Annotated in this window: 46 protein-coding genes, 1 tRNA gene and 1 riboswitch; of the genes, 25 read left to right on the top strand and 22 right to left on the bottom strand. The window is 40.9% G+C overall.

The genetic code is table 11. The annotated features are described in order from the left end of the window. The 11 genes from Q4546_RS15140 to gloA all read left to right on the top strand — a co-directional run bounded on the left by Q4546_RS15140 (position 1) and on the right by gloA (position 11,078). Positions 1-76, top strand: a tRNA-Asn gene (locus Q4546_RS15140). A 177-nt stretch (positions 77-253) separates the two neighbouring features. Further along, positions 254-2,155, top strand: a complete 1,902-nt coding sequence (locus Q4546_RS15145; RefSeq protein WP_102437236.1) for a GGDEF domain-containing protein — start codon at positions 254-256, stop codon at positions 2,153-2,155. Between the two features lie 137 nt (positions 2,156-2,292). Beyond that, positions 2,293-2,871 carry an electron transport complex subunit RsxA gene (gene rsxA, locus Q4546_RS15150; RefSeq protein WP_076536414.1) on the top strand — a complete coding sequence of 193 codons (579 nt, stop codon included), beginning with the start codon at positions 2,293-2,295 and terminating at the stop codon, positions 2,869-2,871. 2 nt (positions 2,872-2,873) lie between these two features. Beyond that, positions 2,874-3,491, top strand: coding sequence for an electron transport complex subunit RsxB (gene rsxB, locus Q4546_RS15155; protein ID WP_102475526.1), 618 nt, complete (start codon positions 2,874-2,876; stop codon positions 3,489-3,491). After that, positions 3,485-5,950 carry an electron transport complex subunit RsxC gene (rsxC, locus tag Q4546_RS15160; RefSeq protein WP_303446528.1) on the top strand — a complete coding sequence of 822 codons (2,466 nt, stop codon included), beginning with the start codon at positions 3,485-3,487 and terminating at the stop codon, positions 5,948-5,950. Before rsxB ends, rsxC begins: the two co-directional genes overlap by 7 nt. Before the next feature lie 2 nt (positions 5,951-5,952). Next, on the top strand, positions 5,953-7,002 hold the full coding sequence (rsxD, locus tag Q4546_RS15165; RefSeq protein WP_303446530.1) for an electron transport complex subunit RsxD: 1,050 nt from the start codon (positions 5,953-5,955) through the stop codon (positions 7,000-7,002). 12 nt (positions 7,003-7,014) lie between these two features. Then, positions 7,015-7,650: an electron transport complex subunit RsxG gene (gene rsxG / locus Q4546_RS15170; protein WP_102437228.1), complete on the top strand. Its 636-nt coding sequence runs from the start codon at positions 7,015-7,017 to the stop codon at positions 7,648-7,650. After that, positions 7,643-8,338 carry an electron transport complex subunit E gene (locus Q4546_RS15175; protein ID WP_076536406.1) on the top strand — a complete coding sequence of 232 codons (696 nt, stop codon included), beginning with the start codon at positions 7,643-7,645 and terminating at the stop codon, positions 8,336-8,338. Before rsxG ends, Q4546_RS15175 begins: the two co-directional genes overlap by 8 nt. Positions 8,339-8,341: 3 nt before the next feature. Next, positions 8,342-8,983: an endonuclease III gene (gene nth, locus Q4546_RS15180; protein WP_303446531.1), complete on the top strand. Its 642-nt coding sequence runs from the start codon at positions 8,342-8,344 to the stop codon at positions 8,981-8,983. Positions 8,984-9,278: 295 nt separating this feature from the next. After that, positions 9,279-10,334 carry an acyltransferase family protein gene (locus Q4546_RS15185; protein WP_303446532.1) on the top strand — a complete coding sequence of 352 codons (1,056 nt, stop codon included), beginning with the start codon at positions 9,279-9,281 and terminating at the stop codon, positions 10,332-10,334. A 333-nt stretch (positions 10,335-10,667) separates the two neighbouring features. Next, complete coding sequence (gene gloA, locus Q4546_RS15190) at positions 10,668-11,078, top strand: lactoylglutathione lyase (RefSeq protein ID WP_102437219.1); 411 nt, start codon at positions 10,668-10,670, stop codon at positions 11,076-11,078. A 122-nt stretch (positions 11,079-11,200) separates the two neighbouring features. Here the strand turns inward: gloA and Q4546_RS15195 are convergent, their stop codons facing one another. The 7 genes from Q4546_RS15195 to Q4546_RS15225 all read right to left on the bottom strand — a co-directional run bounded on the left by Q4546_RS15195 (position 11,201) and on the right by Q4546_RS15225 (position 22,421). Next, the gene (locus tag Q4546_RS15195; RefSeq protein WP_303446533.1) at positions 11,201-13,714 is read right to left on the bottom strand and encodes a TonB-dependent siderophore receptor; all 2,514 of its coding nucleotides are present in this window, start codon (positions 13,712-13,714) and stop codon (positions 11,201-11,203) included. Positions 13,715-14,447: 733 nt separating this feature from the next. Then, positions 14,448-15,455, bottom strand: a complete 1,008-nt coding sequence (ruvB, locus tag Q4546_RS15200; RefSeq protein WP_076536398.1) for a Holliday junction branch migration DNA helicase RuvB — start codon at positions 15,453-15,455, stop codon at positions 14,448-14,450. A gap of 35 nt (positions 15,456-15,490) precedes the next feature. Then, a complete protein-coding gene (gene ruvA, locus Q4546_RS15205; RefSeq protein ID WP_102437215.1) occupies positions 15,491-16,108 on the bottom strand; it encodes a Holliday junction branch migration protein RuvA in 618 nt (205 codons plus the stop codon). Next, complete coding sequence (gene ruvC, locus Q4546_RS15210; RefSeq protein ID WP_102475520.1) at positions 16,105-16,626, bottom strand: crossover junction endodeoxyribonuclease RuvC; 522 nt, start codon at positions 16,624-16,626, stop codon at positions 16,105-16,107. Before ruvC ends, ruvA begins: the two co-directional genes overlap by 4 nt. A gap of 15 nt (positions 16,627-16,641) precedes the next feature. Next, positions 16,642-17,388 carry a YebC/PmpR family DNA-binding transcriptional regulator gene (locus Q4546_RS15215; RefSeq protein WP_102475519.1) on the bottom strand — a complete coding sequence of 249 codons (747 nt, stop codon included), beginning with the start codon at positions 17,386-17,388 and terminating at the stop codon, positions 16,642-16,644. A gap of 118 nt (positions 17,389-17,506) precedes the next feature. Further along, positions 17,507-19,288 (bottom strand): aspartate--tRNA ligase, encoded by a 1,782-nt coding sequence (aspS, locus tag Q4546_RS15220; protein ID WP_303446534.1) that lies wholly within the window; start codon positions 19,286-19,288, stop codon positions 17,507-17,509. 301 nt (positions 19,289-19,589) lie between these two features. Beyond that, on the bottom strand, positions 19,590-22,421 hold the full coding sequence (locus Q4546_RS15225) for a transporter substrate-binding domain-containing protein (RefSeq protein WP_303446535.1): 2,832 nt from the start codon (positions 22,419-22,421) through the stop codon (positions 19,590-19,592). Between the two features lie 236 nt (positions 22,422-22,657). Here Q4546_RS15225 and cmoA point away from each other — a divergent pair, with 236 nt between their 5' ends. The 8 genes from cmoA to Q4546_RS15265 all read left to right on the top strand — a co-directional run bounded on the left by cmoA (position 22,658) and on the right by Q4546_RS15265 (position 31,522). Further along, complete coding sequence (gene cmoA, locus Q4546_RS15230; RefSeq protein ID WP_303446537.1) at positions 22,658-23,389, top strand: carboxy-S-adenosyl-L-methionine synthase CmoA; 732 nt, start codon at positions 22,658-22,660, stop codon at positions 23,387-23,389. After that, a complete protein-coding gene (gene cmoB / locus Q4546_RS15235) occupies positions 23,386-24,378 on the top strand; it encodes a tRNA 5-methoxyuridine(34)/uridine 5-oxyacetic acid(34) synthase CmoB (protein ID WP_102437204.1) in 993 nt (330 codons plus the stop codon). The genes cmoA and cmoB overlap by 4 nt, the downstream gene beginning before the upstream one ends. Positions 24,379-24,407: 29 nt before the next feature. Further along, positions 24,408-25,172, top strand: coding sequence for an ATP-dependent zinc protease (locus Q4546_RS15240; RefSeq protein WP_102437202.1), 765 nt, complete (start codon positions 24,408-24,410; stop codon positions 25,170-25,172). A gap of 8 nt (positions 25,173-25,180) precedes the next feature. Further along, positions 25,181-26,686, top strand: coding sequence for an inactive transglutaminase family protein (locus Q4546_RS15245; RefSeq protein WP_102437200.1), 1,506 nt, complete (start codon positions 25,181-25,183; stop codon positions 26,684-26,686). Further along, positions 26,686-27,642 (top strand): alpha-L-glutamate ligase-like protein, encoded by a 957-nt coding sequence (locus tag Q4546_RS15250; RefSeq protein WP_076536381.1) that lies wholly within the window; start codon positions 26,686-26,688, stop codon positions 27,640-27,642. The genes Q4546_RS15245 and Q4546_RS15250 overlap by 1 nt, the downstream gene beginning before the upstream one ends. Continuing rightward, entirely contained in the window at positions 27,605-29,410 is a 1,806-nt protein-coding gene (locus Q4546_RS15255; protein WP_102475515.1) for a hypothetical protein, read from the top strand. The genes Q4546_RS15250 and Q4546_RS15255 overlap by 38 nt, the downstream gene beginning before the upstream one ends. Continuing rightward, on the top strand, positions 29,388-30,533 hold the full coding sequence (locus Q4546_RS15260) for a DUF3541 domain-containing protein (RefSeq protein ID WP_303446538.1): 1,146 nt from the start codon (positions 29,388-29,390) through the stop codon (positions 30,531-30,533). The genes Q4546_RS15255 and Q4546_RS15260 overlap by 23 nt, the downstream gene beginning before the upstream one ends. Positions 30,534-30,619: 86 nt before the next feature. After that, on the top strand, positions 30,620-31,522 hold the full coding sequence (locus tag Q4546_RS15265) for a LysR family transcriptional regulator (RefSeq protein WP_303446539.1): 903 nt from the start codon (positions 30,620-30,622) through the stop codon (positions 31,520-31,522). A 69-nt stretch (positions 31,523-31,591) separates the two neighbouring features. Here Q4546_RS15265 and Q4546_RS15270 read toward each other — a convergent pair whose 3' ends face one another. The 8 genes from Q4546_RS15270 to Q4546_RS15305 form a co-directional block, all read right to left on the bottom strand. Beyond that, positions 31,592-31,855, bottom strand: coding sequence for a chemotaxis protein (locus tag Q4546_RS15270; protein ID WP_303446540.1), 264 nt, complete (start codon positions 31,853-31,855; stop codon positions 31,592-31,594). Between the two features lie 81 nt (positions 31,856-31,936). Continuing rightward, positions 31,937-33,046, bottom strand: coding sequence for a 2-iminoacetate synthase ThiH (gene thiH, locus Q4546_RS15275; protein WP_303446541.1), 1,110 nt, complete (start codon positions 33,044-33,046; stop codon positions 31,937-31,939). 95 nt (positions 33,047-33,141) lie between these two features. Continuing rightward, the gene (locus Q4546_RS15280) at positions 33,142-33,906 is read right to left on the bottom strand and encodes a thiazole synthase (RefSeq protein ID WP_102437190.1); all 765 of its coding nucleotides are present in this window, start codon (positions 33,904-33,906) and stop codon (positions 33,142-33,144) included. 2 nt (positions 33,907-33,908) lie between these two features. After that, positions 33,909-34,112, bottom strand: a complete 204-nt coding sequence (gene thiS, locus Q4546_RS15285; protein WP_102437188.1) for a sulfur carrier protein ThiS — start codon at positions 34,110-34,112, stop codon at positions 33,909-33,911. Between the two features lie 22 nt (positions 34,113-34,134). Next, positions 34,135-34,968, bottom strand: coding sequence for a HesA/MoeB/ThiF family protein (locus Q4546_RS15290; protein ID WP_102531838.1), 834 nt, complete (start codon positions 34,966-34,968; stop codon positions 34,135-34,137). Beyond that, entirely contained in the window at positions 34,965-36,770 is a 1,806-nt protein-coding gene (gene thiE / locus Q4546_RS15295; protein WP_303446542.1) for a thiamine phosphate synthase, read from the bottom strand. The genes Q4546_RS15290 and thiE overlap by 4 nt, the downstream gene beginning before the upstream one ends. Before the next feature lie 2 nt (positions 36,771-36,772). After that, positions 36,773-38,839, bottom strand: coding sequence for a phosphomethylpyrimidine synthase ThiC (thiC, locus tag Q4546_RS15300; RefSeq protein ID WP_303446543.1), 2,067 nt, complete (start codon positions 38,837-38,839; stop codon positions 36,773-36,775). Positions 38,840-39,094: 255 nt separating this feature from the next. Next, a riboswitch (TPP riboswitch) is annotated at positions 39,095-39,194 on the bottom strand. Between the two features lie 225 nt (positions 39,195-39,419). Further along, positions 39,420-40,769 carry a hypothetical protein gene (locus tag Q4546_RS15305; protein WP_303446544.1) on the bottom strand — a complete coding sequence of 450 codons (1,350 nt, stop codon included), beginning with the start codon at positions 40,767-40,769 and terminating at the stop codon, positions 39,420-39,422. Positions 40,770-41,029: 260 nt separating this feature from the next. Here Q4546_RS15305 and Q4546_RS15310 point away from each other — a divergent pair, with 260 nt between their 5' ends. From Q4546_RS15310 to Q4546_RS15320, 3 genes are all read left to right on the top strand, one after another. Beyond that, the gene (locus Q4546_RS15310; protein WP_102475510.1) at positions 41,030-41,710 is read left to right on the top strand and encodes a hemolysin III family protein; all 681 of its coding nucleotides are present in this window, start codon (positions 41,030-41,032) and stop codon (positions 41,708-41,710) included. Between the two features lie 175 nt (positions 41,711-41,885). Next, complete coding sequence (locus tag Q4546_RS15315; protein WP_102437176.1) at positions 41,886-42,230, top strand: MGMT family protein; 345 nt, start codon at positions 41,886-41,888, stop codon at positions 42,228-42,230. 23 nt (positions 42,231-42,253) lie between these two features. Further along, positions 42,254-43,057, top strand: a complete 804-nt coding sequence (locus Q4546_RS15320; protein WP_241901099.1) for a DUF3108 domain-containing protein — start codon at positions 42,254-42,256, stop codon at positions 43,055-43,057. On the opposite strand, the gene Q4546_RS15325 is transcribed toward Q4546_RS15320, so the two are convergent. Next, positions 43,040-43,819, bottom strand: a complete 780-nt coding sequence (locus Q4546_RS15325) for a class II glutamine amidotransferase (RefSeq protein WP_102437174.1) — start codon at positions 43,817-43,819, stop codon at positions 43,040-43,042. The two genes, Q4546_RS15320 and Q4546_RS15325, sit on opposite strands and share 18 nt — an antisense overlap. Positions 43,820-44,059: 240 nt before the next feature. On the opposite strand from Q4546_RS15325, the gene fadE reads away from it, so the two are divergent. After that, positions 44,060-46,507 carry an acyl-CoA dehydrogenase FadE gene (gene fadE, locus Q4546_RS15330; protein ID WP_102437172.1) on the top strand — a complete coding sequence of 816 codons (2,448 nt, stop codon included), beginning with the start codon at positions 44,060-44,062 and terminating at the stop codon, positions 46,505-46,507. A 122-nt stretch (positions 46,508-46,629) separates the two neighbouring features. Here fadE and Q4546_RS15335 read toward each other — a convergent pair whose 3' ends face one another. The 5 genes from Q4546_RS15335 to dapA form a co-directional block, all read right to left on the bottom strand. After that, positions 46,630-46,965 carry a Fis family transcriptional regulator gene (locus tag Q4546_RS15335; protein ID WP_102437170.1) on the bottom strand — a complete coding sequence of 112 codons (336 nt, stop codon included), beginning with the start codon at positions 46,963-46,965 and terminating at the stop codon, positions 46,630-46,632. Between the two features lie 155 nt (positions 46,966-47,120). Further along, positions 47,121-50,213 carry an efflux RND transporter permease subunit gene (locus tag Q4546_RS15340; RefSeq protein ID WP_303446545.1) on the bottom strand — a complete coding sequence of 1,031 codons (3,093 nt, stop codon included), beginning with the start codon at positions 50,211-50,213 and terminating at the stop codon, positions 47,121-47,123. After that, the gene (locus Q4546_RS15345) at positions 50,210-51,292 is read right to left on the bottom strand and encodes an efflux RND transporter periplasmic adaptor subunit (RefSeq protein WP_102475507.1); all 1,083 of its coding nucleotides are present in this window, start codon (positions 51,290-51,292) and stop codon (positions 50,210-50,212) included. Before Q4546_RS15345 ends, Q4546_RS15340 begins: the two co-directional genes overlap by 4 nt. A gap of 312 nt (positions 51,293-51,604) precedes the next feature. Next, positions 51,605-52,705: an outer membrane protein assembly factor BamC gene (gene bamC / locus Q4546_RS15350; protein WP_102437164.1), complete on the bottom strand. Its 1,101-nt coding sequence runs from the start codon at positions 52,703-52,705 to the stop codon at positions 51,605-51,607. Continuing rightward, positions 52,706-53,593, bottom strand: coding sequence for a 4-hydroxy-tetrahydrodipicolinate synthase (dapA, locus tag Q4546_RS15355; RefSeq protein ID WP_102437162.1), 888 nt, complete (start codon positions 53,591-53,593; stop codon positions 52,706-52,708). 353 nt (positions 53,594-53,946) lie between these two features. Here dapA and Q4546_RS15360 point away from each other — a divergent pair, with 353 nt between their 5' ends. Beyond that, positions 53,947-54,474 carry a glycine cleavage system protein R gene (locus Q4546_RS15360; protein ID WP_102437160.1) on the top strand — a complete coding sequence of 176 codons (528 nt, stop codon included), beginning with the start codon at positions 53,947-53,949 and terminating at the stop codon, positions 54,472-54,474. Positions 54,475-54,495: 21 nt separating this feature from the next. Next, positions 54,496-54,966 carry a thioredoxin-dependent thiol peroxidase gene (gene bcp, locus Q4546_RS15365; RefSeq protein WP_102531313.1) on the top strand — a complete coding sequence of 157 codons (471 nt, stop codon included), beginning with the start codon at positions 54,496-54,498 and terminating at the stop codon, positions 54,964-54,966. Positions 54,967-55,049: 83 nt separating this feature from the next. Here the strand turns inward: bcp and Q4546_RS15370 are convergent, their stop codons facing one another. Then, positions 55,050-56,945, bottom strand: a complete 1,896-nt coding sequence (locus Q4546_RS15370; protein WP_102437787.1) for a sodium:proton antiporter — start codon at positions 56,943-56,945, stop codon at positions 55,050-55,052. Positions 56,946-57,300: the final 355 nt, after the last annotated feature.

Consider the following 57,300-nt stretch of genomic DNA (forward strand, 5'->3'; position numbering starts at 1 on the left):
TCCCCTGTAGTTCAGTTGGTAGAACGGCGGACTGTTAATCCGTATGTCACTGGTTCGAGTCCAGTCCGGGGAGCCAAGATTTACCTCTAGCATATCATCATGTTATATCTCACGTTTTTAGTTTAAAACCCTCTCCTTTTATGTCTTTTTCTATTACAATTTAATACAGTTATATTTCTTTTTTAAGTTTATAATACCTTGAGTACATTATTCTCATTAAACTCAAGCATTTAAGACAGGAAACGGATCATTCATGGGCTTATCAAAATCTTTCCAGTTAGTACTTTTTGTTATTTTTGGTCTGTTATTATTTCGTATTTATGACCTTGAAAATAAAGAAATGCAACGCCAAGGCCATATTGCAATTGAAAATTACAAGCACCAAATCAATTCAATTACAGAATGGAATAGTGATGGACAGGCACTCTTTCAGCAATTAAGCGAAAATTTTAGCTTCCAATTTTTCCAGTACATCCACAGTACTGACAGTGATAATAACTTTACCTATGGAACGTTAGCTAAAACTGACGCCGACTTTGAAGATAAAATTTTTTCTATCGAATTAGGTCATATTAATACGTTTGCTGACGCTCGCCTGCAAGTCCGGTTAAACACGAGTTCAGTTATCACCACAAGCTTTGTTAACCTTGAAAAAGCAGCGAGTCTGACCATTTTAGCGTATTTAGTTATTATGCTGAGTTTTGCGCTGTTAATGCATGTGCACCGCAGAGGGATAAAGTATGCATCTGATTACATCAGTAATATTTCTAGTCTGTCATTTCAAGCTGTAGAAACCTCAAGATTAAAAGGCTCGCTTAAACCCATAGGTATTGCTCTTGAAAAGAGCCGAGGCGAATTAAAAGCCAGCATCGACAGTTTTCATAACAAAAATGATACCCTTACCAAAGCCGCTTATCAGGATGCTGTCACCGGCTTTTCAACCCGAAGACGCTTTGACGATCAAATAAAATCTATTTCGAAATCAGATAAGCAGCAATTTGGCGTGCTTTGTATTGTTAAAGCTGCTGAACTTGCCAGTATAAACCAGTTGCAAGGACGTGAAGCTGGCGATGATTATTTAAATAAAATTGCGACTTGCATCAGAACAGCTGGCTCTAAGATGGGAGTCAATGAATTTTACCGGGTATCAAGCAGTGATTTTGCATTATTTATTCATGGTATTACGACAAAAGAGTCTGAGCGATTTTTAGATAACCTAAAAAGAAGCTTTGATGAATATGCCCAAACCATTGAACCCGATAATATTGCCAATGCCGGTTTAGTCCCTTTTGAAAACCAGTTTGACCCTCACGCGCTATTGGTGTTCGCGGATACCGCAGTCAGCATCGCGCAAACATCTGGCCTTAACAGATACCATATTCTTGAAAAATTCAACGGTAACGAACAATTAGGCGATAACCACTGGAAAGTAACCATCAATGACCTCATTAACCGCAAAGGGGTTAAGTTTTTTCAACAACCAATCTTACCTTGTAATAATCAAGTCGATGTTTATCGTGAGTTATTTGCCCGTTTCTTTAATAATGAAGGCTCCAATTTACCCACAGCCAGTGTGGTCGCAATGGCTGAACGTCATCGATTAAATATCGATTTGGATAAAATGCTCATCGTTCATTGCATACAATTACTCAGCACCAATCCAAGCCTTAAGGGTAATTTTGGCGTCAATATTAGTGCCTCATCTGCTACCCATGAAGTCTTTGTGTCTTGGTTAACAGATATTTTATCTAGCCACCGCAGTGTTGCTGCAAGATTAATCTTTGAAGTCAATGAATCAGGTATGCAGAAGAACTTAAATGCAAGCCAACGCTTCGTTAATGAGATGCACAAAGTTGGCGTTAAGGTTGCCATTCAACAATTTGGATTAGGTTTTTCATCTTTCAAATTCTTTAGGGAAGTAAAACCCGATTTTATCAAGCTTGACAGCAGTTATAGCGATAAGATTGATCAAAACAACAACAATAAATTCTTCATAAGAATGATTGTTGATATCTCCAAAAGAATTGGCATAAAAGTGGTCGCTACAGGCGTAGAAAAGCAAGAAGAGAAACTAACACTTGAAAAATTACTCGTTGATGGCTTACAAGGTTATTACATTGCCAGACCAGAAATTATCGCGAAAACAGATAAATAAATAACCAATGTAAGACCTTTATTCAAAAAAAGGGTTATTATTTACATAACCCTTTTTTTTATCCGTTGTTAAACCAGCCTAAACCTTAGATAATACTGCTAATCTCTTAAAGAACTCTCATATAGAAAAGTGTAGTAATGACAGACTATCTCTTACTGTTAATTGGCACAGTGCTAGTTAATAATTTTGTATTAGTAAAATTCCTTGGACTATGCCCTTTTATGGGGGTATCTAGCAAGTTAGCTTCTGCCATCGGTATGTCCATGGCAACAACTTTTGTACTCACATTAGCATCTATACTTAGCTACTTAACCAACGAATTTTTACTTGAGCCTTTTGGTATCACCTATCTAAAAACCATGAGCTTTATTTTGGTCATTGCTGTTGTGGTGCAATTTACTGAAATGTTAGTACAAAAAACCAGTGCCTCTTTACATAGAGCATTAGGGATTTATCTCCCGCTCATCACTACCAACTGCGCAGTACTCGGTGTCGCCCTACTTAACGTCAATGAAGATCATAACTTTATTCAATCTGCAGTATATGGTTTTGGTGCAGCGGTTGGATTTTCTTTAGTACTAGTATTGTTTTCAGCCATGCGCGAACGCTTGGCGGCGGCTGACGTGCCTTTACCTTTTAAAGGTGGTGCTATTGCCATGATTACCGCAGGCATAATGTCGCTTGCCTTTATGGGATTTGCGGGGCTAGTTAAATAATCATGTCTAGTATTGCAATCGCTGTCATTGTGCTAACCATCTTAGCCTTAATATTTGGCTTAATTCTTGGTTACGCTTCAATTAAATTTAAAGTCGAAGGAAACCCTATTGTCGATCAAGTAGAAGCCCTGTTGCCGCAAACCCAATGCGGTCAATGTGGCTATCCAGGCTGCCGACCATATGCTGAAGCTATTGCCAATGGTGATAACATCAATAAGTGCCCGCCTGGTGGCACTGCGACTATGGAGAAACTTGCGTCATTAATGGGAGTTGATCCAGAGCCATTAAACGAAGTAGCTCAGGAAACGGTTAAAAAAGTCGCCTACATCAGAGAAGATGAATGTATTGGTTGTACTAAATGTATTCAAGCCTGCCCAGTAGATGCCATTTTAGGCGCGGGTAAACTGATGCACACGGTTATTACTAAAGATTGTACCGGCTGTGATTTGTGTGTAGAGCCTTGTCCAGTTGACTGTATTGATATGATCCCAGTTGAACAAAACCTAAAGAACTGGGATTGGAAATTATCTTCTATCCCAGTCACGCTTATTGATATTGATCATGTTAAAAGCTCAAAAGCAGCTAAAGTAAACGATGTAAACGAGGAATCTCAGTGCTAACTTTATTAGAACAAATTGATAAAGGGACTTTATGGCATTCTCCAGGTGGAATACACCCTCCACAACTTAAGACTCTGTCTAATACTCAAGCTGTACGCCAATTACCCTTAGCAGCTCAATATAGAGTACCGCTGCCTCAAGTCGGTGATTGCGCTCGTTTAACAGTAAAAGTCGGCGAGCAGGTACTCAAAGGGCAAATGCTCACTGATGGTGAAGGCTTTATGTACCTTCCTGTACATGCGCCTACATCTGGTCAAATTATCAGTATTGAACAGCATGCAAGTAATCATGCCTCTGGTTTACCTTGTTTAACTTGCACCATTGCCGCTGATGGTCAAGATACTGCTGCGGTATTTTTGCCTGCGACATTGACAGAACTGAGTAACCAACAAGTTATTGAGAAAATTAAGCAAGCTGGCATCGCGGGTATGGGCGGCGCAACGTTTCCAAGTCATATAAAACTTAATCCAGCCAGTGAAATTGATCTTGTGATCATTAACGGTGTTGAGTGTGAACCTTATATCACCTCTGATGATGTGTTAATGCGTGAATACGCAACTGACATCATCAAAGGCATCGAAGTCATCGATTATTTGTTGAAACCTCAACGGATAATTATCGCTATCGAAGATAACAAATCACAAGCTGCTGCAGCGATGAAGACGGCGTTAGCAGGCTTTGAATCCTTAGCAAAAATGACTCGTATCACCATCATTCCAACTAAGTACCCCTCCGGTGGCGAAAAGCAGTTGATTCAAATTGTGACCGGTAAAGAAATACACACAGGTAGCATTCCGGCCCAGCAAGGTATTGTGGTGCACAATGTCGGCACCGCCTTTGCGATTCAAGATGCTGTGTTAAATGGTAAACCTCTGATTGAGAGATTAGTGACCATCACGGGTAATCAAGTATCACAACCAGGCAACTATTGGTTACCTATCGGTACACCGATCACCCATGCACTCAAGCAAACACAAACGCCAGTCAAAGACACTAATAACATAAGTGCTAAAGTCATCATCGGTGGTCCTATGATGGGTTATGCACTGCCCAATACTGATGTTCCAGTATTAAAAGGAACAAACTGCATATTGGTACCAAGCAGTGATGAAATCGCCCCTGATGTCGATGAAAAAGCCTGTATCCGCTGCGGAGAATGTGCTGTTGTCTGCCCAGCTCTGTTGTTACCGCAACAATTATTCTGGCATGCAAAAGCCCAGGAGTACGATAAGGCCGCTAGCTTTAATTTAAAAGATTGCATTGAATGCGGCTGTTGCAGTTATGTTTGCCCCAGTGATATTCCACTTGTTGAGTATTATCGCATTGCCAAATCAGCGCTTAAAAATGAAGCGGAAGAAAAATTCCAAGCTGAACAGGCTAAAATACGTTTTGAAGCCCGCTTGCAACGCCTTGAAGATGAAAAGCGTGCCCGCGAAGAAAAATCAAGACTCGCAGCAGAAAAACGTAAAGCTGGTATGGATAGCAGTAAAAAAGATGCTGTTGCAGAAGCAATGGCGCGTATTGCAGCCAAAAAGCAAGCGACGGCAACACCCGCTGCAGAAACCAATAACAATAGTGCCACTACAGATAAAAGTGCAGCAGTTAAAGCCGCTATTGCCCGAGCAAAAGCCAAGAAACTCGCCAGTGCAGTTCCAGCTGATGCTAATGACACGCCTGTAACTACTAGCACTGTTACTACTAGCAGTGAACCTAGCAACACAGCTACAGACAAAAAATCACAAATCGCCGCAGCAGTTGCACGTGCAAAAGCCAAAAAGCTCGCTGCAACAAGTGCAACTGATGATGTCTCAGCCTCTGTTCAAGCCGCTAACGAGCAAGTTGTTAGCGAAGTAACAGAAGTAACGTCAGAAGCAGTTGACGACAGAAAAGCGAAAATTGCGGCTGCCGTTGCACGAGCTAAAGCCAAAAAGCTCGCAGCAACAGCTGCAACAAGTGCAACTGATGATATCTCTGCCTCTGTTCAAGTAGCTAACGAGCAAGTTGTTAGCGAGCAAGTTGTTAGCGAAGTAACAGAAGTAACCTCAGAACCAATTGACGACAGAAAAGCGAAAATTGCGGCTGCAGTTGCACGAGCTAAAGCCAAAAAGCTCGCTGCAACAGCTGCAACAAGTGCAACTGATGTTATCTCTGCCTCTGTTCAAGCTACTAACGAACAAGCTGCTAACGAGCAAGTTATTAGCGAAGTAACAGAAGTAAAGTCAGAACCCGTTGACGACAAAAAAGCGAAAATTGCAGCCGCTGTTGCTAAGGCCAAAGCGAAAAAACTTGCGCCTAAACATGACGCTGAAAATGAAACTGTATCAGCGCCAGCAAAGCTTAAAGAAGAGCCTGCTCCAACAGAAGCTACTGACGACAAAAAAGCACGAATTGCAGCTGCAGTTGCTAAAGCAAAAGCGAAGAAGCTTGAAAATCAGCGTAAGCTGAGTGAAAAGGAATAAACATGGCATTTAAAATAGCTTCATCTCCACATGTCAGTACCACACTGCAGACCAATAAAGTCATGCTGCGTGTTGCCTACTGTTTAATTCCGGGTATTTTAGCCCAAACCTACTTCTTTGGTATGGGGACTTTGGTACAAATCATTATTGCCGTAGTAACAGCCTTAAGCGCTGAAGCTTGCATAATGAAGTTACGTAATAAATCAATTAAAACAGCCTTAGCAGATAATAGTGCCTTAGTTACAGCTTTATTGATTGCCGTTGCCATACCGCCCTTAACACCTTGGTGGATGACGGTTATAGGCTGTCTTTTTGCTATCGTGATCGTAAAGCATTTATATGGCGGGCTAGGTAATAATATCTTTAATCCTGCCATGGCTGCATATGTTCTGTTACTGGTTTCGTTTCCAGTGCAAATGACCTCATGGGTTGCACCTGCAGATCTTGCTAGCAATCATGTGGGCATTATTGCAGCATTAAATTCAATATTTGAATTATCCAATGTGGATATTCATTTATATCGCCTTGGCATCGACGGTCATACTATGGCGACACCGTTAGACACATTCAAAACTGATTTATCTATGGGGTTAACTAGCGCCGAAAGTTTACAGAAGAATGTTTTTGACGGCATAGCAGGTGTTGGCTGGCTTTGGGTCAATATTGCGTATTTACTTGGTGGCCTTGTGATGTTAAAGCTCAAGGTGATCCGCTGGCAGATCAGTACTGGCATATTATTAGCGATATTTATCTGTGCAGGTGTGGGATTTTTATTAAATCCAAGTACTCATGCTAGCCCATTACTGCATCTGTTTTCTGGTGGCACCATGTTATGTGCTTTCTTTATTGCGACCGATCCTGTTACCGCTGCAACCAGTCCCCGGGGCAGATTGTTATTTGGCGCTATCATAGGCGTGCTTATTTTTGTGATTAGAACCTATGGTGGTTACCCTGATGCGGTCGCCTTTGCAGTTTTACTTGCCAATATGTGTGCCCCATTTATTGATTACTACATTCGTCCGCGCTCATACGGCCATAGAGCAGGAAATTAAACAGGATTTATTATGTCTAATATTATTACACGAAATGGCCTGATACTTGCGATATTTGCTTTGTGTTGCACTGGTTTAGTAGCAAGCGTGAACTATTTAACTGCAGACAGGATTATTGACCAGCAACGCAAGCAACTTACACGCGTGCTGCAACAAATCATACCTCAAGCAATGCATGACAATGCATTAACTGACGATTGTATTGCCGTGATTGATGAAGCATATTTGGGCAGCGATCAATCGTTATCAGCCTATATTGCTAAACAGGGCGATTTACCTGTTGCAATGGCCATTGAAGCCATTGCCCCTGACGGTTATAACGGTGATATCAAGCTTATTATCGGTGTCGATAACGACAACACCCTACTAGGCGTAAGAACCTTAGCACATCAGGAAACACCTGGCTTAGGTGACAAAATTGATTTAAGAAAATCTGACTGGGTTTTAGCCTTTGCTGGGTTAGTTTTTAATTCAAACGATAAACCATTAGGCGTTAAAAAAGATGGTGGTAACATCGACCAATTTACAGGGGCTACCATTACCCCAAGAGCTTATGTCAAAGCGATTAATAATGCCCTAACCTATGTTAAAAACAACAGGCAAATGCTTTATAGCACCGTAAACCAATGTGGACGAGATCATGACTAATTACCGCGAAATAGCTTGGCAAGGATTATGGAAAAACAATCCCGGATTGGTTCAGTTATTAGGCTTATGTCCGTTATTAGCTGTAACAGCTACGGTAACTAATGCTTTAGGCTTAGGTGTTGCCACACTGCTAGTGCTGGTTGGTTCTAATGTACTGGTATCATTGGTGCGCAACTTTGTTCCAAAAGAAATCCGTATTCCAGTGTTTGTGATGATCATTGCCGCACTAGTAACCTGTGTTCAGCTGTTAATAAATGCTTATGCCTATGGCTTATATCTTTCTTTAGGCATTTTCTTGCCCTTGATTGTCACCAACTGTGTGATCATTGGCCGAGCAGAAGCCTTTGCATCACGCAACAATGTTAGCAGCGCTGCTTTTGATGGGCTCATGATGGGACTTGGGTTTACCGCCATTTTAGTGGTGCTTGGCGGAGTACGTGAAGTTCTTGGTCAAGGCACTTTATTTGATGGTGCTGAGCTGCTGTTAGGTGACTGGGCAAGCGCACTGACGATTCAAGTATTTCAACTCGATAGCCATTTTTTAATTGCAATGTTACCGCCGGGGGCGTTTATCGCCATGGGACTGTTAATTGCCCTTAAAAATGTTATTGATGCAAAACTCGAAAGCCGACAACCAAAACAACAAAGCGAAGCCATAGCGCGCGCCAGAATTACCAAGGTTAGCTAATAGATGAACAAACAAAAACGTTATGAAATGTTAACCCGTCTTCGGGACAATAACCCTAAACCTGAAACTGAATTAAACTTTTCATCGCCGTTTGAACTGCTGGTTGCCGTCACCCTGTCGGCGCAAGCAACCGATGTCAGCGTCAATAAAGCCACTGACAAATTATTCCCTGTCGCCAACACAGCTCAAGGAATTTACGATCTTGGCGTTGATGGCTTAAAAACTTACATTAAAACCATTGGGCTTTATAACAACAAAGCGATAAATGTTATTAAAGCCTGTAAAATGCTAATTGATCAACATGGCGGCGAAGTACCTGAAAATCGAGAGGCATTAGAAGCACTCCCTGGCGTTGGCCGTAAAACTGCCAACGTGGTACTCAACACTGCATTTGGCTGGCCGACCATCGCTGTTGATACCCATATTTTTCGTATGGCAAATCGCACTAAATTTGCCATGGGTAAAAATGTCGACCAAGTAGAAGAAAAAATGCTGAAAGTCACCCCTGCCGAATTTAAAGTCGATGTACATCACTGGTTTATTTTACATGGACGCTATACCTGCATCGCCCGCAAGCCTCGCTGTGGTAGCTGTATGATAGAAGACCTTTGCGAATACAAAGATAAGGTTTACCCAGAAGATTAATCATTTAATGTTATCTTTTTAGTACTTTTTATTAGAGCATCTCTACGAACCATTGCCTTCCAATTGGCAATGGTTAAACTGTTAAATACCATCCTGTAAATACAATCCCGCGCCCAAATCAGTTAATACTTTTGTATTAATAAAATGTTAATACTATGATCTATTTTGCTATCGTTATAAGCTAATGATACTTGCAGCTATCCGTCATAACCTTTACAGCTAATTCATCTAAATACTCAATGCGTAGCAAGAATTATTTGTGGTTTAAAGCACAACATTTAGAAAAGGACATTTCGTGACACAGAAAGACACAGCTTGGGTTGAATACGCTAAAGCAATAGGCATTATGTTAGTGGTGTATGGACATGTAGCCCGTGGCATTTATCATTCGGGCATAGACTTACCCGTTCCTTTTTACAAAATTGCTGATAGCCTAGTTTATAGTTTTCACATGCCGCTTTTTTTCTTTTTATCAGGGTTATTCTTTGTTACATCATTACAAAAAAGAGGACCGAAAAAATTAGTTTTCAGTAAAATTGATACTATCTTTTACCCCTACTTATTGTGGTCAATGTTACAAGGTTCATTAGAATTACTTTTACCTAGCTACACCAATGGAAGTCCCTCTTTTACTGACGTCCTTTCACTGTTGTGGGCCCCTAGAGCACATTTTTGGTTCTTATATGCTTTATTGTTAATCTTTGCATTATCGACGCTAGCATATCGTTTATTACCACAACGCTTCAGCGCTGTATTTGGCATTTTCAGCATTATAATGTACTTAACTAGCTCGATGATTTCAGATGATAAAATAATCAATTATATTACTGAAAACACAGCTTTTTTCGCGCTAGGAATTATTTTTTCACTGCATATAAAAACGCAGTGGCTTGATAGCAAATTAGCCCTTGTCGGATTATTTTTGGCTTTCATATTAGGGCAATGGATATTTCACGGTTATCTGTCATTAGAATATCGTGATAGAGGTATACAGTCTTTGTTACTGGCTATAATTTCAATTGGTTTTATCGTTTCTTTATCTATTCATCTGGCAAAATTTAACCTAAGTTTTTTTGCTTATTTAGGTCGCTGTTCAATGGCAATATATCTGATGCATGTTGTTGCAGGCGGAGCCGCTAGAGCACTACTAAGTCAACTAGGCATACACTCTTTTATCGAACAGCTTGCTATCGGTTTTATCTTTGCCCTGTTAGCACCGCTGGCTGTTTTAGTGCTGATTAATAAACTAAAAATACCTTATATGTTTTCAGCACCATTGTGTTCTTGCTTAGCTAACATATTTGCTAAAGCTGCAAAACTTACCCATAAAAAGAAGCAAACAGGTACTTAGTTTGACCAAGTCAAATTTAAGGCACAAAAAAACCGCTATAAGCGGTTTTTTGTGAATATTTTCAGCAAGTTTTAAAACATTGATACAAAAAATGCGCTGAAACATACTGCGATTACTACTGAGGTACCAAGAGCCATTTTTAGTTCTGTTGTCATTATCTTGTCTCCAAATGAATATAAGTTAATTTTAGCTTTTAATAATTATTTTCCTATTGTTTAACAACAAAACTGTGAACTAAAACGTAAATTTTAACCTGAAATCAATTTTATATCTCAGATGAAAATTTGTTATGCTTGAACAGTTACTTACATACATTCAATTATAGAGAATATTATGTCACAACTTCTTCATACCATGATCCGTGTCGGCAACCTTGACCGTAGCATTGAGTTTTATACCCAAGTTATGGGGATGAAATTATTACGAAAATCAGAAAACAAGCAATATCAATATACCCTCGCCTTTGTCGGTTATGGGGATGAGTCAACTGGACAAGCTGTAGTTGAATTAACTTATAACTGGGGTACTGAGAGCTACGATTTGGGTACAGGTTTTGGGCATTTAGCTATTGGCGAAGAAGACATATACGCCCGCTGTGAAGCCATTGCAGCTGCTGGCGCCAATATCACTCGCGCACCAGGCCCTGTTGCAGGTGGAAGCACCGAAATTGCCTTTGTAGAAGACCCAGATGGTTACAAAATAGAACTCATCCAAATGAAGTCAGCGACTCAGGGCTTAGGTTAAAAATCAGCAAAAAATTAGCTTAATGGTTAGAATAACTATCTAACTAAGATTGTCACTTGGTGACAATACAAAAAAGCCAGCGTTAGCTGGCTTTTTATTGGATTCATATAAGTTTTAATTGCTTAGAACTTAAATGATACACCTGCGTAGATTTGACGACCAATGGTGTCATACACTTCAGGAACTGTACCTGCATCGTTTTCACTTGGGATCATCAGTGGCTCTTCATCGGTTAAGTTTTTCACACCAATGTTAGCTGAGACTGCGTCGCTGAAGAAATACGTTGCCGAAACATTGTGGTAAAGAATTGAATCAATCGGAGCATCCGTGTTGATGTCATTCATTTCGCCAATATAACGGTTCGAATACATTACACTCCAATCACCTTGTCTTGCACTTATGTTGAAGTTGTTTTTGTATTCAGCGTAACCACCGAACATACCACCAATTGTACCAGTGTAATTTTGGCCATCTTGCTCAAACTTAATCAAGTGAGTCAGATCGTTATTGATTTTCCAATCCAAACCAAATGCTTCAAAGCTGTATGCTAAGTTAAAATCAATACCTGATGTATCTTGATAACCAACGTTCGTTAGTGGGTTACTTAGGTCAGATAAATCACCATTAGCGCCAATATTAAAAGTTTCACAAGCACTTACATCACCAGCAAAACAGTTATTTAGACCTGCTTGAACGTCTAAACGAGAAATCGCGTTATCAATCTTAAATCTCCACCAGTCAAGTGTGATAGATAGACCATCAACATAGCTTGGTGAGTAAACTAAACCAGCAGTATAGGATTCTGACGACTCAGCATCTAAGTTTTCATCTGAGGTGTAATTAACTAAAATTTGGTCATCTAACTCATTACCCCAAGGATCATCTAGGAAGTCGAATGAACCTGAGTTACCACCAAATAATTCGCTGACACTTGGCGCACGGAAACCAGTAGCAGCTACTGTACGAAGCATTAAATCATCGGTCGCCTCATAAGTTAAGCCCACTTTCCAAGTTGCAGCACTACCAAAAGTAGAGTAATCATCATAACGAAGTGCAAACTCACCAGTTAATTTTTCAGTGAAAGGAACACTGACTTCTTGGTAAACAGAGAATACATCAAAGCTGCCATCAGTTGGATCTTGCTGCGCTGCAGTACCTTCACCAGCAATAATTACTGGATCTGGATTGTAATAACCACTTTCATGACGGTACTCTACACCGATTGCGAAAGCCACTGCACCAGCATCTAAATCAAATGCTTCACCGCTGATCACACCAGCAATAACATGTTGATCGTTACCGCCATCAGTTTGCTCTGTGTAGCTAACGGCATCAATCATCTCTTGGCTCATAGGATCGCCACCAAACCATGCATCTTGATTCGCATTGATTGATTTTATCATGTTGCCTTGGTGAATTGAATTATGTACCCAAGTATCAGCTTTGTTACTGCCGTAGGTATAAGACACATCCCAGTCCATACCGGTATTAATATCTAAATAACCGGCTAGACCAGCAGATACACGTAGGGTATCTGTTTCTTGTTCATAAACACGATTACCAACATCATTCATACGTTTACGGTAGTTGATCATGCCGTCTTCATCAGCAGCAACGCCACCAGCAATCATTGCATCGTCTAATGTAATACAGTCATCTTGCTTAATATTGCCTTCACAAACTTTTAAATCTAAGTTAGCTGGTTGAGCTGCCATCATTTGATTAGATTTACGTTTAGTGTAGAGGATATCACCGCTTAAAATCATGTCATTTGAGAATTCGTGATTACCATTAGCAAAAAAACTGTAACGTTTATTTGGCGTTTGTAACCAGCTATCTTGGGTGAAATCGTATCCGTATTCACGATCGCCCCATTCGCCAGTCTCAGGGTTAATTTGTTTGCCACCTAAAGTGCCTTCAGGAATAAAAGAGCTATCACCCTTAGCAACCCAATCACGATCGCCCTGCATTACACCTTTACGCTCTGAGTAAGCTAAACCAAAAGTCACGTTACCTTTGCCGGTATCAAAACCATATAATGCACTTAGCTCTAGGTTCTCGCCATCACCTTTGTCAGTTGCACCGCCATTGATATCAAACTGGAAACCTTCAAAGTCTTTTTTAGTAATGATGTTAACAACACCAGCAATAGCATCTGAACCATATACTGCTGATGCGCCATCTTTTAAGATTTCAACACGAGCAATCATTGCAACTGGAATAGTGTTCAAATCGACTGCACTGTCTGCGCCAGATCCTGAGTTCACCATACGACGACCATTTAACAGTACTAATGTTCTGTTTGAACCCATACCACGTAAATCAACTTGCGCTACACCATCAGATCCGTTGTTGGTGGTCGCACCTGCAGCCATACCGGCCATAGCAGGTTGAGATTGTAGAATTTCATCTACAGAGTTATAACCTTCCGCTTTGATAGCACTGGCGTCAATCGTGGTGACAGGCGATGCTGTTTCCATATCTTGACGTTGAATACGGGAGCCCGTTACTGCAATTCTTTCTACGTTAGCAGATTCTTCTGCTGCGTAAGCACTTACCGAAACGGCTGAAGCAGCTGAAACTGACGCTAATAACGCGACGTTTACGCTGTTTGATAATTTAGATCTTTTAAGCATTTGTAGCTCCCTGGTGATATCTTTTCTTATTCTATGTACGCAATTAAATAAGTATTTAAATTTGCGTTGAACTAGATACTGTATAACCAGAGATATTTCGTCAAACCACTAACCTTTAACTTTTGACCGTTATCTTGTTAATAACTTACAAGTGCAAGTGTTAACACTAATAAGTAGCTATCGCGCTAAAATAGAATTTATTTTACTTAGCAGTGAATAACACTGCCAATAACCATCAAATAAAGTGTTATCATCTAGTGCAAAAATAACATTTTTAATACTTATCAAAACGAATATATGTGACAATGATCACACAATATTATTGAAGCTTGCGCCATATAAAATTTATTTAGTCAGTTTTTATTCAGTTTAAGATCTGTTTAGGATCTAAAACACTGTAACCCGCACCAGTACTGGGTCTTTATAGAATTATTAACTGTGGTTATTATTTAAACAAGTATATTTATAACAATGAAAGGTAATTTTATCTGTAGGATTGTTTGTATGGCTCAATTAAATAGCATTAGGTTTTAACAAGTACAACACAAGCAGGTGTTAGGTTATTACAATTTAACAATTGAGTATTATGCCATCCGGTATGTTTTATTTTTAATCATTTATAAATGTTACAATTCGTCGATAAGTTAATAATGAATATTTATTCAGTACTGCACCATTATTTATAAGTAAAAAAAAAGGAAAGCCTTAGCTTTCCATTTTTTATTACAACAAATTAAACTGCTGGTTTTATGATATCAAAGTGCAGATATGCTCTATCTGTTGCAATTCGGCCACGTGGTGTTCTTTGTATAAAGCCTTGTTGGATTAAAAATGGCTCTAATACATCCTCAATGGTTTCTCTGTCCTCACCAATAGCTGCGGCAAGGTTATCTAAACCCACTGGCCCGCCCATGAACTTATCAATGATGGCTAATAATAATTTTCTGTCTAGATAATCAAAGCCTTCTAAATCAACATCAAGTAAATCCAGCGCTTTTTGTGCGACCTCTGCAGTTACAAAGCCATCATGCTTTACTTCAGCGTAATCGCGAACACGTCTTAACAAACGATTAGCGATACGAGGTGTTCCCCTTGAGCGTTTTGCAATTTCAAAGGCGCCCTGCTCATCGATGGGTAATTCCATGACTTTGGCTGAGCGAGTCACAATGGTACAAAGATCTTTTACGTTATAAAACTCAAGACGCAGTGGAATACCAAAACGGGCGCGCAAAGGCGACGTTAACGCCCCTGCTCGGGTGGTGGCGCCAATTAGAGTAAAGGGTGGTAAATCCAGTTTAATGGAACGTGCTGCAGGTCCTTCACCAATCATAATATCTAATTGATAATCTTCCATTGCAGGATAGAGAATTTCTTCCACTACTGGGCTTAAGCGGTGTATTTCATCGATAAATAGCACATCACCATGTTCAAGGTTTGTCAGTAGTGCAGCGAGATCGCCCGCTTTTTCAAGTACAGGTCCTGAAGTAGACTTAATATTTACACCCATTTCATTGGCAACAATCATCGCCAGCGTAGTTTTACCTAAACCTGGAGGGCCAAAAATCAACATATGATCTAAGGCCTCTTCACGTTTAAGCGCTGCCTCTATAAACACTTTAAGCTGGGCGCGAGTATCATCTTGACCTGTATAGTCTTCAAGCATTTTAGGGCGCATCGCCCTATCAATATGTACTTCTTGCTCAAATTCTTGTGGTTGTATTAAGCGATCTGCTTCTATCATTTATATCTCTTTAATTAAGCAATTAAATACCGGAGTTAAAGCATCGATTTTAGCGCGGCTTTAATTAATACTTCGCTGGTCATGCCGTCTGAATAAGCTGTTATAACCGCTTTACTCGCTTGCGCGGGTTTGTAGCCTAATGATACTAGTGCGGCAATAGCATCTTCTTCGGCATTGTTTTCAACCACTGCAGGTTGATAGTTAGTTTGCAATGCAAACTCACGCTCGGAGCCAACGGAAGCTTCGAGTAAACTTTTCAGTTTATCGCGCATTTCAATAACTAAGCGTTCTGCAGTTTTTTTACCGACACCGGGAAGTTTTACTAAGGTCACGATATCATCACGCTCAACACAATTAACAAACTCGCCAGCGGTCATACCTGACAAAATGGTAAGCGCCAGTTTAGGGCCGACACCATTGGTTTTTATTAATAAGCGAAATAACGCCCGCTCTTGCTTAGTAATAAAACCATAAAGTAATTGCGCATCCTCACGTACCACAAAGTGGGTGTATAGCATTGCGGTATGGTTTAATTCCGGTAACTCGTAAAAACTGGTCATTGGTACCTGTAACTCGTAACCAACGCCATTAACATCAAGTACAATTTCTGGGGCCTGTTTCTCAACCACCAATCCGCATAATCTTCCAATCATTTGTATCTTCCATATGTGCGGCTTTGAGCTTTTCCACCCAGCGCAATTAAACTTTGATAAGTGTGGTAGTGACAAATAGCAACGCCAAGTGCATCAGCAGCATCAGCTTGAGGCGCAGCAGGCAATTTAAAAATTTGCTGGATCATATGCTGAACTTGCGCTTTTTGCGCGCGCCCCGTCCCCACAACAGCACTTTTAATTTGGGTTGCACTGTATTCAGCAACCGGCAAATTAGCATTCATGGCCGCCACAATGGCGGCGCCGCGTGCTTGCCCAAGCTTTAGAGCCGAATCGGCATTTTTTGCCATAAAAACCCGTTCAATGGCAAATTGATCCGGCTGGTATTGCTTGATGATTTCTGTAATGCCATCAAAAACTTGTTTTAATCGAGTCGGCAAATCATCTGCTGAGGTTCGAATACAGCCACTGCCTAAATACAGTTGTTGTCTGCCTTGGCACTTGATGACGCCGTATCCGGTAATTCGTGAACCAGGATCAATGCCTAATATTGTTGTCACGGTTTTAAGGTTTCCTTAACCTAGACTTTCCATTACTTCGTCTGATATTTCAGCGTTATGATAAACCTCTTGAACATCATCATGATCTTCTAAATTATCGATCAAGCGCATAAATTTAGCTGCGGTATCAGCATCTAAATCGGCTTTAGTACCGGCAATCATGGTGACTTCGGCATTTACTGCTTCAAAACCAGCAGCATCTAGGGCATCTTTAACACTGCCAAATGCATCAGGCGTGGTGAGTACATCAAATGCACCATTATCATGGGAAACCACATCATCTGCACCCGCTTCTAAGGCGGCGTCCATCAGTTGATCTTCATCGACAGTATTTGGATATGAAATGACCCCAGATTTTGTAAACATATAAGCGACAGAACCATCGGTGCCTAGGTTACCACCTGACTTACTGAATGCATTGCGTACGCCAGAGACAGTTCGGTTTTTGTTGTCGGTCATGGTTTCAACCATCACTGCGGTGCCACCTGGGCCGTACCCTTCATAAATAATGGTATCAAGCTGCTGACCATCAAGCTCGCCGGCACCACGTTTTACTGCGCGCTCTACCGTGTCTCGGGTCATATTATTTGATAAAGCTTTGTCTATTGCGGCGCGTAGACGCGGGTTAGCATCTGGATCTGATCCGCCTTCTCGTGCTGAAACGGTTAACTCACGAATAAATTTACTGAATAATTTGCCACGCTTGGCATCTTGGGCCGCTTTACGATGCTTAATATTGTCCCATTTACTGTGTCCAGCCATGGTAAGTCCTTTAAATTTCCGGTCTCAATACCTGTTAGATTACACACTTAGGTATTATAAAAACAGACCGAGGCATATGCCTCGGTTTGTTATTTTATCAATGTAGCCAAACTTTAGATTACTCTTCAGTAGCGGGCTTCTCTTGCGGAATAACATTGATACCTAATTCAACTAACTGCTGCGGGTTAGCAAAACCTGGGGCATTAGTTAACGGACATGCCGCAGTGGTTGTTTTAGGGAATGCCATTACATCACGTATTGAGCTTGCACCTGTCATTAACATGATAATGCGATCTAAACCAAAGGCTAAACCTGCATGAGGTGGTGTACCATAACGTAATGCTTCAAGTAAGAAGCCAAACTTCTCGTTGGCTTCTTCATCTGAAATACCTAAGATACGGAATACCGCGCTTTGCATCTCTGCATTATGAATACGCACTGAACCGCCGCCTAATTCACAGCCATTTAATACCATATCGTATGCATCTGAAATCGCAGCGGCTGGATCCGCTTCTAATTGCTCCGGGGTAATATCACATGCTGCGGTAAACGGATGGTGAACAGCGTGGAAACCACCATTAATTTTCTCAAACATTGGGAAGTCAACAACCCACAATGGACGCCATTCACCTTCAAGTAGGTCAAAATCTTCACCGGCTTTAAGACGTAGTGCTCCCATTGCTTCAGCAACAACATTGGCTTTATCAGCGCCAAATAACACGATGTCACCAGTTTGCGCACCTGTGCGACTGATAATTTCGTTAACGATTTCTTCGTTTAAGAATTTAAGTACTGGTGATTGAATACCTTCAATGCCAGCAGATAAGTCGTTAATCTTCATCCACGCTAGGCCTTTAGCACCATAGATGCCAGCGTACTTAGTGTAGTTGTCAATTTGTTTGCGAGACAAAGATGCGCCTGCTGGAATGCGTAATGCCGCAACACGACCTTCGACATCGTTAGCTGGACCACTGAATACTGCAAATTCTACGTCTTTAACCAAATCAGCGATGTCCACTAACTCTAGTGGGTTACGTAAATCAGGCTTGTCTGAACCAAAACGTGCCATGGCTTCTGCATATGGCATACGTGGAAATTCACCTAAATCGACATTTAATAAGTCGTTAAATAAACCACGAACCATTTCTTCAGTTTTCGCCATCACTTGATCTGACGACATGAAAGAAGTTTCGATATCTATTTGAGTAAATTCTGGTTGGCGATCTGCACGTAAATCTTCATCACGGAAACACTTTACGATCTGGTAATAACGGTCAAAACCAGACATCATTAACAATTGCTTAAACAACTGTGGTGACTGAGGTAAGGCAAAGAATTGACCTTTATAGGTCCGGCTTGGAACTAGATAATCACGAGCGCCTTCTGGTGTAGCTTTGGTTAAGATTGGCGTTTCAATATCTAAAAAACCGCTGTCATCAAGGAAACGACGCACAGCACTAGTCACTTTAGAGCGAAATACGATTCTGTCAGCCATTTCTGGGCGACGTAAATCTAAGTAGCGGTATTTTAAACGCTGCTCTTCACTATTGTTTTGGTAGTTATCCATGCTTAGTGGTAACGGCGCAGAAGCATTGATAATAACTAAGTCTTTACCTAATACTTCAATTTCACCGGTTTTCATTTGTGCATTAATTTGGCTTTCTGGTCTTGCACGCACCACGCCTTTTACTTGTACACAAAATTCACCACGTAAACTACTGGCAACCTTGAAAACATCTTCTAAATCCGGATCATAAACAACTTGTACAATCCCTTCTCTGTCACGAAGATCTAAAAAAATCACGCCACCTAAATCACGGCTACGGTTTACCCAACCTACTAAGGTGACTTCTTGACCAAGATGAGACTTATTGACGTCTCCACAATATTGACTGCGCATTTAACTCTACCCTTAATTCGGTAATAGGTTCTAAAAAATAATTCTGTTAAACATTAGATAAATAATGCTAGCAACTATAGTACTTAAACAACGTCAATGACGTGATAAATAAATCCGAACATTATTTTACTACAAGCTTTGAAATAGTTTACTGCAATTAACGCGGCTTTAGGAAAAAGTTAGCACAATAAACGTGCAAAAAAGCATCATCCAATGCTTTTTTTGTGGATCTGCTGCATTTTTGGTTAACCGCTGCCAAGCCTTAAGTTTATTTGTTAGAAATTAATCAAGACTATTCAGCTTATTGGTAACCTAAGTTGTTAGCGCTTTTCTTGTTGCGGTACATATTTTTATCAGCACACTTTAACAATGCAATGGCGTTATCACCATCATCAGGATAAATCGCCATACCGATACTGGCAGTAAGCGTTAGACTGATACCATCAATCCTCAAAGGCTCTGTTAGGTTAGCAGTAATGGTTTCAGCCACCTTAATTGCACTTTCTGCGTTATCGATATTATTCAGTAGTATGACAAATTCATCACCACCAAATCGAGAAACTGTATCTGATTTTCTAACCGCTTTTTTCAAGCTATTTGCTATAGCAACTAATGCTTGATCACCAACATGATGGCCATAGGTGTCATTAACTGCTTTAAACTTATCGATATCAATAAATAAAATGGCAAATTTATGTTGTTCTCTTAGATGAGCGGTGACGGCGCAAGCTAATCTATCATCAAGTAAACACCGATTAGGTAAATGAGTCACAGGATCATGCTCAGCTGCAAATTTACTTTCTAATTGTGCTTGTTTACGAAGCTCCACTTCTGCCTTCAGCCGCCTGTTACCCCAAATAACCAACAATGTAATAGCGCTAACAATAACTAACCCTATCAACAGCATCTTAAACCAATGTTGATATTTATCCGCTTCGCTACTTAAGTCAATGGCCACCCATTGCTGATACATTTGCTGCTGCTTTGTTTCATCAATAGTTTCTAAGGCACGATTAATTAGTGGGATGAGCTTTTTAAGTTCTGAATAGACGCCAATATGACTTTTTTGCTCTGCTAAATCCGCTACCAGTGCTATTTTTAAATCAGGGAAACCACCTTCATTAAGTGCATAAGCCAAGGTAACCACTTGCTCAATAAATAAATCAGCTTGACCTGTAGATACGGCTTTTAAACCACTTTTGACATCTGCCACAGGCATGATCTTTAAGCCTGGAAATTGTTGCCTTAATTGATTATTGATGCTGTACCCTTTGACCACAGCAATCCGTTTACTTGTGTATTGACTTAAATTAAATAGTGGTTGCTCAGTGAGTGAGGTGGCAATGGCCCAAGGAGATGGCCAGTAACCATCGGTAAATTCGAGCGTAGGCTGCTGCAATTTACTCTTGGCCATACTAGCGACCATGTGTATGGTTCCTGATTTAATATCATTGTTAAGGCTATCCCAATCTTGATAAGCAACTGGAATAATATCGATTCCTAATTGATTAGAGATAATGTCAGTGACGTCGCTGTTAACGCCAGAAAACTCACCCTGTTCATTTTGATATTCCATTGGTGCCCAGTCGTCTAAATAGCCCAATTTTAATGCACCTAAGGAGTCCAAATATTTTTGCTCGTTATGACTTAAAAATATTTGCTTATCACGGCTAATAAAAGTGCGGTCGTCATTATTAACCAGCCATTTACGCTCTATTTTATTTAGTTCATGCAAACTAATCAGCTTGAAACCATTGGTGATACGCTCACCAAGCTCTGTGTTTTCAACATTGGTGAGGTTATAAATCTGGGTGCTAAATTCAGTTGAAGTGAGCTGATTGAAATCTGCCCATTTTTTATTATTAAGTAAGTAATGTGACGTAGTCGCACTCGATGCAACAAAGCCGACAATATCGCCGTCTTGGCTCGCTTTGACCATTTGAGCCATAGAATCGTAATACCGCAGCTGCGCATTAGGCAATAATGTTCTCAGTTCAACAATATAAGGAGATGTGGCAAAAATACCAATGCGTTTACCATCAACTTGACTAATATTGGTTAATTCTTTTTGGTAACTAAAAAAACGACTTTTTACAGTGTATAAATGATTAGCTCGATGCAAGCCAGTATTTATGCTGTCACTTTCAGGATAGCCAATATGTACATCGGCTAAACCTTTTTTAACGAAATTAATACTACCGTTCATATCGCTAGGTATAAAGTTGATACTAATACCCGTTTTTTCAGACCATAACTGCCAAATATCGACAAATAAACCATGGGGTTGACCTTCAGGGTTTATATCAACAAACGGCTCAATTTCAACTTGCATAGCGATCATTAAGCCGCCTGATTCACGTCTCAGGCCAAACCAGCGTTTCTCAATATCATCAACCACCTTCGCTGATATTTGCGCAAAACCTTGGTTAATTTCAGCAACCCAATGACTGTGCCGTTTGGCAACCGCTGGCGCTAAATTAACTGTATTAACTGAGATCCTAGCGGAAGTTTGATAGTTATTGGCCAAATCAAAATTAACCGGAATCCCTTGATAATAACCTTGAATAGCAGCAAAAGCATATAGCTCGCCATCAATTACCGCGTCCACGAGTTCACGTTTAGTTTTGAAGGTTTTAAATGTGAGACTAGGTTCAATGGCTAATAAATCATCGAGATGAGATGTGCCTTCGATAACCCCTATTTTAAAAGGTTTTAAATCTGTGATGCTTTTCTTAGTGGCGATATCATTATGAAGGTAAACGTAATTATTTAATGTTGTTATTTGATTGGCATAAGCAAATTTTGTCTTTCTTTTCGCGTTTACTACCATTCCTATATGGGCATCGACCTTACCTTCTTCAACAGCAGAGAGTGACTCCTTCCATGGCATGGGCTTAAAAATCACTTTAATGCCACTCTTAACTGACCATTCGTGCCATAAATCGACCATCAAACCCGAAGGGTTACCATTTTGATCAACAAATTGATAAGGGTAAGCGTCTTCACTCATTGAAATAGATATTGTTTTCGGTAGTGAGCTTACTAGTATCTCATCTGAGGAGGTATTAGCCCAAGTAGCAGTGGTGAGCACTAAACTGACTATGATGACAAATATAAATTGAGTGAACTTCAAGCGCTATCCCTTGTGCAAGATGTATTTTCTCTGAAGAAAAAGGTTATGTGTTTGTTGGTTATTTTTAATTACTGTACATCATACCGTTTTATATCGACTAATTGTCTAACAAGATGAATAATTTACCGAGAAAATAGCCAATAAACAAAATAATTTACAAAAATTCCAATGGGATACTTGCTGCTATTTGTTAGGATTAGCTAGAATGACAATATAATACTCCTAAGTTACTGCAGATGAACTCTCAACAAGACACAATTTACGCCACAGCAACTGACAAAATATCAGATTTTCAATTTGATAATCGCGTCGCTGGTGTGTTCAACGATATGATCAGACGTTCTGTACCTGGTTATGCACAAATCATTAATACGATAGGTGATTTTGCTGATAGGTATGTAACGCCAAATTCTAATATTTATGATTTAGGCAGCTCCTTAGGCTCTGCTACCTTAAGTATTCGTCGTCAAATTGAACAACGCCAATGCCGTATTATCGCAGTAGATAATAGCGAGTCTATGGTTTCTCGATGTCAGGAAAATCTCGCGGCTTATGTCAGTGATACTGAGGTTAAGTTAATTTGTGGTGACATTAGAGATGTAGAAATCACCAATGCATCGATGGTGGTGTTAAATTTCACCTTACAGTTTTTACCGGTGCAAGATAGAGATAGCCTGATCAAAAAAATATTTCAAGGCTTATTGCCTGGCGGTATTTTAGTGATCTCAGAAAAGCTCTGCTTTGAAGATGATGTGATTCAATCATTGCTGTATGAACAACACCTCGATTTTAAACGTGCTAATGGCTACAGTGAGTTAGAAATCAGCCAAAAACGCAGCGCACTTGAAAATGTGATGCGCCCAGACAGTTTAACAATCCACCAACAACGCTTTACTGATAATGGCTTTAGTCATTCAACTGTATGGTTCCAATGTTTTAATTTCGCATCTATGGTGGCTATCAAGTGATTAGTTTCAGCTCTTTTTATCAACAAATTGCCGACTCATCGTTACAACACTGGTTGGAAGAATTACCGGCTATTTTAGGAAAGTGGCAACGTGAACATAAACACGGCAATTTACCTAAATGGGAAAAAGTCCTTAACAAACTTAATTACCCTACTCCAACAAGCATCGATTTATTCAATGGTGTCAAAATTGGCGATGGCAGCCAATTAACTGCAGGTCAAACTGAAAAACTTGAAAACCTTTTAGGCTTGTTTCAACCTTGGCGTAAAGGTCCTTTTAATATTCATGGTATTGATATCGATACCGAATGGCGCAGTGACTGGAAATGGGATCGAGTAAAACCACATATTTCACCGTTAGAGAATCGCACCGTGCTAGATGTAGGTTGTGGTAGCGGCTACCATATGTGGCGCATGCTAGGGGCTGGCGCAAAACGTGTCGTGGGTATTGACCCTTCGCCGTTATTTTTATGCCAATTTGAAGCCGTTAAGCGTTTAGCGGGTAATCAGCATCCTGTTCATTTATTGCCATTAGGAATTGAAGAACTGCCAGCACTTGATGCGTTTGATACAGTGTTTTCTATGGGAGTGTTATATCACCGCCGCTCACCTATCGACCATCTAATGCAGTTACGTGATCAACTGCGTATGGGCGGCGAATTGGTATTAGAAACTTTAGTTATCGATGGTGATGAAAATGCGGTTTTAGTGCCAGAAGACAGATACGGCAAAATGAACAACGTATGGTTTTTACCCTCCGTTGATGCGTTAATGTTATGGCTTAAAAAATGCGATTTTACCGATATCCGTTGTGTCGATGTTGATGTCACCTCTATGGCAGAACAGCGCTCAACTAAATGGATGAAAAACGAGTCGTTAGTGGATTATCTTGATCCAAATGATGTTAGTTTAACGGTAGAAGGTTACCCTGCACCCAAACGTGCAACGATTATTGCAATAAAGAACCAACCTAATCACGACTTAATTTAACCTAGATTATTAAAATAACAGGAATTATCATGTTAAAGCAGGTATTTATTTTATCTTGTACAGCCGCGTTAATCACCGGCTGTGCTTCAACAGAAAAAGTAACTCCGGTTGGTAGTGAAGAGTTTACTTCAAATTTAGCCAGTTCTCAGGCCGCTATTATTGAAGCGATTAATAGCCAATGTATTAGCGCCACACCTGAAATTGTTGCCTTAAACGAAGAAGTACAACAATTAAGGTTACAAATCACCGATACTCTTACCAAACAATCTGAAAAAATGGATGCTGATGCCGTTGCATTAGCGCAATTAAATGAACCACCTCAGTGTCCTGAGTCAGCAATAACCGATAAGTTTGTTCTGGGTGAAGTAGAAAGTGTTTTTATTGACGAATTAAAAGCCGCTTTTGCAACGCGTATTGATACTGGCGCTGAATCGTCATCATTAGATGCCCGCAATATTGTGTTATTTGAACGTAATGGCGTTCAATGGGTTCGCTTCGATGTAATGATCAATGGAGAGGATCAACCTGGGGATACTTTTGAACATAAAGTTGAACGTTTTGTGCGCATTAAACAAGATGCAGAACAACCTGATGATCGCCGCCCCGTTATTCATGCCCACCTGCAAATTGGTAAATACGCCGCTGAAACTGACTTAAACTTAACCGATCGTAGCCATTTAGATTATCCCTTACTACTTGGTCGTAAATTTATGAAAGATATTGCTGTAGTCGATGTCGGCCAGAGCTATATTCATGGAAAAAAAGACAAACAAATAACGACAAAAGTTAAATAGGACTTCTAATGCATTCACGTAAACCGTTTTTTATCTTCGTCGCGTTATTATTTATATTCGGTACTGCAGCCAGTATTTATCGCAGCGTTGAACACAACGTCCCTTTCCTTCCTGGTCAGCAGGTTCAAAGCTGGTCAGTGGAAGCAAAAGTGATGTTTAATGGTAATAATAACCCAACCGAAGTATCACTCTCTTTGCCACAAGATCCTGCATTTGATGTACTTTCAGAAAATGCTACCTCACCGGGATATGGTCTAAATATCTCAGAAGGGGCTGACAGAAGAGCAGTTTGGTCAATTCGTGAATCCTCTGGACGTCAATCCTTATATTACCGTGTAACACTGGTACCGACAGGTCAACTTGACGTCACCCAAGATGAAGTACCTGAAACACCAGAACCCTTTTTATGGCAAGTCACTGAAAAAGGCGCCGCGGACCAAATCATGAACGATGTATGGCAGCGCAGTGCTAATAACCTTTCTTACGCACAGCAGTTAATGTCAGTGATTAACGACACTAATCAATCGCAGAATTTAGCACTGTTATTATCAGTTAACACTCGTACCCAGTTGTTTTTGCAAATGCTGCACTCTAAAGGCGTTCCTGCAAAACAAGTGAGTGGTCTAATGCTAGAAGACCAACGTCGTCGTCAGCAACTCAATCCTTATGTGCAGGTTTATCATAATGGTGAATGGGTTTTATTTGATGTTGAAGGCAACAAACAAGGCCGTCCTGATAACTTGGTTTTATGGCAACACAATAACCAATCGGTGTTAGATGTTGTTGGTGGCAGTAACTCGCAAGTTAACTTTTCAATGTTGCAAGAAACACGCTCAGCACTGGCAACCTCTATCGATATGATGAAAAACTCAGATGCACTGGATTTTTCTTTGTACCAATTACCACTAGAAGAACAAAGTACCTTCAAAGGGATTTTATTGATCCCAATTGGCGTGCTTGTGGTGGTGTTCTTAAGAGTGATTATCGGTATCAAGACATCAGGTACCTTTATGCCGGTACTGATTGCATTAGCCTTTATTCAAACCACATTATTGACCGGCTTAATTGGCTTCTTGTTAATTGTCGCCTTTGGTTTGATGATCCGCTCCTATTTATCGCAACTTAACTTATTGCTCATATCCCGAATATCCGCGGTCATTATTGTAGTGATATTTATTATCGGCTTGTTTACGCTTATTTCCTATAAAGTGGGATTAAGTGAAGGCTTAACCATTACCTTCTTCCCGATGATCATTTTGGCATGGACCATTGAACGTATGTCAATTTTATGGGAAGAAGAAGGCCCTAAAGCGGTAGTGATGGCCGGCGGTGGTAGCTTGTTTGTCGCCACCTTAGCCTACCTTGCTATGAGTAACAGTTGGATCCAATATTGGGTATTTAACTTCTTAGGTATTCACTTAGTGATTTTAGCAATGGTGTTAGTGATGGGCCAATACACTGGCTACCGTCTCACAGAGCTTAAACGCTTTAAACCTTTGGCTGGAGATCAGTAATGAACTTTGCCTGGCCTTGGGAGCTGCGCCGCAAAGGCGTATTAAATATGAATAAGCGTAATATCGATTACATTGGAAAATATAATCCTCGTAAATATTACAAACGCGTGGATGACAAGCTGATTACCAAGCAATTAGCTTTAGCCAATGGTATTGCCGTACCTGACTTGATTGGTGTTGTTGAAGAGCAGCACAAAATCAATGATATTCCGCAAATGGTCATCGACCGTACTGGCTTTGTGATAAAGCCAGCAAAAGGTTCTGGCGGTAAAGGGATTTTGGTGATCACTAAAGTGGAAGGCGGTCGCTATTATAAACCTAATGGCGATGAAGTGACGCCGACTGAAGTTTATCGCCATGTCTCCAACATCTTAAGTGGGTTGTTTTCTTTAGGCGGCACCCCTGATGTCGCCATTGTTGAAGGCTTGATTGAGTTCGATCCGGTTTTTGATGGTTTTAGTTACGAAGGCGTGCCTGATATCCGCTTAATCGTGTTTAAAGGCTATCCAGTAATGGGCATGCTACGCTGCTCAACAGCTGCTTCTGATGGCAAAGCTAATTTGCACCAAGGCGCTGTCGGTGTCGGTTTAGATATTGCTACAGGCAAAAGTTTGTTTGCTGTTCAATTTGATGAACCTGTTTTAAAGCATCCTGATACTCAATTTGAATTGTCACAAATTCAAGTCCCAAACTGGGACACCCTGCTTCATACCGCATCCAGTGCCTATGAAATGTGTGAACTGGGTTATTTAGGAACCGATATGGTTTTGGATAAGCAGCGAGGTCCATTACTACTGGAGCTAAATGCTCGACCAGGACTTGCAATTCAAACCGCAAACGGTAGAGGGATTTTACAACGCTTGCAACATGTTGAGTCTATCAAAGGCCCTGCCGTTTCAGTGGAAGAACGTGTGGCTTATGCCAAAAAGCATTTCTGTAGTAATCCTAACTTTTAGTTTATTGGCAACTGCGCAAGCAGTTGCCAATCCTCTTCAGCTGTTTGTGCAACAATGTTTGCAATACAAACCGTCTTTAGCATCCCTAGATTTAAAGCAAACAACCCCTTACCAAACATTACAGTTTGAGCAATTAACCTTAGGCTTTAACAATTTTAACGACCGTTTAAATTACTACCGCCACTTAGCCACTCATAACCAGCGTGAAGGGCTATTAATGTGCCAATTACATTTAGCTGATGAATTATCAGCATTGTTAACAGCGCCTCAATTATCCAGTTTTATCGCTGAGCTTGAAGATAGCCACATGCCCTACTCTTTATTAGCCAATAAAATTAACGCGATTACACTAGCCCAACTTGATATCGATACCAAATCACAGTTACACAATGCACAGGCAACGATAAGACGAAACCTTAGTAATAGTAATTTGAAATTGGTATTTAATAACGCACAATGCCAGTTAGATACCAACCGCGATGATACAAACTCTGCTTTTGAGATCAGTTTAGCCAAATACTTACTTTTACAACCAGATGAGCAATGCCGAAAAACCACTTGGCAGGCCTATCAAGCACGGGCAAAAAGTAAAAATCAGCAGTTATTAGCGACAATTAAAACCATTAAGCAGCAAGTTTCAGCGCCTGAGCCCAGCATTGCTTCAGCTGAAGCCCAAAGCGCGCCATTACAGGCAACCCAATCATTATCAACAAAGCCGTTATTAACAAATCAGCTGTTATTATCCTTCTTAGAAAGCCAAACCAATAATATTAATACAGCGCCTTGGAATATCGGTAAAACCCTTAGTCAGATAAAAAATACCCCTTATCTTGGCCCCAAAAACAGTAGTGATTTATTTCAGCAAGTTGTCGATGTATTAACGCCTCTGGGGCTTGAATTCGAAGCGATTCCCCTCCAAGTGCAAGCTGATATGTCGTCCACTAATGAAACCAATACCACCGCGAGTACTGGCAATGGCACTGCAACGGTCAATGAACCATCAGAACCAATTACAACTTATCGCTTGTGGCATCAGCAGCGTTTAGTTGGTGAACTCTATATCCATACAAGTAAGCATTCGATGGCGAATATCATTAGGTATCCGGTGATCGGTCAGCAATTTGCCCAAGCGAGCGTGGTTTTTCCAAAATATTTATCTAATCGGCGCCAAGCAATGCAACTGGTGAAAAGCCTCAGCGAGGCCATTACTGCTATGACTCGAGGCAGCCAATTCTATTTGGTAAATAAGCTTGGAGTATCAACAGATAATTATTTATTAGGTTATTATTGGTTAAGCAGTCATCTACAACACCAATTAGCCTATTTAACCCCTTCAGCGAGAGAGCAATTTGCTGAGTCTTATCGACAGCAACTTAGGGTATTTCGCAGCAAAGTCGCTTGGTATTATTTAAACTCTGAGCAGCAAGGGGATGATATAAATAATCAACAACTAAATAGCGCCATCAATCAGGCTTTTCAGGCGAGTTTTAATCAACAATGGCCGGATGCAAAAAATATGGCCTATAGCTTTAACGGCATAGCTAATGAAGGGCTCGATTACTATCACCCACTTTGGCAACAAAATTTAGTTAATTTGATTAATACAGACACTAACGCTTCAATAACAAATCGCCAAGTTTTTGATATTTTGGTAGTTAATGAAGATAATTTATCCCTAATCCAACAAATGAGCATTATACTTAATCCACCGACTGATCCATCATCAATCATCAGGAGAGCCTTTAATGTTGGCAATTCGAAAATTTAAATCCTTAACCAGTTTAATCAGCTTTTCGTTGCTACTTACTTGTGCCAGCAGCTTTGCTGAAACCAGAGATAACCATCAATTAACTCACCAGCAAGTTCGAAGCGCAATTCAGCTTAACCTTGAACAAAATATGTATTCCTTGCCACCTCGAATTCAAGGGCATTATGGTTTACGTATGTATCGCATGACTGGTGATGAAAAGTACGCTAATGCCGCTTTAATTGATTTGATCACCATTACAGAAAGACAAAACTACTTTGCCTGTAATATGGATAAACCTAATTTTATTAAAGATGAAGCCGAACAAGCTATTAGCGTGTTAGGTAAAGGTCCTCGTGCTAAAGCGCGTAAAAAAGCCCTTAAGCCGTTTCCAGAGTTTATTTTCTATAGCGATATTTTATTGCGCTATGCCAGTCGCACCGATGAACTGGGTTTCATGGGGCCATGTCATGAGCAAATGATTAAAGGCTTAAAAGCCTATGATTTAACCCCAGCTTTGACTGATCCTAAAATGATCACATCATGGGCCGCGCAGTTAGTGAATTATGTTTACTGGGCTAAACAGCTAAATGTGGGGGATTATGTCGAGGTATATAAACAAGCGTTCATCGAGACTTATCCTGACGATAAAGACAACAATCTTGATAAAAAGCAGTACCGAAACAAGCTATATGGTATGACACACTTTATTTTTGCCTCTAGTGGTTATTATCAAGAGCAAGTTAACGCCAAAGATTATCAATGGATTTTAGATTACTTCAATAACAACATTGATCGGATCTTAACTGATGCAACCGATGACATTATTTCAGAAGTCGGCATTAGCTTTTTATTAGCGGGTCAGCCAAACCATCCTGTGGTTAAAAAGACTCAAAACCATATTGCGGCGTCATTTATCCCTGAGTATCAACTGATCCCGTCACCTCGTGGTAATCCCAATATGGTGTCAGGCGAACACCGCAATGTATTGGCGATGATGCTTCTTGATTGGCCAGAGAAGCTGCATAAAGGCCCTTACCTTGCTGAAATAAAAGCGACGAAAAAGTATTTGCCGGTGCAAGTGACGCCTAAAGATCTCACTAAAACTAACAGCAATACAAAAGAGAAACCTAGCGCTAAGTAATTAAGCGCGTTCTCGATTGCCTTCAAGAGCGTATCACTGTGTGATACGCTCTTTTTAATATTGACCTGTAAACTAATGAGTTTTGTATGAATAGAGCAAAATCCACACTTGAGCAATGGCGAATTATTCAATCTGTAGTGGACTTTGGTGGTTACGCCCAAGCAGCAGAAAAGCTGAATAAAAGCCAATCTTCGCTCAATCACGCTGTGGCTAAACTACAAAACCAACTTGGGATTCAATTACTTGAAGTAAAGGGACGCAAAGCTTACCTAACGCAGCAAGGTGAAGTACTACTCAGGCGCTCACGTCACTTAACCCAAACCGTTGATGAACTTGAGCAACTTGCGAGCAATTTAGGACAAGGCTGGGAGCCCAACTTGACCATTGCCCGCGAAATCATCTATCCAATGCAATTTCTTGTGGACGCCTTAAAAGCCTTTTGGCCCGATAGCCGTGGGACCCGAGTGACTGTCATTGACTCGGTGATCACAGGCACACAAGAATTAATTGACAATAACATCGCCGATATCGCTATTTGCGGTATTCCTGCAAAAGGCCATATTGCCGAGTTCCTGTGTGAGTCAGACTTATACCTTGTATGCAGTCCGACTCATCCATTAACCCAGTGCGGTATTGTTGCCGATGAAACAGAGCTGGCGCAGCACTTACAAGTGGTCATTAAAGACACTGCAACTGAAAAATCAGTAGATACTGGTTGGTTAAAGTCAGAGCAGCGCTGGACAGTATCAAACTTTCACGAAGCAAAAAACGTGTTACAAAGTGGCATTGGCTTTTGTTGGGCGCCCGCTTATTTGGTCGAGGATGATATTAGCCAAGGTAAGCTCGCCAGGCTTATTCTTAAAGGCAGTAAAAGTCGTAAAATTGCATTAACTTTGGTTATCCCTAACCGAGATAATCAGGGGCCTGCCAGTAAATTGTTAGAATCTTTAATTTTATTACAGCACGATATTGACCAAAACAAGCCTTGATAGATAACTGATTTATTTAGCTTTAATGATACTCAAAGTCATTAATGCCAGCTCAAGTTACATTGAGTTCTACACTGAGACATCGATTATGGTGCCAATGTTTTCAGACCAGACATTTATCACATCTACTGCAACCTCGGCGTGAGAGATAGCTTGCTGAGCATCAATCAGGGCCGCTGTTTGCGAGCTAAGCGTGACGCTATCTGCAGTTATTTGTACTGAGGCAGAACTTAGCGTTTCTGGGATGGCTACCGCCGTGGTCGCCTGCGCTAAATCATTGTGCGCCTGTTGCAGTCCTTGAACACCGAGGGTAAAACTTGATGCTATTTCCATGATACAACTCCTTTTGAAACAACCTAATAGCAAGTTATATCACATTGAATAGTCGTGATAAAATGCATACCAATTTAAAAACTAATACCAGTTTGTCTCCCAATCTTTCCATACTGGGTTAAGCCCTGACTTTTGTATTTGCTGCACTATTTGCACCGCGCTGCGCTCATCTGAGATTTCAAATTGATCCAACTGGGTGTTGGGATTTTGATAACCACCAGGTTGGGTTGAGCTCCCAGCGCTGATATGAGTCACCCCTAAAGGCAATAAGTTGTTACGTAACTGCTGGGTTTCTCTGGTAGATAAACTAATTTCAAGCTGGGGGTTAAACAATCGAAACGCACAGATCAATTGCACTAAGCCCACATCAGTTAATTCGACTTTAGGACTAATTCCACCGGTACACGGTCTTAATCTCGGTAAAGAAATACTGTAACGACTGCGCCAGTGATGTTTTTCTAAATAGGCCAAATGATAGCCCATTAATAACGCATCTACGCGCCAACTGTCTAATCCGAGCAATACCCCTAATCCCACTTTATCAACCCCAGCCGCCGCGACCCTTTCTGGTGTAGTGAGCCGATAAGTAAAGTCTTGTTTTTTACCTCTGGTATGATGCTTGGCATAGGTTTGGCGATGATAAGTTTCTTGATATACCATCACAGCATCGAGCCCTAACCCCACCAGCTGGGCGTAATCATCTTGCGCCAAAGGCTGTACTTCGATTGCTACATAACTGAAATGCTGTTTTACCAGTGGCAAGATGGTTTTAAAGTATTCAATGCCTACTTTGGTTTCATGTTCTCCAGAAACCAGTAATATTGAATCAAAACCTCGCTGTTTAATGATTTGAATTTCAGCTAATAATTCGGTCTCTGTTAAGGTTTTTCGTTTGAGTTTATTACTCATAGAAAAACCGCAATAGTCACACTCATTTGCGCACAAGTTAGATAAATACAATGGCAGGTATAAACCAATATTAGCCCCAAAGCGTTGCCGGGTTATCTGATATGCCCGCTGCGCCATCGTTTCTAAAAAAGGTAATGCTGCAGGCGATAAAAGCGCGATTAAACTGTCAATATGACCTTGGGGGCGCTGTAATGCTTGTTGCACATCAGCTTCAGTGCTGCTATTAATCCGCATTGATAAATCGATTAAATCTAGCTGTTTAAATTGCTCGACAAAACTCATGGTGCGCCACTCTATTATCTTAATTTGTTGAACCAACCGCATTCAAAGTTAAATTACTCAAACCAAATCATTCACCTGTAAGGGAATAATCTGGCTTACAGATGTAAAAATTGCGTCAGCGGGCTAGTATGTTCTGCCTGTTTGGTAACACTGCCAAGTCCGGCGGTATAGGCATCACGACCGGTTCTAACCGCAAAATCAAAACACCGCGCCATCACTATGGGAGATTGACTACTGGCAATCGCAGTATTGACTAGCACGGCATCTGCGCCCAGCTCCATTGCTCGGCTAGCTTGCGAAGGTGCGCCAATCCCAGCATCAACAACCACCGGCACATTAGCTTGCTCAATGATCATCTCTAAAAAAGGCTCAGTGGCTAAACCTTGATTACTGCCGATAGGACTGCCTAACGGCATCACAGCGGCGCAGCCCACTTCCTCTAGCCGGTAACACAGCACAGGATCTGCATGAACATAAGGCAACACAATAAAGCCTTTTTTACACAAGACTTCGGCAGCTTTAAGGGTTTCAATAGCATCTGGCATCAAGTATTTCGGATCTGGATGGATTTCAAGTTTGATCCACTTTGTGCCAAGCATTTCACTGGCAAGTTCTGCTGCAAAAATAGCTTCTTTAGCGGTTCTTGCCCCTGCAGTATTGGGTAATAACTTAACTCCCATTTGCTGTAATGGCGTCAACAAGTCATCATAGTCTTTACTATGATCAATACGCTTCATTGCGAGGGTCACTAATTGTGAGTTAGAGGCCTCAATGGCAGCTAGCATAGTGTTAGCATCGCTAAACTTTCCTGTACCTGTAAATAAACGAGACTCAAATTGATGTCCGGCTATGGTTAACATAATCACCCACCTGCTACAGCTGAAAAGACGTCTACTTTATCATTAGGCTGGCATTGAATGGCCTGCCAGCGACTTCTTGGTACAACTTGTTGATTGAGCACTAATGCCAGTGCTTTGGGATTAAGTTGTTTAGACTCTATTAGCGCTAATAAGCTTGGCGCTTGTTGCAACTGCTCTGGTTGGCCATTAAATTCAATTTCAATCATGTTTAATCCTTTTGCGGTAAAGTTATCTGCATGAGTTGACGTCATTTGTTGACGCTGTAATAGCTGCGCTACAACAACTACATTTAGGGTCTTGATTCATTTGTATAATCTGCCATTGCAAGCTTTTAGCATTAAACACATGTAACTTACCCGCTAGCTGGCCTTTGCCTAAGTCATCGGCTGTTAACCAATTTAGCCCCAATAAACTTTGCATTGATGCAACCGTTTGAACAGCAGCAGTGTTAACCCCCATTGATACACATGTTTGTGAAACATGAGTATCTTGTGGGTACAGGCATTGATAACAGCCCCTTTGCGGATAGTCAGTTGAGCTGCAAAATAATTGCCCATCATTAGCGGAAATCGCTGCGCTAATTAGCCCTGTAGCGTGACGAACACAAACTTCATTAATCATTAAGCGGCTAGTAAAGTTGTCAGTGCAATCAAACACCAGATCGACAGATTCAACTAATTTTGCACCATCTGTATCAGCGCCAAAGGCCTGCTCAATTGCCATGATATTTACGTCTTCATAGGCTGCTGCTAACTTATCTTTGGCAAGTAGCGCTTTGCTTAAACCAATATCTTGTTCGTTAAAAAGTAATTGCCGCGACAGATTTGAAAGCTCTACCTTGTCATGATCCATCAATATCAGTTCTCCAACTCCCGCGGCGGCCAATTGCTGGGCAACACTGTGACCTAAACCACCGATTCCGATGATCAGTAGCCGGCTATTAAGTAATTTAAGCTGACCAAGCTCACCCATATCAGTCAGTAAAATATGACTGGCATACTTGATAAACTGCTTGGAAGTGAGCCCACTCTTATTAGCTTGACGCTGTTGTGTAATCGTCATGACACTGGCTCACACTGCAGCTGTTTCACTGATGGCTTGTGGGATTTTACATGTGATTGCCTTGGCTGTTGCTGAGGTTGTTGCTGAGGTTGTTGTGCAGCCGCTAGATGCCATTGCTGCTCTAGCAATAAATAAGCCTTGGCAGGGTTTTCAGCCTCAGTAATGGCTCTGACCACGGCAATACTATCTACCCCTGTGGCTTTAATATCTGAAATTACACTTGCATCGATACCGCCGATAGCCACGCTTGGGCATACGTTTTTAAGTAATGCACTGTAGCGTGCTAATTTCGCTAAGCCTTGAGGCTTTGACGGCATCACCTTAGTAGTCGTTGGAAATATATGCCCTAAAGCGATATAGGATGGGCTTAGTTGATGAGCTAATAGAATTTCAAATACGCTATGGCTAGATAACCCTAGGGCTAACCCTGCCGCTGAAATTTCATTTAAGTCGGCTAACTCAAGGTCTTCTTGACCTAAATGAACCCCGAATGCGCCAAGTTGTATTGCCAATTGCCAATGATCGTTAATAAACACTTGGGCGTTATATTGCTTACCCAGAGCTATGGCGCGGCTAATATCTTGTACTAACGTGGTTTGATGAGCATCATTGGAGACCTGATTAAAACCTTTATTTTTAATCCGCAACTGCACTGTGGTGCAATTGGCTTCTAACACGCTTTGCAGCATAGTCACGTCATCCACAACCGGATAAACACCAATGCCCTTATGCAGCGCAGGAAAGCGGCAATCTAGGTAGCCCTGTGCTGTATTTATTAACCCATCGTTAAACTTTCCACCAGCAGCTGATTCTGGCTGTGTTTTGCCTAGATTGTTAATTTTAGCGCCACTAACTGCACTAATTTCAGGATAGTATTGTATTTCATCAGGCCAAGCAGTTTTTGCCACAGGCCCTGCGCCTTTACCAAAAGATTCACTGCACACTAGTCCCTTTAATACATAAGCTTTAGCCATCACAACGGCATCATGGAGTACGTATTCATGTGCTAAAAAACACGCTATCGCAGTGGATAAGGTGCAACCTGTGCCATGGTTATTACCAGTATTAACTCGCTCGCTATTAAGCCAATAAGCTTGATATTGATGAGCGTCACTCACACCGTGAACTTTGCGGCAAATGAACAAATCATTGGCTTTGGTTTGTTGCCACACTGCATCACCGCCTTTGGCGAGTACATGACAATGAAGCTGTTTAACCAGTTGCGCTGCCGCACTATAAAAACCATCACTTGAGTCTAGGCTTTGGCTTTTAATTGTGCACTGAGGTTCAAATTCCACGCTGTTAGTATCAGTCAGCGTGTGTAACTCCCTAACATTAGGGGTAATTAAGCTAATTAGACCTTTAAAAGGGCTAAAATCTAACGGCTTTTTTGCGCGCTCATTTAAGCTATCACCACTACTGGCAACCATGACAGGATCTAAAATAATCGGGATCAGCTGGTTAGCTAAACTCTGACTTTTAAATGTCTTTAACCAATGAGCAATGAGTACCAATTGTTGTTGATTGGCAATTAAGCCAATTTTTATGGCTGCTGGCGCTAAATCGCTAGCAAGTGTATTTAGCTGAGCCAATAAGATGGATTCTGACACAGCCTCGACTAGTGTTACAGCCACCGAATTTTGCGCAGTAACAGTGGTAATTGTGCTGCAGCCAAAACACTGTAAGTCATTTATAGTTGCTAAATCTGCCTGTATGCCGGCGCCGCCACCACTATCTGAACCGGCAATAGTCCAGACAATGGGCGACATGGTTTCTAAGCTATGTGGTTGTGAAACATTCATGGTTAAGCCTCTAATTCAGCAGTGGTCTTAACAGCTAAATCTGCGCTTGTTGCTGTGTCTGGCTTAGAAGGTAACGGATGATAAATTGCATAGCCTGTGGCTTTAAATTCAGCTGACTTTTGTGCCATGGCTGATTGAATATCTACACCGCTACTAACGCTTATATCTGCACTTGCGTCTACGGAATTAACATTGTGATTAGAGTGTGCCTGCAGGTGTTTAAATTCGCTAGCGTCAAGCACGTTCACCTTTTGTAACTGATCACGCGCTTGCTTTGCAGCGTATTCACGCACTTCTTGAGTGATTTTCATTGAGCAAAACTTTGGCCCACACATAGAACAAAAATGCGCAACTTTGGCAGACTCTTGGGGGAGCGATTCATCGTGATAAGCACGAGCGGTATCTGGGTCTAAGCCTAAGTTATATTGATCTTCCCAGCGAAATTCGAACCTTGCTTTTGATAAGGCATTATCACGAATTTGCGCACCAGGGTGACCTTTAGCCACATCGGCAGCATGAGCTGCAATTTTATAAGCGATAAGCCCTTGTTTAACATCTTCTTTATTCGGTAAACCCAAATGCTCTTTAGGAGTGACATAGCACAGCATGGCCACGCCATACCAAGCCATCATGGCCGCCCCAATCCCTGAGGTGAAGTGATCATAACCTGGCGCAATATCGGTGGTTTGTGGGCCGAGTGTGTAAAAAGGCGCTTCATCACAATGGGCAAGCTGCTTTTCCATATTCACTTTAATGAGCTGCATCGGTACATGGCCTGGGCCTTCAATGATGGTTTGCACATCATTTTCCCAAGCAATGTTAACCAGCTCGCCTAAGGTTTCTAATTCAGCAAATTGCGCTTCATCATTGGCATCGGCAATACTGCCGGGCCGCATACCATCGCCTAATGACAATGACACATCGTAGGCAGCGCAGATTTCGCAAATCTCTCTAAAGTGCTCATACAAAAAACTTTCTTTATGGTGACTTAAACACCACTTTGCCATGATGGAACCACCACGAGAAACGATGCCAGTAAGACGTTTTGCCGTCATTGGTACATAACGCAGCAGTACCCCAGCATGGATGGTAAAGTAATCGACGCCCTGCTCTGCCTGTTCAATCAAGGTATCTTTGAAAATGTCCCAATTTAGGTCTTCAGCGACACCATTTACTTTTTCTAACGCTTGATAGATGGGCACTGTACCAATGGGGACAGGAGAGTTTCGAATGACCCATTCACGGGTTTCATGGATATAGCGCCCCGTAGACAAATCCATTACAGTGTCAGCGCCCCATCTCGTTGACCAAACTAGCTTTTCGACTTCTTCTTCGATGGACGAGGTTACCGCTGAATTACCGATATTGGCATTAACTTTGACTAAAAAGTTACGCCCGATGATCATTGGCTCAGCTTCTGGATGATTAATGTTTAACGGGATAATGGCGCGGCCGCGGGCAACTTCATCACGGACAAATTCAGCGGTAATAGGCTGGCCAATGTGAGCGCCAAAAGCTTCACCGGCGGCTTTTTGAGTCAAAATCTCATCAGTGACTTGCTCTCTAGCCATATTCTCGCGAATGGCAATATATTCCATCTCAGGTGTGATAATGCCTTTACGAGCGTAATGCATTTGCGTAACGCGGCGGCCTGACTTGGCTTTTTTAGGGCGAACAAGGGCTTCAAAACGCAAATGATCTAAACCGTCGTCAACCAAACGCTGTTGGGTAAAGTCAGAGCTAACTCCATCAAGTTGCTCTGTATCTTCGCGCTCTTCAATCCAAGCTTGGCGAAACTTGTTTAAGCCTAAACGGACATTAATTTCAGCATCAGGATCTGAATAGGCACCGGCGCAATCATAAACTTTAATGGCTGGGTTGGCTTCAGTCACGGGCGCATCTTCACTACCGCCAAGGATAGTATCGCTTTGATGAATTTGACGCATGCCCACTAACAGATCGGGGCGGGATCCGCTCAGATAGATCTTTTCAGAATTTGGGTGCTGTAAAGGTTTTAGGGTTTCAATAAAATTTTGCGCTTGAGCGCGGGTTTCACGACGATTTGACATAAGCAACCTCAAAATAAAAAAATAGAGTTGCTTGCCTGGAGAATTGTTGATGACGAGCGAGTTAACATTAACTCTGTAATTGACTTGAATTTACACCTTAACTTTGGACCTTAAATATCGGCAAATGGCGGGTTAAATTAACTTCAGCAATAACTCTGCTTTAATTAATTCTATCTTTTATTTTGCACTAATATTTATGATCTAGCCACGCAGCCATTCACTATGAAATTGCTGCTGACTGTAGGGTAAAAATAAGCAAATTAACTGCTTGTTTCCTTCGCAGGTTCTAGCCTGATCAGGTTCAACGGATCCCGAATAAACGGTCTCAGCCATAAAGGCACTCCGACAAGATGGCTGCAGTATAGTCAGCTTATTTAATAAAATACAAGTCTTTGACAATTTTCGAATTGGAATATGAGTTAAATTATTTCACTAATTAAAATACTGTTATATATGGATTTAATTTACAACCAAGCGATTAAGGCCCAATTAACACAGAAATAATTTGATAAATAAATTTGATAAATATTATTCATTTTTGATGTTGTTGAAATAAATCTTTTGTGAAAGTCTGAACAGTTCAAGGTAATTTAAGTTTCGATAAGCGTTGTTGAATGGCGTTATCTAGTGCTTTTTTTGTTTTGCCTCCTTCACATGGGTGTCCTAAATCTAAGCCTTCGGCATAAGGGTTAATTTGGGTTGGTAGTGCCACCAATCGATGGCAAGTTTCACCAATCTTAACAATTCTATTTGGATCTAAACGATGATTGAGGGTAGTTGGTTGGCGCTTATCTTCTATTACTATTAACTCTATATCATCCATTTCAGGGGTTAACTCACTGGTGCTGGCACCACTAACAGAAGTCGCTAAATGGGCTTGCTGACTTATTTGCTGATTAACTTGTTGTTGATTGAGTTTATTTATAAAGGAATGGCTAGCTTGATTGATGGCCGATAAATTGTCGCTTGTTATGGTATTGGCCTCTGAGATGGTTTCATTAAACAATTGTGGCTTAAATAGATGTTCGTTACTGCTATCTTTTTGCTGCTGCAGATACATGCTATCAACTGAAGACCAATCGAACTGGTGCGTTTCGGCTTGCACTGCTTCTGCTATTGGCAATTTTTCAATTATGGGCTTGTAGTCAATGGGCTTTTGGTTAACAGCTTTTTGGTCAATATCTTTTTGGTCAATAGGCTTTGGGGAAATTGCCTTTTGATTGACAGTATCTTTTGGGCTAGTTGCAACTGCAGGCGCTCTTGTATCGACAACCTTATTAGTACTTTGTTTGTTCGATATAGTTTGATCGATTATTTCTTCATTGGTAATGACTTCACTGACGACCTCTTCAATCAAGGCTTGTTCACTTGGCAGGGTCTTAGCTAGCTGGGTAATTTGCTCAGCCGTTAAAAAGTAGGCTTTTATTTCTTGGTTGTTACTTTCAGATGTCGCAGCTTTAACGGCTTGTTCACGGCTGATCTCGACAAAATGGCTAATGGTGTTATCAGCTAAGGAAAATAGCATAAACACCAGCACAACATGTAGCCCTGCAACAATAATGCTCGATGGTGATGTCAGTATCTTTTTAAACTCGTTATCAGAATTTTGTTTTAAAAAGCGACCGTGATTATTTTGATTGTCGATCAGCCCACAGATCAGCGGTAATGTTTGGGCTTTAATTACATCAGTGCTCATTATTTCAGTGCTAGTTACTTCAGTGCTAGTTGCATTCACCGTTTGTAACATCACAACATGATCACAGAAATCTATCACTTCAACCGCAGATTCTTGGCGGCTTGCATTTATGTAAAGCTGTCCATGTGAAACTTGTGTGCCATTTAAGCCTGTCGAATTTCCACTAGCACCCGGTTCAAAATTAGTGTTTGCTGCCAATCCTTGTGTTAAATGTTTATCACCACCTTGGTTCATTACTCGCGCCTCCTGTCGCTTTTGAATCACTGGATATAAATCGTGCTAGATCAGACTTCAACCACAAGCTGACCATAAACTAGATGATAAAAAAGCCATTAAGTTCATTTAATTTATGTCGATGACACACGACTCCCCACAAAATCAGACAGTTATCATAGCGTCAAACTTAAGCTTACACGTGTAAGCTAAAGTCATGGCCTATTATGAATATTGCTGGTAGACTCAATGTAAATTGCTTAACAAGGTTGTATGCAACTATGTCACTTGAGTTAGATGCTAATCAAACATTAGCACCAACACCTACATCAAAGTCAGACTATGGTGTGATTGAGGAATTAGCTAACAGTATCACCCATGGTATAGGGGTACTTGCGGGTATCGCCGCGCTAATTGCAATGCTAATAAAAGCGAATGGCCAACTTAATATCGCTGACACTATCGGGATCACTGTGTATGGATTAAGTATTATTATGCTTTTTCTGGCCTCAACCTTATACCATTCCAGTAAAAGCCCCTTATGGCGTAAACGCTTTAAAATGGCTGATCACTGTGCAATCTATTTGCTTATTGCTGGTACATACACACCTTTAATGTCAATTAGCCTTCAAAATGATAGTGCTACGCTAATACTAACTGCAATATGGTTATTAGCCTTAGGCGGTATTATTTTTAAAACCTTATTTATTGGCCGCTTCAAAGGGCTAAGTGTTATTTTGTATCTTGTTATGGGCTGGCTTTGTGTCACCATCATGGGAGATTTAATCAAAGGCATGTCAGATTTAGGCTTTAACCTATTACTTGCAGGTGGGGCTTTTTATAGCATCGGGGTTATTTTTTATGTCAATAAGCGTATTCCTTATAATCATGCTATTTGGCATTTATTTGTACTTGCAGGCGCCTTGTCTCATTTCTTGTGTATTTATTTAACAGTCATATAAACCTGCTTTATATCCACAGTATTAACCCTGTCAGTATTTCGTCTCACTGTTATAAACTCACTCAAAAAGTATTGCTCATAAGCTGGCTATTGAATACTTACTATTGTCTACTTAACTCGCAACACCAAAGCGGGTTACAATAAATTATCATCCCATACCTGATCAAAAGCCATCAATGGAAAACCTTAGCCCAAAGCAAAGAATTTGGTTTATTGTAAATATGATCCCCACAGGTCATGTTTTAGCTTATGGTAAAGTGGCTGACTTAGCTGGGCTACCAGGTAGAGCCAGGTATGTGTCTAAAGCACTCAAAGACGCCCCCGATAACCTAAACTTACCTTGGTATAGAGTGATTAACAGCCAAGGAAAAATTTCTTTTAAAGTCAATTCTATTCATTTCCAAAATCAGCAACAGCGACTAAGATCAGATGGAGTAGAAGTGAACCAAGGCAAGGTTTCATTGTCAAAATATGAATGGCGCCCTGACATTGCAACCCTTGTCATGTCGTTACCTTTTTAAATATTGCATGGGTAGGTATTACTTTGATTAGAAAATTCACCGCTTTATTAGCCAATATTATTGTCATTACATTGTCTCAGGCCCCTAATGCTGTCGCTTCTGATGACAAGGAAAACCTCGAGTACCTCAAAGCATTAACCCCTCACTCTGCTGAATATCGGGTGTTCTATGGCAGTATCGAACTCGGTAAAGCTCGCTACCAGTTGCCTGAAAGTGATAATGGCTACTATAACTATCGCTTTGATAGCGATATCAGCTTATTAATGCTATCGGATGTGCGTAATCTTAATAGTGAGTTCAAACTCGAAGATGGCAAGGTTAAGCCCATCCGCTATATGAGTAAACGTAGCGGCACCGGATCTGACTACACAGAGCAAACCGCCTTTGCTGCTGGACAAGGCGTTATCCACACCATATATAAAGACGAAAGAGAGAAATTACCCTTTGCCGAGGATATCTACGATCCCTTGGTATCTCAATTAATATTTAGAATGGATATGTACCGCCAACCCGAATTGCTTAAATACAAAATGGTCAAAGAAAAAGAGTTTGATGATTATGAATTTAAAATTGTCGGCAAAGAACAAGTGATATTAGACAGTGGCACTTATCAAACCGTAAAAATAGAAGTGGTACGAAAAAGTAAAAAGCGCCAAACCTTTTTTTGGATGGCGCCAGAATTAAACTACTTACCCGTGCGTTTAAGTCATTTTTCTAAAGGTAGTAAGCAGCTTGATATTCAATTAGATAATTATCAAATTCAGCAAGCAATAGAATCCGATACAGCTGTTACTAAAGCAAACGCTGGATTAACTGTTAATCAGTAATTCGCCTTGCCTAAATAACTTCCATTCGCCAGGCTGTAAAATATGCCACTGTTCGTTTTTTGTCAGCGGACGAGTAGCAATCACTGTAACGACATCATTGGGTGTCGTTTCTTTATTAAAATCAATAACCACATCAGTATCGATTAATTTGGCTTTGCCAAAAGGCGCACGGCGGGTAATGAAGCACAAATTATTAGTGCAATAACTCATTAAATCGACACCATCACTTAGGATCATATTAAAAACACCTAAAGCTCGAATGTCATCAGCCAGCGTTGCTACAAATTCAAACACCTGTTTCATGTCATCGGGTGGCGTATGACCAAACTCACCTAACACCTGTTCCATAATCCAGCAAAATGCCAGCTCACTGTCGGTGTCCCCAACAGGCTGAAAATGATTTACTTGAAACTTATTTTGGTAGTCTGATAACTGTCCATTATGGGCATAAGTCCAATATCGGCCCCATAACTCGCGGGTGAAAGGATGGGTATTTTCCAGCGCAACACAGCCACGGTTTGCTTGACGAATATGACTGACGACAATCTCACTTTTGATTGGATAAGATTTAATGAGCTGAGCGACATGGGATTCACTGCTAGGACGAGCATCTTTAAAGGTGCGGCTGCCCTTGCCTTCATAAAAAGTGATCCCCCAACCATCAACATGTGGCCCAGTAACACCACCTCTTTCAGCTAAGCCTGTGAAACTAAATACAATATCCGTTGGGACATTAGCGCTCATCGCTAGTAACTCACACATGAAACACGCCTTAAAAATATAATTAACTCAAAATATTACGTAATTTATATTGTACCTAGTGCAGAAAAAAATTGGCATTTTTATTAAACAAAATATTTTAAACAATTGTTTGAAATAACTTGTAATCAGCGCCAGTTAGGTTTAATTTTATGTGATACAGGTCAGACCACGGTCAGTTCTGTGAATAGGATCATTAATTTGTAGGTGTTTAAATATTAAACACTTTTAAGGAGAAAGACAGTGGAGACACTTATTTGGATCATCGCCATGATCGCGGTACTCGGCGCAGCAACTTACTTGCGGGTGTCGTTATTAACAGCAACAATTGCAGCAGCAGTTGTAATGTTAATTGGTAGTGTATTAGATATTGTTGGCAGTCTAGCTTGGGTTGTCTATATAGTTTTAGCATTACCTTTAAATGTTAAATCATTTCGTCAGAATTTCATCTCACGTCCACTGCTTAAAGTATATCAAGGCATCATGCCTGAAATGTCTACCACTGAAAAAGAAGCCATTGAAGCAGGTACAACCTGGTGGGAAGCTGACTTATTCGCTGGTAACCCTAACTGGAATAAATTACATAACTACCCTAAAGCGCGTTTAACTGCTGAAGAGCAAGCGTTTTTAGATGGCCCAGTTGAAACTGTGTGTAAAATGGTTAACCAACATCAGGTTTCACATGAGCTAGCTGACCTTCCACAAGAAGTTTGGCAATACTTAAAAGACGAAGGCTTCTTCGCCATGATCATCAAAAAGAAATACGGTGGTCTTGAATACTCAGCTTATGCTCAGTCACGTGTATTGCAAAAATTAGCTGGCGTGAGTAGTGAACTTGCATCAACGGTTGGGGTACCAAACTCTCTAGGCCCTGGTGAGTTACTGCAACACTATGGTACGACTGAACAACAAGATCATTATTTACCGCGTTTAGCTAAAGGTCTTGAAGTGCCTTGTTTTGCACTTACTAGCCCAGAAGCTGGTAGTGATGCTGGCGCGATCCCTGATTTTGGTATCGTCTGTAAAGGTGAATGGGAAGGCGAAGAAGTGTTAGGTATGAAACTAACATGGAACAAACGCTACATTACCTTAGCACCAGTGGCGACAGTATTAGGTTTGGCATTTAAATTACGCGACCCTGACAGCTTATTAGGTGATACCGAAGATTTAGGTATTACTTGTGCCCTTATCCCTACTGATATTCAAGGGGTTGAAACCGGTCGTCGTCACTTCCCATTGAACTGTATGTTCCAAAATGGTCCAACTCGTGGCAACGAAGTATTCGTGCCACTGAGCTTTATCATTGGTGGCCCTGAAATGGCCGGTCAAGGCTGGCGCATGCTAGTTGAATGTCTCTCTGTAGGCCGTGGTATTACCCTGCCGTCAAACTCTGCTGGTGGCGTTAAAACAGCTGCATTAGCTACAGGTGCTTACGCTCGAATTCGTCGTCAGTTCAAACTACCTATCGGTAAATTAGAAGGTATTGAAGAGCCAATGGCACGTATTGGCGGTAATGCTTACTTGATGGATGCTGTAAGTTCATTAACTACTGTGGGGATTGGTCTAGGTGAAAAGCCATCAGTTATCTCTGCCATCGTTAAATTCCATTTAACCGATAGAATGCAAAAGTGTGTTATCGACGCCATGGATATTCACGGCGGTAAAGGTGTATGTCTAGGTCCAAATAACTATTTGGGTCGTGGTTATCAAGCAGCGCCGATTGCAATTACCGTTGAAGGTGCCAACATTTTAACCCGTTCTATGATTATTTATGGACAAGGCGCTATTCGCTGTCATCCATATGTATTAGCTGAAATGGAATCTGCTTTTGATACCACATCGGGTCAAGGCTTAAGTAACTTCGATGCTGCCATCTTCGGTCATATTGGCTTTGCGATGTCTAATTTTGTAAGAAGTTTCTGGATGGGCGTTACTTCTAGCCGCTTCACCAAATCACCTTATAATGATAAAACGAAACGTTATTATCAGCAGATGAATCGTTTCAGTGCTAACTTAGCCCTGCTTTCGGATTTAGCGATGGCAACACTTGGCGGTAACCTTAAGCGTAAAGAACGCATTTCAGCACGCTTAGGTGATTTATTAAGTCAGCTATATTTAGCGTCTGCAACGCTTAAGCGTTATGAAGATGATGGTCGTTTAACTGAAGATTTACCGTTAGTTCAATGGGCTGTAGAAGATTCACTACATAAACTACAAACATCTTTAGATGACTTACTGGATAACTTCCCTATGGGTCTTGGCATTGCACTTCGCGCTGTTATCTTCCCATTTGGTCGCCCACTAAAACGTCCTAGCGATGTATTAGACCATAAAGTGTCTAAAATTATGCAAACGCCATGTGCCAGTCGTGACCGTTTAGGCCAAGGCCAATTCTGGACAGCTTCAGAGCACAATGCGGTAGGTATTCAAGAGCAAACTTTATTAGATATTTTAGCTTCAGAGCCTTTATACGACAAAGTCTGTAAAGCTGCCGGTAAACGCCTACCATTTATGTGGTTAGATAAAGTCGCTGCACAAGGTAAAGCCTTAGGTGTGTTAAGTGATACTGAAGTGGCCTTACTTGAAAGAGCTGAAATTGGTCGTATGAAGTCAATCAATGTTGATGACTTTGACCCTGAAGAGCTTGAAGCAAAGGTTGTTAGTGAAGCCAAGCAAGTTAAAGCGGCTTAACTCACTTTTTAAAGCTAACTAAAAATACCAAAAGGGAAAGCATTGCTTTCCCTTTTTTATTTGCTGTAAACCCAAGTTAAGCTGCGCTAATTACCCTAGTGTTAAGCAAAAATAATAATGACTTAAGTTAAACGCTTTGCCCAATTACCCTCATGTTGACTATCACATGCCGCTTCACTGTCTAATACAATCTGCCCAGCAGTTATCTCCACAGAAACAGCCTGTAAATAATGGCTTATCATCTGCACAATAAACGCATCTTGCTTGGCTAATTTGACCTTGGTTATTTGCGCCTCATTACTAAATACACAAATCACTTTTAACGATTTAGGAAAAGCGGTGTAGTTTACCGAATGCGTGAGCCATTGAAAGCCCTCACACTCTGACATTAATAAATCACACACCAGTGTTAACTGCTGACGAATTTGGTTATCACGTTTCTTGTCGGATTTTTTCATCGTTAACCTTCGATTAGCTTTGAATTATAGGGTTGTCACTGAGTTGTCACTATACAGACATAAAAAAGCCAGTTGTGACTATTCACAACTGGCTTTTTGAAGTGCTTAAGTCAACATAGCGTTTATAACAGCTAATTCACTTAAGCAGATTGTCACTAAGTCGTTAACTCTTGTTCTAGTTGCTTGGCAATCGCTTCAGGCGAGCTACTGTTTCGGGCAAAGATACTGTAAGCCACCGGGATCACTAACAAGGTGAAGAAGGTTGCTAACAAAATACCTGATAACACTACCACGCCAATCACAAAACGTGTTTCAGAGCCCGCACCACTTGATAGCACCAATGGAATAGCACCAGCTGCAGTGGTAATACCGGTCATGAGGATCGGTCTTAAACGTTGGGATGAGGCTTGAATGACTGCTTGTTCAAACTCAATGCCTTTGTCACGCAATTGGTTGGCAAATTCAACAATCAAAATACCATTTTTAGCCGCTAGCCCCACCAGCATAATAATACCAATTTGACTGTAAATATTGATACTTTGTCCGGTAAACCATAGGCCAATTAATGCGCCTAGCGTAGCCAGAGGTACTGTAAGCATAATCACCATAGGATGCACATAACTTTCAAATTGCGCCGCCAATACTAAGAACACAATACCTAACGCTAGGATAAACACAAAGTACATGGAGTTGCCTGAACTTTGATAATCCAGCGATTGCCCTTTATAACTAATCACCGCTTCAGCAGGCAAATAGGTATAGGATAAATCATTAAGATAATCTAACGCTTCACCTAGACTATAGCCATCAGCCAAGTTTGCTTCGATAGTGATCGCCCGCATGCGGTTATAGCGATTTAAAGAGCTGGCATCAGCATACTCTTCTACAGTGACAATATTCGATAGTGGCACTAACTCGCCGGTTCGATCAGATCTCACGTAGATATTTTCTAAATCCGTAGCAGTATTTTGATTTTCACGATTACCTTCAATGATCACATCATATTCTTCCCCTTCTCGCATGAAGGTCGTCACTAAACGTGAGCCCAGCATCGATTCTAAGGTTCTGCCCACATGTGATATTGACACCCCTAAATCAGCAGCCCTGTCTTTATCAATTGACACTCTAAGTTGAGGTTTGGTTTCTTTATAATCATGATCAAGCCCGGTTAACATCGGATTTTCTTTAGCTTTTTCCATGATGATGTCTCGCCATAAAGCTAACTCTTCATAACTTGGACCACCTAATACAAACTGCACAGGCTTACCGACACCACGGCCAAAGGCTTGACGCATAATGGGAAATGCCCTGACCCCTGCTAAGTCCGAAATTCGAGCGCGAATATCAGTAATAATTTCACTGGCAGGACGTCGCTCGGCCCAATCTTCTAAAACGATAATCGCCATGCCGTTTGAAAAGTTTGCTGAGCGACCAAAACCACGAGGAGCGCGGATCAATAAGCGTTTCACATCACCCGATTCAACTAATGGCATTAAACGGCCTTCAATTTCATCCATGTACTTTTCAATGTACTCAAAGCTTGCTCCTTCAGGGCCATTAACCACCAAAAACATTGAGCCTCTATCTTCGCTAGGGGCAAATTCCTGAGGTACTTGTTTAAGCAAGTAGCCACTTAACGCAAAAGCCACCACGACAATTACGCCGATAAGATAGGGCTTTTTAATCGCACTCACCAAATGCGATTGATAAATAGCAGATAACTTATCCATCACGTCATCGACTTTACGTACTAACCAAGTGCTTTCACCGGCGGGTTTAAGCAACTTAGAGCACATCATTGGGCTTAGGGTTAATGCGACTAAGCTTGAGAAAATCACTGCGGCGCTCATGGTAACTGCAAACTCTTTAAACAGCTTACCTAAATCACCTTCTAAAAACGTGATCGGCATAAACACGGCAATTAATACCAATGTTGTCGCAACTACCGCAAAAGCAACTTCACGGCCACCTAAATAGGCCGCTTTAAGCGGTGAGTCACCTTGCTCAATACGGCGATGAATATTTTCTAACATCACAATGGCATCATCAACCACCATACCAATGGCAAGGATCATCGCCAGCAAAGTCAGTAAGTTAATGGTATAACCTAATGAATATAAAACAATAAAAGTCCCCATTAACGACACTGGAACAGTCAACGCTGGAATTAACATCGCGCGCACACTGCCTAGGAACAGATAAATCACCACTATCACTAATAGCATCGCGATAAATAAGGTTTGGTACACCTCTTTAATTGACGCTTCAATGAATACTGAGCTGTCGTATGAGCGCTTAATCTCCATTCCTGCTGGTAATGTCGGATTAATAACATCGACTAACGCATTGGCAGCACGGGCGACTTCTAAGGTGTTTGAGGTTGATTGTTTAGATACCCCTAAGCCAATCATTGATTCAGTATTACCGCGGAACATTATCCGCTCTTCTTCTGAGCCAATTTGCACTTTAGCCACATCACCAAGCTTCACTAAATAGCCATCATCACCTTGGGTAATAACCAGGCTGGCAAAGTCTTCAGCGGTTCTAAAGCTTCTATCAACCCTGACAGTAAAATGGCGCTCTTTTGACTCAATAGAACCCGCCGGAAGCTCAACGTTTTCTGAGCGCAGCGCAGATTCCACATCCGCTACGGTCAGTTTACGCGCAGCTAAAGCTTGTCTGTCTATCCACACTCGCATGGCATAAACTTTACCGCCACCTAAACGGATGTTGGCAACACCGTCGACAACTGAAAATCGATCGACTAAATAGCGTCGGGCATAGTCTGTTAGCTGTAATGTGTTCATTTGATCAGACACTAAGTTAAGCCACATGATCACTTCATCACCACCATTGGACTTTTCTACTTCTGGTGGGTCTGCCTCTTCTGGTAAGTTATCCAGTAACCCTGAAATTCTATCTCGAACATCATTGGTCGCCGCTTCAATATCACGGTTGATATTAAACTCTAAGGTGATAGAAGAGCGTCCATCACGGCTACTTGAGGTAATTTGTTTGATCCCTTCAACGCCGCTAATCCTGTCTTCAATTAATTGGGTAATGCGACTTTCAACCACTGAAGCACTCGCGCCGCGATAATTGGTATCAATCGATACTACCGGTGGATCAATGTTGGGGTATTCTCTAAGAGGTAACTTATCAAATGACACCATGCCAAGAATAATAATTAAAATACTAATAACAGAAGCAAATACCGGCCTCTTTACGGAAATGTCAGTGAGGATCATGCCGCATTCTCCACATCAGCGACATTGGCAAAGTTAAACGCTTCTGCAGCCTGAGTGGTGACTTCATCTCCCGGTCTTACTTTTAATAACCCGCGGATAATGACCGATTGACCAATTCCGACACCATCAAGAATTTCAACCCAACCTCGATTACGAATGCCTATTGTGACTTCTTTTCGCTCGACAATATTCTCTTCGTTAACTGTGTATACATAGTGTTTTGATTGAATAGGAATGATGGCAGATTCTGGTAATAATAAGGTTTCACGATTTTGTTTAATCAGTTTAACTTTCATCAACATGCCGGGTAATAACGCTGCATCGTCATTGGCAATAATAGCGCGAACTACCACAGCACGTGTTGTTGGGTTTACCCTTGTATCAATAGATGTGACCACACCTTTAAATATACGATCTGGATAAGCAATCGCTTTCGCTTCAACGGTTTTACCTAATTTGAGTTGTTGGATAAAACGCTCTGGCACTGAGAAATCAAGTTTAATTTTACTGACATCATCTAAGGTCGATATTTGGGTACCTGGTGACACTAAACTGCCGACACTGACAAGCTTTAGTCCCAAGCGACCACTAAATGGTGCATGAATGGCGCGATCACCCAAAGCAGCTTTAGCTTGCTCAAGCTCAGCGCGGGTCGTATCGATTAAGGTTTGTAATCTATCTCGCTCAAGTTCTGCTACCGTTTTACTGGTAACCAAACTACGAATTCTGTCGAGTTCACGTAAATTATCGCTGACTTTAAACTCAGCGGCTTTAACTTTGGCTAGCTGCTCGCGGTTACGTAATTGAACCAGCAAATCGCCTTTTTTAACCACATCTCCATCGTTAAATTTAATGTCTGCGATTTTCTCAGTGATTTTTGGTGTAATAGTAATAGACTCAAACGCTTTGTTGGTTCCTATTGCCTCAACCTCATCTCTTACTGGCAACATCGCCACTTTAGCAACAACAACGTTTGGGATAGGTTTAGCACGCACCTTGGCCTCTTCAGTAGGCTTCATAGATTGGTATGTAAACCAGCCTATCAGTAACGCAACGAGGAGAATTATTATTTTTTTCATCGGGATTCCATTCATCAAACTCAAAAACGATATGTTATGGGATTTAGCCAACCGCTAGTGTACTCAGCATCATACTGGTATCAAGGTGTTTTACCTTTTCTTACAATTAACAAACTTAGGAAACATTTGCGGAATATACGGGATCGGGGTTAACTAAGATCAATCTTAGCTTTTTAATTGGTAAACAATCGATATAGAAGGTTAAATGACTATTTTTACTGTTTTTAAAGCATAAAAAAAGAGACAGTAAATACTGTCTCTTTTTTTTGATAGCCTAAAATACGAACAATTAGGTAATGTTAATTTAACGCATTATCGTACTTTACGATCTTCTTTCATTGCTTCGCTGACTACGCGATAGATTTCAGTAATCGTTTCATTTTCTAATGGCTCACCTGCGGCATCTTTAATAAAGATTTCAGTTTGATCTTTATCATCAGTTTCAACAAGCTCAATTCGATAGTTACCTTTTTCAAGTGATAACTTATCTTCGCCCCATAATGAACTCCAGAACCCGCCAGTTTCTTCCAAGACAATATAATACAAACCTTTGGCGCTGTTCATATCAACAATATCGAAACCTAGCTCAGGCAATACAATACGTAATCGATCCCAGGTTTTATTGAAATCAACTTCTGAAATGTAATAAGCGCCAGTGGTTTCTGTTTCAGCCACTAGATCAACGTTAATACCTTTACTTTGTTGAATACGGTCAGCTTTAATTTGCTTGTCACGTTTTAAGCTGATGTAAGCAATAGTGTTATTGAGCATATCAACGGTGTAACGGCGTTTATCTTCTGCCGTTAATAGCACTTGCTGATCATCACCATTGTAGCTTTCTTCATGCTCAATCAGATCAATACCCATGCTGCCTGAGCGACCATGAGGACTCACATCGACCTCATAACGGTAACGTTGACGCAGTAAATACACTTTGTCTTCACCGAACCAGCTTGTTTCTATGACGTCTTGCGTGTCTATCCAACCTGTTTCGATAAAACCTTCGTCATAATTTTCGTTTTCGATAGGTACTTCATGTTTTGCTAAGAAACCATGTAAATTATCAAAAACTTCTTGTTTTAGATCTTTTGTGGTCGTAATTGATTCGACAATAATTTTAATATTGTCACTGCCTTCTTCAATACGCGTACCTTCAGACATAGGCAAGACCAGTAAAGGAGGACGAATATCCAGACGTTTTCCAACTAAGTCTTTATCAACTTTGTTACCCACTTTAGGAATGTCGTATTCACGGCCATAAGTTGGCTCAGTCAAGCCTTCTGGAATAACTAATAGTGGGACTTCTTTGGCGTTAACATATTCATCATTGCCATTGGCAACGCGACGATCTGTCGGTGAACTACAAGCAGAAACTGCTGCTATAAGTAAAATTGGAGTGACTTGCTTCAACATTTATTGTGTTACCTCTATCTCGGCTTGTTTCATCGCTTCTAACAACTGACCATGAAACTGCTCAGAAAGTTCAGTTAAAGGTAAACGAATATGTCCTTGGCTAATTAAACCCATTTGATGCGCAGCCCATTTAACAGGGATTGGGTTAGCTTCGCAGAATAAATGCTCATATAAACCTTTCAGTGGTAGGTTTAGTTTTTCGGATAAAGCATGGTCACCTGCTAATGCTGCATCACACAGTTGTTTAAATGCTTTTGGAACAATATTATTAGCAACCGAAATAACACCATCACCGCCAAGTAATAAAAAGTCTCTCGCAGTGGCATCATCGCCGCTATAAAGTTTGAAATCCTGACCGCAAAGCTCGCGTAATCGAGCAACACGGGTTAAATCGCCAGTGGCTTCTTTAACACCGATAATATTTTCCACCGCTACTAATTCAGCCACGGTTTCAGGCAACATATCCACTGAAGTACGTCCAGGGACGTTATAAAGAATTTGAGGGATATCAGTACTTGCTGCAACAGCTTTATAATGTGCAATTAAGCCCTTAGGTGAAGGCTTATTGTAATAAGGCGTGACCCCAAGCATGGCAACAATGCCAGAATCAGCCATTGATTGGGTAAGTTCTATCGCTTCGGCAGTGGCGTTAGCGCCATTACCACCAATGACGGGTATACGACCTGCGGCAAATTTAACAGTTTGCGACACAACTTGTGCATGTTCTTTAATGGGTAAAGTAGCAGACTCACCTGTTGTACCGACTGCAACGATCGCATCAGTCCCCTGCTCTATATGAAACTCTACCAGTCTTTCAAGACTTTTATAATCTACTGTGCCATCACTATTCATAGGAGTGATTAAGGCAACGATGCTTCCGTTTATCATCTAAATTCCCCAAGGTTTCAGGATTCGCTATGTTACTGATGCCTACAACTAATGACAAGCATTAACGGGGGCTCTCAAATGCATTTTTACTAAAGCACAAATTTACATCGTCAGATGATTGTTTAATGGCTAAGCATATTTTTTATATCATGACGTTAGGTACTTTATTTCATTGAAATCAATCTTACACCTAAGTTGTTATGCCAAGAAGTAAATTTTTAATATGAATTAACTTTCATAGTGACATACTTATGTGGTTTTACATTAGTTATGGTAGCATTAGTTCCCGCAAAAAAACTTTGCGTTAGCTCGCTAGTTTACGCTCCATGATATCGAAAAAGTGAGGAAAATCCATGACCAACTATCTGGTCGTTACTGCTATGGGTGCTGATCGCCCTGGTTTAGTAAGTCGTCTAGCCCGTTTAGCAAGTGAATGTGACTGTGACATCGTCGATAGCCGTATGGCACTTTTTGGTAATGAATTTACCTTAATTATGATGATTTCAGGCTCTTGGGCAGCAATAACAAAGATAGAAACCCAGTTACCCAGCTTAAGTGTACAGCTTGAATTACTCATGGTAATGAAACGTACTTCCAAGCATACACCACAAAATTACGTGTCGCGTATCGAGGTCAATGTTAACGGTCAAGATCAACGTGGCACCATGAAGCGAATAACCGAATTCTTAGCGGATCGTTCCCTTGATCTTGCTGCGGTGCGCTCTCACGCTGACGACGATAATTTAACGCAGCATATTTTATTTACTATCAATGTGCCGGAAAAAATTGATCTTATAAAGCTTGAAAAAAGTATCCATGAACTGGCAAAAGAACTATCACTTGAGTGCTCTATCAATCATATGCAAAACAGTGACAAATAGAATATAAAATAAGGACATAAAATGAATACCTTAACCCTTGGTGATTTAGCACCACAATTTACCCTACAAAATCAATTTGACCAATCAGTCTCTCTCACTGAAGCTTTAAAAACCGGCCCTGTGTTAGTTTATTTTTACCCTAAAGCATCAACACCTGGTTGCACAGTGCAAGCTCAAGGCTTGCGTGATAGCAAAGACCAGTTAGCAAATCATAATGTCACAGTATTGGGTTTAAGCCCTGACCCAGTTGCTAAACTGCTTAAGTTCAATGACAAGCAAGAGTTAAACTTTGCCTTACTCAGTGATGAAGATCATGCCGTTGCTGATGCCTTTGGCGTGTGGGGCGAGAAGCAATTCATGGGCAAAATCTATGACGGTATCCATAGATTGAGCTTCCTCATTGGTCAAGATGGCAAAATAGTACATGTGTTCGATAAATTTAAAACCAAAAACCACCATGAAGTGGTGTTATCGGTGTTAGAAACGCTTTAACTTAAGCCTTATGTAAAAATTCCATAAAAAAAGCTTCGTTAATACGAAGCTTTTTTATTGCTGATTTTTAGTCAAAATCAAATTCAAGCTGATGTATTGCCGAAAGTTTCACCAGAGTCATCTTGCTCATTAGCGTCTTCATTTTCTGTTACTTCAGCTAAATTACGTTGGATGATATCTTGCTCTTGCGCCTCTTTCGGCAATAGGCTAATTAACTCGATACCGACTGGTAATTCATTAATTTCAGTACCTGAAATAATTTTTACTTTCTGATCTTTAGTCAGGTAAATTAACGGCATCGCCGTTTCACCATAACGCTGTTTAAAGTGTTCAAATGTAAAATTATCCGTAATATTAGTAACTTTAATAACAGCACCTTTCGCCATGTAACTGGCTATTTTGGCATAAGAAATTGACTCACCAAATAAACACAAACGCTTTAAATAAGACTCTGACAATTGATGTCTGGCACTTCCCCCTTCGGCATTATTTAAGCCATACACTTTATTGGTACCGAATAAGTCTTGAAAATGAAAACTCACTAAAGGGTTTAATTGACGATAGGGAGATAACACTAGCACTCGACCTATACCACTTAAATCCATAAAGTTTTCGGCGTGTTCAGAGGCCGGATTACCAAAATAAACCGGGATATTCGCCATTCTCGCTTGACGAATGTTGTCCCAGTTATTATCGGCTAATACCACTTTCACTTGCTTAGCCGTTAACACCTTAGCTAACTCACGTGAAAACTTAGAGGCACCAAATAACAGTAAGCCTTGTGATGAATCGGCCTTTACACCTAAAAACTTAGCCCATGGGCCTGCCGTTAAGCTTTGTATTACAACAGTGCCAATAATAATTAAAAACACTAATGGCACTATCGAGCTGGCACCATTAACCCCAATAGCTTCAAGCTTAATGGCAAATAACGAAGAAATTGCCGCTGCAACTATCCCTCTTGGTGCGACCCAACTTAAAAACCATTTATCAGCTCTAGATAAACTAGTACCAATACCAGAAATCCAGATACTCAGAGGCCTTGCAACCAACAACACGACCAGTAAGACACCGACACCGCCCCAACCTAAATCAAGCATCGCGGTCGAGTTAAGTCTTGCTGCTAATAAAATAAACAAGGCGGAGATCAGTAATACGGTAAGAGTCTCTTTAAACTCTAAAATATCCGCAATATCAACCCCACGCATATTCGCTAACCAAATGCCCATCACAGTCACGGTTAACAGCCCAGACTCTTCTTGGATCAAATTAGAACCAACAAAGACGCCCAGCATAATAGTTAATACCGCAGTATTTTTAAGATAATGAGGAAACACATTACTACGAAGTGCAATGCCAATGAGATAGCCAGCAAGCGCCCCAAGTCCAAAACCTAACAGTAATGTCATGCCTAAAGCGAATAATATATGGGTGGTGGGATCTGCAGCGGTCGCCACAGCAATATATTCATAAACTAATACTGCTAAAATTGCCCCGATAGGGTCTATGACTATTCCTTCCCAGCGTAAGATGCTGGCAAGGTTTGATTTTGGCCTTACTGTGCGCAGCATAGGCACTATTACTGTTGGACCTGTCACTACCACTAATGCACCAAAAAGTAGCGCCATGGGCCATTCAAAGCCTAATAGCCAATGAGCGGCTGGGGCGATACAAGCCCAAGTTATAAAGGCACCAAAGGTCACTAAGTTTGTCACCATGCGGCCGTGATCTTTGATTTCTTTAAAATTGAGGGTTAACGCGCCTTCAAAAAGAATAACCGCGACCCCCAATGAAATAATGGGAAACAGCAAATCGCCAAAGATAGCATCAGGGTCTAAAATGCCAAGCCCCGGACCAAGTAACAAACCGCATAACAATAACGGTAATATTGCAGGAAGACGAAACTTCCAACCTAACCATTGACACAATAAAGACAGCACGCCAATCAGCGCGAGCATGCCAGTTATGTGTTCTACCATGGACAATTCCTTTTTTATATTTTCTGCGATATAGCTCGTGAGTTTGTATCTTTAATAAAATACTAAATTACACATCAGAGCAAGGCTTAATTAAAACATCTACCGTAATTTTTTAACTTAACATCAACCTTTTAACCTGCTGATTGGAAGTATCTAAAGCTTAATAATTTTCACGTTAAAGCCGCAGAACAATAGACTCAGCTTAAGATAAATACATTCAATGTCATAAATTACAGGCACAAAAAAGCCCTTGTCTTATGACAAGGGCTAATCTGTTCGGCGCAGCGGACGGGACTCGAACCTGCGCCCCCGGCGTGACAGGCTCAGCTTACTAATACAAAGTAACCAACTGCTG

The organism is Shewanella sp. 4_MG-2023 (assembly GCF_030548015.1).
Taxonomy (GTDB): domain Bacteria; phylum Pseudomonadota; class Gammaproteobacteria; order Enterobacterales; family Shewanellaceae; genus Shewanella.

What these genes read in the sequence shown, in the direction of transcription:
- Q4546_RS15145 (WP_102437236.1), top strand. Translation starts at nt 254, where the DNA reads ATGGGCTTATCAAAATCTTTCCAGTTAGTACTTTTTGTTATTTTTGGT.
- rsxA (WP_076536414.1), top strand. Translation starts at nt 2,293, where the DNA reads ATGACAGACTATCTCTTACTGTTAATTGGCACAGTGCTAGTTAATAAT.
- rsxB (WP_102475526.1), top strand. Translation starts at nt 2,874, where the DNA reads ATGTCTAGTATTGCAATCGCTGTCATTGTGCTAACCATCTTAGCCTTA.
- rsxD (WP_303446530.1), top strand. Translation starts at nt 5,953, where the DNA reads ATGGCATTTAAAATAGCTTCATCTCCACATGTCAGTACCACACTGCAG.
- rsxG (WP_102437228.1), top strand. Translation starts at nt 7,015, where the DNA reads ATGTCTAATATTATTACACGAAATGGCCTGATACTTGCGATATTTGCT.
- Q4546_RS15175 (WP_076536406.1), top strand. Translation starts at nt 7,643, where the DNA reads ATGACTAATTACCGCGAAATAGCTTGGCAAGGATTATGGAAAAACAAT.
- nth (WP_303446531.1), top strand. Translation starts at nt 8,342, where the DNA reads ATGAACAAACAAAAACGTTATGAAATGTTAACCCGTCTTCGGGACAAT.
- gloA (WP_102437219.1), top strand. Translation starts at nt 10,668, where the DNA reads ATGTCACAACTTCTTCATACCATGATCCGTGTCGGCAACCTTGACCGT.
- Q4546_RS15195 (WP_303446533.1), bottom strand. Translation starts at nt 13,714, where the DNA reads ATGCTTAAAAGATCTAAATTATCAAACAGCGTAAACGTCGCGTTATTA.
- ruvB (WP_076536398.1), bottom strand. Translation starts at nt 15,455, where the DNA reads ATGATAGAAGCAGATCGCTTAATACAACCACAAGAATTTGAGCAAGAA.
- ruvA (WP_102437215.1), bottom strand. Translation starts at nt 16,108, where the DNA reads ATGATTGGAAGATTATGCGGATTGGTGGTTGAGAAACAGGCCCCAGAA.
- Q4546_RS15215 (WP_102475519.1), bottom strand. Translation starts at nt 17,388, where the DNA reads ATGGCTGGACACAGTAAATGGGACAATATTAAGCATCGTAAAGCGGCC.
- aspS (WP_303446534.1), bottom strand. Translation starts at nt 19,288, where the DNA reads ATGCGCAGTCAATATTGTGGAGACGTCAATAAGTCTCATCTTGGTCAA.
- cmoA (WP_303446537.1), top strand. Translation starts at nt 22,658, where the DNA reads ATGAACTCTCAACAAGACACAATTTACGCCACAGCAACTGACAAAATA.
- Q4546_RS15240 (WP_102437202.1), top strand. Translation starts at nt 24,408, where the DNA reads ATGTTAAAGCAGGTATTTATTTTATCTTGTACAGCCGCGTTAATCACC.
- Q4546_RS15245 (WP_102437200.1), top strand. Translation starts at nt 25,181, where the DNA reads ATGCATTCACGTAAACCGTTTTTTATCTTCGTCGCGTTATTATTTATA.
- Q4546_RS15250 (WP_076536381.1), top strand. Translation starts at nt 26,686, where the DNA reads ATGAACTTTGCCTGGCCTTGGGAGCTGCGCCGCAAAGGCGTATTAAAT.
- Q4546_RS15255 (WP_102475515.1), top strand. Translation starts at nt 27,605, where the DNA reads ATGCCAAAAAGCATTTCTGTAGTAATCCTAACTTTTAGTTTATTGGCA.
- Q4546_RS15260 (WP_303446538.1), top strand. Translation starts at nt 29,388, where the DNA reads ATGTTGGCAATTCGAAAATTTAAATCCTTAACCAGTTTAATCAGCTTT.
- Q4546_RS15265 (WP_303446539.1), top strand. Translation starts at nt 30,620, where the DNA reads ATGAATAGAGCAAAATCCACACTTGAGCAATGGCGAATTATTCAATCT.
- Q4546_RS15270 (WP_303446540.1), bottom strand. Translation starts at nt 31,855, where the DNA reads ATGGAAATAGCATCAAGTTTTACCCTCGGTGTTCAAGGACTGCAACAG.
- thiH (WP_303446541.1), bottom strand. Translation starts at nt 33,046, where the DNA reads ATGAGTTTTGTCGAGCAATTTAAACAGCTAGATTTAATCGATTTATCA.
- Q4546_RS15280 (WP_102437190.1), bottom strand. Translation starts at nt 33,906, where the DNA reads ATGTTAACCATAGCCGGACATCAATTTGAGTCTCGTTTATTTACAGGT.
- thiS (WP_102437188.1), bottom strand. Translation starts at nt 34,112, where the DNA reads ATGATTGAAATTGAATTTAATGGCCAACCAGAGCAGTTGCAACAAGCG.
- Q4546_RS15290 (WP_102531838.1), bottom strand. Translation starts at nt 34,968, where the DNA reads ATGACGATTACACAACAGCGTCAAGCTAATAAGAGTGGGCTCACTTCC.
- thiE (WP_303446542.1), bottom strand. Translation starts at nt 36,770, where the DNA reads ATGAATGTTTCACAACCACATAGCTTAGAAACCATGTCGCCCATTGTC.
- thiC (WP_303446543.1), bottom strand. Translation starts at nt 38,839, where the DNA reads ATGTCAAATCGTCGTGAAACCCGCGCTCAAGCGCAAAATTTTATTGAA.
- Q4546_RS15305 (WP_303446544.1), bottom strand. Translation starts at nt 40,769, where the DNA reads ATGAACCAAGGTGGTGATAAACATTTAACACAAGGATTGGCAGCAAAC.
- Q4546_RS15310 (WP_102475510.1), top strand. Translation starts at nt 41,030, where the DNA reads ATGTCACTTGAGTTAGATGCTAATCAAACATTAGCACCAACACCTACA.
- Q4546_RS15315 (WP_102437176.1), top strand. Translation starts at nt 41,886, where the DNA reads ATGGAAAACCTTAGCCCAAAGCAAAGAATTTGGTTTATTGTAAATATG.
- Q4546_RS15325 (WP_102437174.1), bottom strand. Translation starts at nt 43,819, where the DNA reads ATGTGTGAGTTACTAGCGATGAGCGCTAATGTCCCAACGGATATTGTA.
- Q4546_RS15335 (WP_102437170.1), bottom strand. Translation starts at nt 46,965, where the DNA reads ATGAAAAAATCCGACAAGAAACGTGATAACCAAATTCGTCAGCAGTTA.
- Q4546_RS15340 (WP_303446545.1), bottom strand. Translation starts at nt 50,213, where the DNA reads ATGATCCTCACTGACATTTCCGTAAAGAGGCCGGTATTTGCTTCTGTT.
- Q4546_RS15345 (WP_102475507.1), bottom strand. Translation starts at nt 51,292, where the DNA reads ATGAAAAAAATAATAATTCTCCTCGTTGCGTTACTGATAGGCTGGTTT.
- bamC (WP_102437164.1), bottom strand. Translation starts at nt 52,705, where the DNA reads ATGTTGAAGCAAGTCACTCCAATTTTACTTATAGCAGCAGTTTCTGCT.
- dapA (WP_102437162.1), bottom strand. Translation starts at nt 53,593, where the DNA reads ATGATAAACGGAAGCATCGTTGCCTTAATCACTCCTATGAATAGTGAT.
- Q4546_RS15360 (WP_102437160.1), top strand. Translation starts at nt 53,947, where the DNA reads ATGACCAACTATCTGGTCGTTACTGCTATGGGTGCTGATCGCCCTGGT.
- bcp (WP_102531313.1), top strand. Translation starts at nt 54,496, where the DNA reads ATGAATACCTTAACCCTTGGTGATTTAGCACCACAATTTACCCTACAA.
- Q4546_RS15370 (WP_102437787.1), bottom strand. Translation starts at nt 56,945, where the DNA reads ATGGTAGAACACATAACTGGCATGCTCGCGCTGATTGGCGTGCTGTCT.